At 71.4% G+C, this 54,731-nt stretch carries 58 protein-coding genes, 1 other RNA gene and 1 pseudogene; 26 read left to right on the top strand and 34 right to left on the bottom strand.

The window, feature by feature from the left end; all coding sequences use genetic code 11:
• Positions 1-117 (bottom strand): annotated as a pseudogene (locus EV699_RS20205) (thiazole synthase); the annotation flags it as partial.
• Between the two features lie 329 nt (positions 118-446).
• Between EV699_RS20205 and EV699_RS07815 the strand changes: the two are divergent.
• The 4 genes from EV699_RS07815 (at position 447) to EV699_RS07830 (ending at position 5,077) form a co-directional block, all read left to right on the top strand.
• The gene (locus EV699_RS07815) at positions 447-1,511 is read left to right on the top strand and encodes a 2,3-butanediol dehydrogenase (RefSeq protein ID WP_132541647.1); all 1,065 of its coding nucleotides are present in this window, start codon (positions 447-449) and stop codon (positions 1,509-1,511) included.
• Positions 1,512-1,968: 457 nt separating this feature from the next.
• Positions 1,969-2,946: a thiamine pyrophosphate-dependent dehydrogenase E1 component subunit alpha gene (locus EV699_RS07820; protein WP_132541124.1), complete on the top strand. Its 978-nt coding sequence runs from the start codon at positions 1,969-1,971 to the stop codon at positions 2,944-2,946.
• A gap of 23 nt (positions 2,947-2,969) precedes the next feature.
• Positions 2,970-3,983: an alpha-ketoacid dehydrogenase subunit beta gene (locus EV699_RS07825; protein ID WP_132541127.1), complete on the top strand. Its 1,014-nt coding sequence runs from the start codon at positions 2,970-2,972 to the stop codon at positions 3,981-3,983.
• Positions 3,980-5,077: an acetoin dehydrogenase dihydrolipoyllysine-residue acetyltransferase subunit gene (locus EV699_RS07830; RefSeq protein ID WP_132541130.1), complete on the top strand. Its 1,098-nt coding sequence runs from the start codon at positions 3,980-3,982 to the stop codon at positions 5,075-5,077. The genes EV699_RS07825 and EV699_RS07830 overlap by 4 nt, the downstream gene beginning before the upstream one ends.
• A gap of 96 nt (positions 5,078-5,173) precedes the next feature.
• On the opposite strand, the gene EV699_RS07835 is transcribed toward EV699_RS07830, so the two are convergent.
• The 10 genes from EV699_RS07835 to EV699_RS07880 all read right to left on the bottom strand — a co-directional run bounded on the left by EV699_RS07835 (position 5,174) and on the right by EV699_RS07880 (position 13,566).
• Positions 5,174-5,389, bottom strand: coding sequence for a hypothetical protein (locus tag EV699_RS07835; RefSeq protein ID WP_132541133.1), 216 nt, complete (start codon positions 5,387-5,389; stop codon positions 5,174-5,176).
• Between the two features lie 57 nt (positions 5,390-5,446).
• The gene (locus tag EV699_RS07840; protein ID WP_132541136.1) at positions 5,447-5,848 is read right to left on the bottom strand and encodes a VanZ family protein; all 402 of its coding nucleotides are present in this window, start codon (positions 5,846-5,848) and stop codon (positions 5,447-5,449) included.
• On the bottom strand, positions 5,838-6,695 hold the full coding sequence (locus EV699_RS07845; protein WP_132541139.1) for a patatin-like phospholipase family protein: 858 nt from the start codon (positions 6,693-6,695) through the stop codon (positions 5,838-5,840). The genes EV699_RS07840 and EV699_RS07845 overlap by 11 nt, the downstream gene beginning before the upstream one ends.
• A complete protein-coding gene (locus EV699_RS07850; protein ID WP_132541142.1) occupies positions 6,688-7,131 on the bottom strand; it encodes an acyl-CoA thioesterase in 444 nt (147 codons plus the stop codon). Before EV699_RS07850 ends, EV699_RS07845 begins: the two co-directional genes overlap by 8 nt.
• On the bottom strand, positions 7,128-7,499 hold the full coding sequence (locus EV699_RS07855) for a Rieske (2Fe-2S) protein (protein ID WP_132541145.1): 372 nt from the start codon (positions 7,497-7,499) through the stop codon (positions 7,128-7,130). The genes EV699_RS07850 and EV699_RS07855 overlap by 4 nt, the downstream gene beginning before the upstream one ends.
• A 13-nt stretch (positions 7,500-7,512) precedes the next feature.
• On the bottom strand, positions 7,513-8,931 hold the full coding sequence (locus EV699_RS07860; protein ID WP_132541148.1) for a DUF4139 domain-containing protein: 1,419 nt from the start codon (positions 8,929-8,931) through the stop codon (positions 7,513-7,515).
• 60 nt (positions 8,932-8,991) lie between these two features.
• Positions 8,992-10,287 carry a UbiH/UbiF/VisC/COQ6 family ubiquinone biosynthesis hydroxylase gene (locus tag EV699_RS07865; protein WP_132541151.1) on the bottom strand — a complete coding sequence of 432 codons (1,296 nt, stop codon included), beginning with the start codon at positions 10,285-10,287 and terminating at the stop codon, positions 8,992-8,994.
• A gap of 139 nt (positions 10,288-10,426) precedes the next feature.
• Positions 10,427-11,659 carry a 2-octaprenyl-6-methoxyphenyl hydroxylase gene (gene ubiH, locus EV699_RS07870; RefSeq protein WP_132541154.1) on the bottom strand — a complete coding sequence of 411 codons (1,233 nt, stop codon included), beginning with the start codon at positions 11,657-11,659 and terminating at the stop codon, positions 10,427-10,429.
• Positions 11,656-12,978 carry a Xaa-Pro aminopeptidase gene (pepP, locus tag EV699_RS07875; RefSeq protein WP_132541157.1) on the bottom strand — a complete coding sequence of 441 codons (1,323 nt, stop codon included), beginning with the start codon at positions 12,976-12,978 and terminating at the stop codon, positions 11,656-11,658. The genes ubiH and pepP overlap by 4 nt, the downstream gene beginning before the upstream one ends.
• Before the next feature lie 9 nt (positions 12,979-12,987).
• On the bottom strand, positions 12,988-13,566 hold the full coding sequence (locus EV699_RS07880) for a UPF0149 family protein (RefSeq protein WP_132541160.1): 579 nt from the start codon (positions 13,564-13,566) through the stop codon (positions 12,988-12,990).
• Between the two features lie 171 nt (positions 13,567-13,737).
• On the opposite strand from EV699_RS07880, the gene EV699_RS19915 reads away from it, so the two are divergent.
• The 4 genes from EV699_RS19915 (at position 13,738) to EV699_RS07895 (ending at position 15,254) form a co-directional block, all read left to right on the top strand.
• Positions 13,738-14,109, top strand: a complete 372-nt coding sequence (locus EV699_RS19915) for a hypothetical protein (protein ID WP_165904077.1) — start codon at positions 13,738-13,740, stop codon at positions 14,107-14,109.
• Positions 14,106-14,420 carry a cell division protein ZapA gene (locus EV699_RS19920; protein WP_165904078.1) on the top strand — a complete coding sequence of 105 codons (315 nt, stop codon included), beginning with the start codon at positions 14,106-14,108 and terminating at the stop codon, positions 14,418-14,420. Before EV699_RS19915 ends, EV699_RS19920 begins: the two co-directional genes overlap by 4 nt.
• A 12-nt stretch (positions 14,421-14,432) precedes the next feature.
• A non-coding RNA gene (ssrS, locus tag EV699_RS07890) (6S RNA) lies at positions 14,433-14,621 on the top strand.
• Between the two features lie 42 nt (positions 14,622-14,663).
• Positions 14,664-15,254: a 5-formyltetrahydrofolate cyclo-ligase gene (locus EV699_RS07895; RefSeq protein WP_132541166.1), complete on the top strand. Its 591-nt coding sequence runs from the start codon at positions 14,664-14,666 to the stop codon at positions 15,252-15,254.
• A 9-nt stretch (positions 15,255-15,263) separates the two neighbouring features.
• Here the strand turns inward: EV699_RS07895 and EV699_RS07900 are convergent, their stop codons facing one another.
• Positions 15,264-16,199: an AraC family transcriptional regulator gene (locus EV699_RS07900; RefSeq protein ID WP_132541169.1), complete on the bottom strand. Its 936-nt coding sequence runs from the start codon at positions 16,197-16,199 to the stop codon at positions 15,264-15,266.
• Between the two features lie 147 nt (positions 16,200-16,346).
• Here EV699_RS07900 and EV699_RS07905 point away from each other — a divergent pair, with 147 nt between their 5' ends.
• The 3 genes from EV699_RS07905 (at position 16,347) to EV699_RS07920 (ending at position 19,883) form a co-directional block, all read left to right on the top strand.
• Entirely contained in the window at positions 16,347-17,216 is an 870-nt protein-coding gene (locus EV699_RS07905) for a DMT family transporter (RefSeq protein WP_132541172.1), read from the top strand.
• A gap of 1,018 nt (positions 17,217-18,234) precedes the next feature.
• Complete coding sequence (locus EV699_RS07910) at positions 18,235-18,813, top strand: YfbM family protein (protein WP_132541175.1); 579 nt, start codon at positions 18,235-18,237, stop codon at positions 18,811-18,813.
• Positions 18,814-19,373: 560 nt separating this feature from the next.
• Positions 19,374-19,883 (top strand): EVE domain-containing protein, encoded by a 510-nt coding sequence (locus EV699_RS07920; protein WP_132541178.1) that lies wholly within the window; start codon positions 19,374-19,376, stop codon positions 19,881-19,883.
• Here EV699_RS07920 and EV699_RS07925 read toward each other — a convergent pair.
• The gene (locus EV699_RS07925) at positions 19,847-20,527 is read right to left on the bottom strand and encodes an ABC transporter ATP-binding protein (protein WP_132541181.1); all 681 of its coding nucleotides are present in this window, start codon (positions 20,525-20,527) and stop codon (positions 19,847-19,849) included. The genes EV699_RS07920 and EV699_RS07925 overlap by 37 nt on opposite strands.
• Positions 20,528-20,558: 31 nt before the next feature.
• Between EV699_RS07925 and EV699_RS07930 the strand changes: the two genes are divergently transcribed.
• On the top strand, positions 20,559-21,182 hold the full coding sequence (locus EV699_RS07930; RefSeq protein ID WP_132541184.1) for an arylesterase: 624 nt from the start codon (positions 20,559-20,561) through the stop codon (positions 21,180-21,182).
• Here EV699_RS07930 and EV699_RS07935 read toward each other — a convergent pair.
• From EV699_RS07935 to EV699_RS07980, 10 genes are all read right to left on the bottom strand, one after another.
• Positions 21,168-22,430: an MgtC/SapB family protein gene (locus EV699_RS07935; RefSeq protein WP_132541187.1), complete on the bottom strand. Its 1,263-nt coding sequence runs from the start codon at positions 22,428-22,430 to the stop codon at positions 21,168-21,170. The genes EV699_RS07930 and EV699_RS07935 overlap by 15 nt on opposite strands.
• Positions 22,431-22,449: 19 nt before the next feature.
• Complete coding sequence (locus EV699_RS07940; protein ID WP_132541190.1) at positions 22,450-23,190, bottom strand: secretin N-terminal domain-containing protein; 741 nt, start codon at positions 23,188-23,190, stop codon at positions 22,450-22,452.
• Between the two features lie 7 nt (positions 23,191-23,197).
• On the bottom strand, positions 23,198-23,509 hold the full coding sequence (locus EV699_RS07945) for a carboxymuconolactone decarboxylase family protein (RefSeq protein ID WP_132541193.1): 312 nt from the start codon (positions 23,507-23,509) through the stop codon (positions 23,198-23,200).
• Positions 23,510-23,588: 79 nt separating this feature from the next.
• Positions 23,589-23,951 carry a diacylglycerol kinase gene (locus tag EV699_RS07950; RefSeq protein ID WP_132541195.1) on the bottom strand — a complete coding sequence of 121 codons (363 nt, stop codon included), beginning with the start codon at positions 23,949-23,951 and terminating at the stop codon, positions 23,589-23,591.
• A gap of 9 nt (positions 23,952-23,960) precedes the next feature.
• A complete protein-coding gene (gene tpx, locus EV699_RS07955) occupies positions 23,961-24,461 on the bottom strand; it encodes a thiol peroxidase (protein WP_132541198.1) in 501 nt (166 codons plus the stop codon).
• A gap of 133 nt (positions 24,462-24,594) precedes the next feature.
• On the bottom strand, positions 24,595-24,975 hold the full coding sequence (gene gcvH / locus EV699_RS07960) for a glycine cleavage system protein GcvH (protein WP_132541201.1): 381 nt from the start codon (positions 24,973-24,975) through the stop codon (positions 24,595-24,597).
• A 151-nt stretch (positions 24,976-25,126) separates the two neighbouring features.
• Complete coding sequence (locus tag EV699_RS07965; protein WP_132541204.1) at positions 25,127-25,708, bottom strand: peroxidase-related enzyme; 582 nt, start codon at positions 25,706-25,708, stop codon at positions 25,127-25,129.
• Between the two features lie 58 nt (positions 25,709-25,766).
• A complete protein-coding gene (locus EV699_RS07970) occupies positions 25,767-27,425 on the bottom strand; it encodes an ABC transporter permease (RefSeq protein WP_132541207.1) in 1,659 nt (552 codons plus the stop codon).
• A 169-nt stretch (positions 27,426-27,594) separates the two neighbouring features.
• Entirely contained in the window at positions 27,595-28,596 is a 1,002-nt protein-coding gene (locus EV699_RS07975; RefSeq protein ID WP_132541210.1) for an extracellular solute-binding protein, read from the bottom strand.
• A 73-nt stretch (positions 28,597-28,669) separates the two neighbouring features.
• Positions 28,670-29,188 (bottom strand): metallophosphoesterase family protein, encoded by a 519-nt coding sequence (locus tag EV699_RS07980; protein ID WP_132541213.1) that lies wholly within the window; start codon positions 29,186-29,188, stop codon positions 28,670-28,672.
• Positions 29,189-29,392: 204 nt separating this feature from the next.
• On the opposite strand from EV699_RS07980, the gene EV699_RS07985 reads away from it, so the two are divergent.
• The 4 genes from EV699_RS07985 to EV699_RS08000 all read left to right on the top strand — a co-directional run bounded on the left by EV699_RS07985 (position 29,393) and on the right by EV699_RS08000 (position 36,165).
• Entirely contained in the window at positions 29,393-32,002 is a 2,610-nt protein-coding gene (locus EV699_RS07985) for a glycosyltransferase (protein ID WP_132541216.1), read from the top strand.
• A gap of 106 nt (positions 32,003-32,108) precedes the next feature.
• Positions 32,109-33,293: a ChaN family lipoprotein gene (locus tag EV699_RS07990; protein WP_243662593.1), complete on the top strand. Its 1,185-nt coding sequence runs from the start codon at positions 32,109-32,111 to the stop codon at positions 33,291-33,293.
• Entirely contained in the window at positions 33,290-35,269 is a 1,980-nt protein-coding gene (locus EV699_RS07995; protein ID WP_132541222.1) for a M1 family aminopeptidase, read from the top strand. The genes EV699_RS07990 and EV699_RS07995 overlap by 4 nt, the downstream gene beginning before the upstream one ends.
• 44 nt (positions 35,270-35,313) lie before the next feature.
• The gene (locus tag EV699_RS08000; RefSeq protein WP_132541225.1) at positions 35,314-36,165 is read left to right on the top strand and encodes a 2-keto-4-pentenoate hydratase; all 852 of its coding nucleotides are present in this window, start codon (positions 35,314-35,316) and stop codon (positions 36,163-36,165) included.
• Positions 36,166-36,302: 137 nt separating this feature from the next.
• On the opposite strand, the gene EV699_RS08005 is transcribed toward EV699_RS08000, so the two are convergent.
• From EV699_RS08005 to EV699_RS08045, 10 genes are all read right to left on the bottom strand, one after another.
• A complete protein-coding gene (locus EV699_RS08005) occupies positions 36,303-37,238 on the bottom strand; it encodes a GNAT family N-acetyltransferase (protein ID WP_243662594.1) in 936 nt (311 codons plus the stop codon).
• Between the two features lie 8 nt (positions 37,239-37,246).
• A complete protein-coding gene (locus tag EV699_RS08010; RefSeq protein WP_132541231.1) occupies positions 37,247-38,203 on the bottom strand; it encodes a polysaccharide deacetylase family protein in 957 nt (318 codons plus the stop codon).
• 6 nt (positions 38,204-38,209) lie between these two features.
• On the bottom strand, positions 38,210-39,103 hold the full coding sequence (argB, locus tag EV699_RS08015; protein ID WP_132541234.1) for an acetylglutamate kinase: 894 nt from the start codon (positions 39,101-39,103) through the stop codon (positions 38,210-38,212).
• A gap of 16 nt (positions 39,104-39,119) precedes the next feature.
• A complete protein-coding gene (locus EV699_RS08020) occupies positions 39,120-40,478 on the bottom strand; it encodes a phosphomannomutase/phosphoglucomutase (RefSeq protein ID WP_132541237.1) in 1,359 nt (452 codons plus the stop codon).
• A gap of 50 nt (positions 40,479-40,528) precedes the next feature.
• Positions 40,529-40,984, bottom strand: a complete 456-nt coding sequence (gene dut, locus EV699_RS08025) for a dUTP diphosphatase (RefSeq protein WP_132541240.1) — start codon at positions 40,982-40,984, stop codon at positions 40,529-40,531.
• A 98-nt stretch (positions 40,985-41,082) separates the two neighbouring features.
• Positions 41,083-42,279 carry a bifunctional phosphopantothenoylcysteine decarboxylase/phosphopantothenate--cysteine ligase CoaBC gene (gene coaBC / locus EV699_RS08030; RefSeq protein WP_132541243.1) on the bottom strand — a complete coding sequence of 399 codons (1,197 nt, stop codon included), beginning with the start codon at positions 42,277-42,279 and terminating at the stop codon, positions 41,083-41,085.
• 31 nt (positions 42,280-42,310) lie between these two features.
• Positions 42,311-42,436, bottom strand: a complete 126-nt coding sequence (locus tag EV699_RS20430) for a hypothetical protein (protein WP_279389404.1) — start codon at positions 42,434-42,436, stop codon at positions 42,311-42,313.
• 77 nt (positions 42,437-42,513) lie between these two features.
• On the bottom strand, positions 42,514-43,095 hold the full coding sequence (locus EV699_RS08035; protein ID WP_132541246.1) for a DUF3501 family protein: 582 nt from the start codon (positions 43,093-43,095) through the stop codon (positions 42,514-42,516).
• 15 nt (positions 43,096-43,110) lie between these two features.
• Positions 43,111-44,457: a (Fe-S)-binding protein gene (locus EV699_RS08040; protein WP_132541249.1), complete on the bottom strand. Its 1,347-nt coding sequence runs from the start codon at positions 44,455-44,457 to the stop codon at positions 43,111-43,113.
• Between the two features lie 84 nt (positions 44,458-44,541).
• Positions 44,542-44,961, bottom strand: coding sequence for a rubrerythrin family protein (locus EV699_RS08045; protein ID WP_132541252.1), 420 nt, complete (start codon positions 44,959-44,961; stop codon positions 44,542-44,544).
• Positions 44,962-45,144: 183 nt separating this feature from the next.
• Here EV699_RS08045 and radC point away from each other — a divergent pair, with 183 nt between their 5' ends.
• The 10 genes from radC (at position 45,145) to EV699_RS08095 (ending at position 53,682) form a co-directional block, all read left to right on the top strand.
• Entirely contained in the window at positions 45,145-45,819 is a 675-nt protein-coding gene (gene radC / locus EV699_RS08050; protein ID WP_132541255.1) for a RadC family protein, read from the top strand.
• Positions 45,820-46,029: 210 nt separating this feature from the next.
• Positions 46,030-46,266, top strand: a complete 237-nt coding sequence (rpmB, locus tag EV699_RS08055; protein WP_132541258.1) for a 50S ribosomal protein L28 — start codon at positions 46,030-46,032, stop codon at positions 46,264-46,266.
• Between the two features lie 18 nt (positions 46,267-46,284).
• Positions 46,285-46,440 (top strand): 50S ribosomal protein L33, encoded by a 156-nt coding sequence (gene rpmG / locus EV699_RS08060; RefSeq protein WP_132541261.1) that lies wholly within the window; start codon positions 46,285-46,287, stop codon positions 46,438-46,440.
• 144 nt (positions 46,441-46,584) lie between these two features.
• Positions 46,585-47,787, top strand: coding sequence for an EAL and HDOD domain-containing protein (locus EV699_RS08065; RefSeq protein ID WP_132541264.1), 1,203 nt, complete (start codon positions 46,585-46,587; stop codon positions 47,785-47,787).
• Positions 47,788-47,797: 10 nt separating this feature from the next.
• Positions 47,798-48,613, top strand: a complete 816-nt coding sequence (gene mutM, locus EV699_RS08070) for a bifunctional DNA-formamidopyrimidine glycosylase/DNA-(apurinic or apyrimidinic site) lyase (RefSeq protein ID WP_132541268.1) — start codon at positions 47,798-47,800, stop codon at positions 48,611-48,613.
• Between the two features lie 125 nt (positions 48,614-48,738).
• Positions 48,739-49,848 carry a spermidine/putrescine ABC transporter ATP-binding protein PotA gene (potA, locus tag EV699_RS08075; RefSeq protein ID WP_132541271.1) on the top strand — a complete coding sequence of 370 codons (1,110 nt, stop codon included), beginning with the start codon at positions 48,739-48,741 and terminating at the stop codon, positions 49,846-49,848.
• Entirely contained in the window at positions 49,841-50,701 is an 861-nt protein-coding gene (gene potB, locus EV699_RS08080) for a spermidine/putrescine ABC transporter permease PotB (RefSeq protein WP_132541274.1), read from the top strand. The genes potA and potB overlap by 8 nt, the downstream gene beginning before the upstream one ends.
• Before the next feature lie 5 nt (positions 50,702-50,706).
• Complete coding sequence (gene potC, locus EV699_RS08085; RefSeq protein WP_132541277.1) at positions 50,707-51,510, top strand: spermidine/putrescine ABC transporter permease PotC; 804 nt, start codon at positions 50,707-50,709, stop codon at positions 51,508-51,510.
• Positions 51,507-52,556, top strand: coding sequence for an ABC transporter substrate-binding protein (locus EV699_RS08090; protein WP_132541280.1), 1,050 nt, complete (start codon positions 51,507-51,509; stop codon positions 52,554-52,556). Before potC ends, EV699_RS08090 begins: the two co-directional genes overlap by 4 nt.
• A gap of 97 nt (positions 52,557-52,653) precedes the next feature.
• On the top strand, positions 52,654-53,682 hold the full coding sequence (locus EV699_RS08095) for an extracellular solute-binding protein (RefSeq protein WP_243662595.1): 1,029 nt from the start codon (positions 52,654-52,656) through the stop codon (positions 53,680-53,682).
• Between the two features lie 108 nt (positions 53,683-53,790).
• Here the strand turns inward: EV699_RS08095 and EV699_RS08100 are convergent, their stop codons facing one another.
• Positions 53,791-54,654 carry an MBL fold metallo-hydrolase gene (locus EV699_RS08100; RefSeq protein WP_132541283.1) on the bottom strand — a complete coding sequence of 288 codons (864 nt, stop codon included), beginning with the start codon at positions 54,652-54,654 and terminating at the stop codon, positions 53,791-53,793.
• Positions 54,655-54,731: the final 77 nt, after the last annotated feature.

Below are 54,731 nucleotides of genomic sequence, written 5' to 3' on the forward strand. Positions count from 1 at the left end.
GGTGGCGCGGCGGGTCTCGTCGAGGTCGCGGTACTTGCCGGTGCCGACCAGCAGGCGCGAGCGGTACTCGCGACCGGCGATGATCAACGGGGCGGCAGCGGACGTGGACACGGTCATTGCGGCTCTCATCCTCTAGCGGTGGTGGGGTGCGGGCGCACTTGACGCCGATTGCGCGCGCCCGCGCAAGCTGCACCGCAGCAATGTCTCGGCCACCGGCCGGCCGCGGCAGTTGTCTCGCCCGCGCGCTGCGACACCGGCCCGGCGGCAACGGCACAAGCCACTGTTTTGATGAACCTTCCCGTGATGGCACGCGGCGTGAACCGGCGCCCGGCATGGTGCCGTGCGTACGGCGCCATGCCGCTGCGGTGCCGCCGCACCGCACGCGCCGCCCAAGAGCCATGAGGAGGACACCCACGATGAATGCCCGAGTCGACGACGCCACCACGATGCAGGCCGCGGTCTGGCACGGCCGCCACGACATCCGCGTCGAGCAGGTCCCGCTGCCCGGCCCGCCGCCGGCCGGCTGGGTGCAGATCCGCGTGCACTGGTGCGGCATCTGCGGCTCCGACCTGCACGAGTTCGTCGCCGGGCCGGTGTTCATCCCGGTCGACCGCCCGCACCCGCTGACCGGCCTCAAGGGCCAGTGCATCCTCGGCCACGAGTTCTGCGGCGAGATCGCCGCGCTCGGCGAGGGCGTCAGCGGCTGGGCGCCCGGCGACCGCGTCGCCGCCGACGCCTGCCAGCACTGCGGCCGCTGCGCGTACTGCACCGGCGGCCACTACAACCTGTGCGAGAACCTCGCCTTCACCGGGCTGATGAACAACGGCGCCTTCGCCGAACGGGTCAACGTACCGGCGGAGCTGCTCTACCGGCTGCCCGACCACTTCCCGACCGAGGCCGGCGCGCTGATCGAGCCGCTCGCCGTCGGCATGCACGCGGTCAAGCAGGCCGGCAGCATCGTCGGCCAGACCGTGGTGGTGGTCGGCGCCGGCACCATCGGCCTGTGCACGATCATGGCCGCGCGCGCCGCCGGCGCCGGGCGGGTGATCGCGCTGGAGATGTCGGCGGCACGCAAGGCGAAGGCGCAGGAGGTCGGCGCGACGCTGGTGCTCGACCCCAGCCAGTGCGACGCCGTCGCCGAGGTGAAGCGGCTCACCGACGGCTACGGCGCGCACGTGTCCTTCGAGTGCATCGGCCACCGCGACACCGCGAAGCTCGCCGTCGACGTGATCCGCAAGGCCGGCAAGGCGGTGCTGGTGGGCATCTTCGAGGAGCCGAGCCGCTTCAACTTCTTCGACATCGTCGCCACCGAGAAGCAGGTGATCGGCTCGCTCGCCTACGCCGGCGAATTCGCCGACGTCATCGCCTTCATCGCCGACGGCCGCTTCGACGTCACGCCGCTGATCACCGGCCGCATCGAACTCGCCGACATCGTCGGCCGCGGCTTCGAGGAACTGGTCGCCCACAAGGACCGCAACGTCAAGATCATCGTGCGGCCGGGCGCCGCCTGACCGGGCAGTGAGGGGCCGTTGAGGCCGGGTCCGCCGCGCGGCGGGCTCGGCCTTTCTTTTTGCCCCCTCTCCCGCACCACGCCCGATCGGCGTGCCCGGCGCCCCGCGCACGACCCCGCCGATTTCCGCCCGGGCCGCTGCGCTGCCGGCCACGCATCCGCTCCCTGGCGGGCGCACCGTCGGCGACCGCCCTCCCCCGATCGCCGGCGACGACCGACACCCCGACCACACCCCGCCCCCTTGCGCCGCCCGCGCTGTCTCGCGCGCTGTCGCGGTCGAGTCAGGTGTCTCGCCCGGGCGTCGCAGCGGCCCGCATCAGCCTTCAGAAAAACTCATCAACATGATGTTTTTAAAAGAATTTTTTGTTATGGCACGGACCGTGATGTAAGGCCGGATGTGACCCTCGGGGTGCTGCCCCGGCGGGTTACCCACACCACCAGAACAGAGGAGAAATCCGATGAGCGCGACACTGACGCGGGACGATCTGCTGCGGGCCTACCGCACGATGCGCACGATCCGCGAATTCGAGGAGCGGCTGCACGTGGAGTTCGCCACCGGCGAGATCCCCGGCTTCGTGCACCTGTACGCCGGCGAGGAAGCGTCGGCGACCGGGGTGTGCCTGCACCTGCGCCCCGACGACCGCATCGCCAGCACCCACCGCGGCCACGGCCACTGCATCGCCAAGGGCATGGAGGTGGCGCCGATGATGGCCGAGATCTACGGCAAGAAGACCGGCATCTGCGGCGGCAAGGGCGGCTCGATGCACGTCGCCGACCTCGACGTCGGGATGATGGGCGCCAACGGCATCGTCGGCGGCGGCGGCCCGCTGATCTGCGGCGCGGCGCTGGCGGCGAAGATGAAGGGCACCGACGGCGTCGGCGTGTGCTTCTTCGGTGACGGGGCGTCGAACCAGGGGATGATCCTGGAGGCGATGAACCTGGCGACGGTGTGGCGGCTGCCGGCGCTCTTCGTCGCCGAGAACAACGGCTACGCCGAGGCGACGTCGAGCAAGTACTCGGTGGCCTGCGACAACATCGCCGACCGCGCCGGCGGCTTCGGCATGCCGGGGGTGATCGTCGACGGCCACGACTTCTTCGCGGTGCACGAGGCGGCCGGCGAGGCCATCGCCCGCGCGCGGGCCGGCGGCGGCCCGACCCTGCTCGAAGTGAAGCTCAACCGCTACTACGGCCACTTCGAGGGCGACCAGCAGACCTACCGCGCGACCGACGAGGTCAAGCGCATCCGCGAGACGCGCGACTGCCTGATGCTGTTCACCCGCCGCGTCAGCTCCGCCGGGCTGCTCGACCTGGCCGAGCTGGAAGCCATCGACCGCGACGTGGCCGCGCAGATCGACGCGGCCGTGGTCGCCGCCAAGGCGGCACCGAAACCCACCGCAGCCGACCTGCTCACCGACGTCTACGTCGAGTACGCCTGAGCCCCGCGCGAGGAGATACCGTCATGGCACGCAAGATCACTTACAAGCAGGCGATCAACGAAGCGCTTGCACAGGAAATGGCCCGCGACAGCAGCGTGATCGCAATGGGCGAGGACAACGTCGGCGGCGCCGGCGCCGAGGGCGAGAAGGACGCCTGGGGCGGCGTGCTCGGCGTCACCAAGGGCCTCTACGGCCGCTTCGGTGACCGGATCATGGACACGCCGATCTCGGAGAGCGCCTTCATCGGCGCGGCGGTCGGCGCGGCCGCCTGCGGCATGCGCCCGGTCGCCGAGCTGATGTTCGTCGACTTCATGGGCGTGTGCTTCGACCAGATCTTCAACCAGGCGGCCAAGTTCCGCTACATGTTCGGCGGCAAGGCGGTGACCCCGGTGGTGATCCGCACCATGTACGGCGCGGGCTTCCGCGCCGCCGCGCAGCACTCGCAGTGCCTGTACTCGATGTTCGCCCACATCCCGGGGCTCAAGGTGGTGGTGCCGTCCACCCCCTACGACGCCAAGGGCCTGATGATCCAGGCGATCCGCGACAACGACCCGGTGATCTTCTTCGAGCACAAGGTGCTCTACACGCTGGAGGGCGAGGTGCCCGAAGGCGCCTACGCGATCCCCTTCGGCGAGGCCGACGTGGTGCACGAGGGCGACGACGTCACCATCGTCACGCTGGGCCGCATGGTCCACTTCGCCCGCGACGCCGCGCAGACGCTCGCCAAGCGCGGCATCGACTGCGACGTGATCGACCTGCGCACGATCAGCCCGCTCGACGAGGAAACAATCCTCGAATCGGTGAACCGTACCGGGCGGCTGGTGGTGGTCGACGAATCCAGCCCGCGCTGCAACGTCGCCACCGACATCGCCGCGCTGGTCGCGCAGAAGGCCTTCGCGGCGCTGAAGGCCCCGATCGAGCAGGTCACGCCGCCGCACGTGCCGGTGCCGTTCAGCGATGCGCTGGAAGACCTCTACGTCCCCGACGCCGCGCGCATCGCGCAGGCGGTCACCTCCGTCATGGAGTTCAAGCGATGAGCGAGCTGATCCAGAAAATCACGATGCCCAAGTGGGGCCTGTCGATGCAGGAGGGCAAGGTCAACGGCTGGCTGGTGCACGTCGGCGACACCCTCCGCCAGGGGCAGGAGATCGTCGAGATCGAGAGCGACAAGATCGCCGGCGCGCTCGAATCCAGCGTCGAGGGGACGCTGCGCCGGGTGCTGGCGCAGGAGGACGAGGTGCTGCCGGTGGGCGCGCTGCTCGGCGTGGTGGCGCCGGCCGAGGTGAGCGACGCCGAGATCGACGCCTTCATCGAGGCCTTCGCCGCCGGCTTCGTGCCGGGCGAAGGCAGCGGGGCCGACGCCGGCAGCCGCGTGCAGTACGCCGAGATCGACGGCCGGCGCATCGCCTACACGGTGCAGGGCGACGCCGGTCCGGCGCTGGTGCTGATCCACGGCTACGGCGGCGACAAGAACAACTGGCTGTTCAACGTCGACACCCTCGCCGAACGCCACACCGTGTACGCGCTCGACCTGCCCGGCCACGGCGATTCCGACAAGGCGCTGCCGGCCGACGCCGGCCCGGCCGGGATGGCGCAGGTGGTGCTCGGCTTCATGGACGCGCTCGGCCTCGACGCGGCGCACCTGGTCGGGCACTCGTTCGGCGGCGCCACCGCGCTCGCCGCGGCGCAGGCCGCACCGCAGCGGGTCAGACGCCTGCACCTGATCGCCCCGGCGGGCCTCGGCGCCGAGATCGACGCCGACTACGTGCGCGGCTTCGCCGCCACCAACAGCCGCAAGGAACTCGGCAGGCTCGCCGCGCGGCTGTTCGCCGACGAGGCGCAGGTGACGCGCGCGCTGGTCGACGACCTGCTGAAGTTCAAGCGCCTCGACGGCGTGCCCGAGGCGCTCGCCGCGATCGCCGCGGCGCTGCTCGACGGCGACGCCCAGCGCATGCAGCTGGACCTGCCGCCCGGGGTGTCGGCGACGGTGATCTGGGGCGAGCTCGACCGCATCATCCCGGTGGCGCACGCCACCGCTCTCACCAGCGCCGCGGTGCACGTGCTGCCCGACGCCGGCCACATGGTGATGATGGAAGCCGCCAGGGAGGTCAACCGCCTGCTCGGCGCCTGAGTCCCCCCTTCCCCGCGGCGACCGGCCACCCGGCCGCCCTCGGCCCCGGTTGCACCGGGGCCGCTTTCTTGGCGTCGGCGTCGCGCCGGACGGCGCTCAGAGGTGATAGCCCAGGCGTTCGAGCTTGTTCTCGAGTTCCGCGGCGAGCGCGCGCAGCGCCGCCGGGTAATCCGCGGGTTCCGGTTCGAGCACGTCGACCTGCGCCCGCACCGCGGCGAGTTCCTCCGGCTGGGTGGGGAAGGGCACGTCCCAGACGTGGGCGACGAGCCGCTGCCCGCCCTCGATCTCTTCGCAGAGCATCATCATCTTCATCGGTGGCCTCCCCGGCGTGGTGGACCGCAAGCGTAGCGGCTGGCGCGGTGGCGTGCTTCAGGCGGGGGCGAGGTGGCGGTCGAGCCAGGGCAGGAAGCGCCCGCCGGGGCCGCTGGCGAGCACGAGGCCGGCGAGCACGCCGCAGGCGTTGGCGAGCATGTCGGCGGTATCGAAGGTACGCCAGCCGCTCCAGCCCTGGAGGAATTCGAGCGCCACGCCGAGCGCGACCAGGAACAGCGGCCACACCCAGCGGCGCGTGAAGGCCTGGCGGAACCACCAGGCCAGGCCGGCGTAGGCGAGCCCGTGCTGGGCCTTGTCCCAGGCCAGGAACGACGGCGGCTCGGGCGGATCGGGCATCAGCGTCAGCACCACCAGCACGACCACGCCGCACCAGGCGAACGCCTGCCACAGGCGCCGCCGCGCGAGCACCACGGGGACGGAGTTCGACTCAGGTGTCATCGTCGCGTGCCAGTACCGGGAACTTGAACGGCAGGATGTTCAGCGTGGTGCGGTAGCCACGCAGGTAGAGGTCTTCCTTGGCGGCGAGGTCGAGGCGGAAGTCGACCGGCGAATGCGGGCCGGCGTCGATCACCAGCGTGCGCGGCCAGTGGCGGGCGTCGATGAACTCGCGCGACAGCGTGGTCATGAAGGTGCGGATCAGCATGCTCATGTAGCCGGGCAGCGGGAACCAGCGCTGCTCGTGCTGCGGCCCGAGGTCGGCCTCGCCGCGCAGGCGGAAGCAGCAGATCGGCGTGCCGTCGCCGGCCCAGTCGCGGTGCAGCGCATCCTCCGACAGGATGCTGCCGTCGACCAGCAGGTGCTCGCGGTAGGGCTGGAACGCGAACAGCAGCGGGATGCCCATCGAGTGGCGCACCGCGCGCGCCACCGGGTAGTCGGGCGTGCTCGCGCGCTCGAACACCACCGGCTCGCTGCGGCGCACGTCGGTCGCCACCACGGCGAGATCGAGCGGAAGGTCGCGGAAGCGGCGGCCTTCGAGCAGGCCGTCGAGCCAGCGCTCGAAGGCGTCGCCCGAGCACAGGCCGCCGTGGAACAGCAGCTGGCGCAGCGAGAAGCCGCGAAAGCGCGTGAAATCGATGCTGTCGGCGAGCGCGCGCAGGCGCTCGGGCGACCAGCCGGCGGCGTGCAGCGAGGCGACGATGCTGCCGCCCGACACCCCGACGATGCGCCGGTAGCACACGCCGAGCTCGGCGAGCGCGGCGAGCACGCCGACGTGCGCCGGCAGCCGCGTGCCGCCGCCGGCGAGCACCGGCACCAGGTGCAGCGGCGGACGCGGCGGCTCAGCCATCGGCCGCGGGCGTGGCGACGAGGCCGGCGAACAGCGCGCGCAGCTCGCCTTCGATGGCGACGGCGCGGCCGTCGGCGCGGTCGGTGACGACGAAGGTCACGTCGGCCTCGACCACCACGGTGTCGGTGTCGGCGAGGGTGACGCGCTGGTGGATCACCGCGCTGCGCCGGCCGAGCTTGGCGAGGGTGGAGCGCACCACCAGCACCTCGCCCATGAACGCCGGGCGCCGGTAGTCGATGTTGATGTTCACCACCGCGAAGCCCCAGCCGCGCTCCTGGAAGCGCGCCAGGTCGTTGTTCGCCTCGAACCACGCCCAGCGCCCCTCCTCGAGGAATTCGAGGTGGCGCGCGTTGTTGACGTGGCCGTAGACGTCGAGGTGGTAGCCGCGCACCTTGATGCGCGTCTCGTGGCCGGCGGCGGCGGTCGGGAGGCTCATCGGGCGGGCTCCTGCGGCGAAGGGGCGTCCACGGCCTCGACGGTGGTGACGACCCAGCCGTCCTCCACCGCCACGGCCACCGGGCTCAGGTGGCAGTGCAGGCACGGCCCCTGGATGCAGAGGCCGTCGTCGATGCGGAACAGCGCGCCGTGGATGCAGCACTGCAGGTAGTAGCCGGTGTAGTCCATGAAGCCGTCGGGGCCATCCTCCATCGGCGCGCCGGTGTGCGGGCAGGCGTTGCGGTAGGCGTAGAGCCGCTGCTCCCAGCGCACCAGCACGAGGTCGGCATAGGCGCGCCCGGGGGCGAGGGCGACGCCGCGGCAGCCCGGCTCGGGGATCTCGTCGTAGCGGCACAGCCGTTGCGGCATCGCGGCGCTGCCCTCAGCGCGTGCGCACGCGGTAGGCGAGCAGCGTGCGGCCGCCGGCCGGCACGTTCACGTCCCAGCGTGCGAGGTCGGCGCTGTCGCGGCGGTGCGTGAGGTTTTCCTCGACGATGCGCCAGGCGCCGGTAAAGGGCTGGGTGACCTCGATCGCCACCGCCTCGGGCTTGGTGTTGTGGAACTCGATGGTCCAGGCGGCCTCCTGCTCGTCGCGCGGCAGGCGCTTGTAGTCGAGCTGGCGACGGCGCGCGCCGATGTCGAGGCTGGTGCCGACGTCGATCACGGTCTCCTCGCCCGCCGGCACCGGGTTGATGCGCGCCTCGCCGAGGAACTGCCCGGCACCGCCGGCCTCCTGCTGGTACACCCGCATCACGCCCGACGGCAGCGGCCGGCCGAGCACCTCGCCGGTATGGGCGAAGCGCAGCGCGGTCTGCACCTTGAGGTCCTGCACCCCGGGGGTGGTGCCGAACAGCGCGAGCGGCGCGGTGACGCGGTAGAGCTTCTGCACCGGCGCCTTCAGCGCGGCGAACAGCGGCACGTGCACCGACTGGCGCGCCGGCAGCGTCACCGGGCGTTCGAGCGAGTAGAGCTGGTACTCGAACAGGCGATCCTCGGCGGCCGGCAGCGCCGCCGGCATCTCCTGGGTGCGCAGCTCGACCTCGTTGAGCCCGCCGATGCGGTTGATCTCGCCGGCCACGAGCTGCACGCGCGCCGCCGGGAAGGTGGTGCCGGTGGCATTGTGGATGCTCGCCCAGGCGAGCAGTTCGGTGCCGACGCCGCCCGGGCCGAGCCGCACCACGTAGTCGGCCTCCCACGACAAGCCGCGCGACAGGTAGCCGAGTTCGAGGCCCTGCTCGCCGCCGACGGCGGTGTTGACCTCGGCGACCAGCGTCGGCTGCTCGCGCAGGTCGGGGTCGGGGTCGAGGATGAAGCGCCACGGCGACAGCGCGCCGTCGGTCTCGATGCTGTCGCCGATGCGGAACACCGCGGCACCGTCGCGCACCGACAGGAGCTTCGCGCGCAGGTGGGTTTCCTCGCCGCTCGCCGGGTTGATCCGCGCCACGCCGATCTCGCGGCCGATGTAGCGTTCGAGCAGCACATCGGCCGACAGCGCGTCGAAGCGGTAGTACTGCGCCAGCACCTCGAGCGGCTTGTCGCTGGTCAGCAGCGCGGTCTCCGGCTGGATCTGGCTGCTGATGCCGGTGATCGCGAGGCGGCTCGTGCCGGTCGGCAGCGACACCCGGCGCAGGTCGCGCACCAGGCCGAGGTCGGCGTGGTAGATGGTCAGTCCCAGCTCCTGCCCGGCCGCGGGGGAGAGGACGATCTCGGCCTGTGCGCGCACGCAGGCGAGCACGCAGCCGCACACAACGAGGAGCCAGCGGGCGGCGTGCCCGGCGCGAGCGGTGATTTCCGGCGTCACGGTGGCAGTCGGTCGGGTCGGGCCGGGCGCGGCCCGGTGGCAGGGTGGCGCCATGCTAACTCAGGCCGTGCGTGCGAGTCGCGGCAGATCGCCGGCGAGCCCCATCGCCCGGCGCGCCAGCGCGGTCTTCGCCGGCGTGCAGGCGTCGACCAGGCCGAGGCCGACGTTGCGCACCAGCCGCAGCGGCGCCAGCGGACTGCCGAACAGGCGCTTGAGGCCGTCCATCGCGGCGAGCATCAGCAGGTTGTCGCCCTTGCGCCAGCGCTCGTAGCGGCGCAGCACCGCGAACGCGCCGGGGTCGTGCCCGGCCGCGGCGGCGGCCAGCAGCACCTCGGCGAGCGCGGCGGCGTCGAGCAGGCCGAGGTTGGCGCCCTGCCCGGCGAGCGGGTGCACCACGTGCGCGGCGTCGCCGATCAGCGCCACCCGCGCGCCCACGTAGTGCGGCGTGTGCTGCAGGCGCAGCGGAAACGCCGCGCGCGCGCCGACCTCCTCGATCGCGCCGAGGCGCCGGCCGAAGGCGCTGCCGAGTTCGTCGGCGAACTGCGCGGCGTCGAGCCCGAGCAGGTGCTCGGCGGCGGCCGGCGTGGTCGACCAGACGATCGAGCAGCGCCCGTCGAACAGCGGCAGGAAGGCGAGCGGCCCGCCCGGCAGGAAGCGCTGCCACGCGGTGTGCCCGTGCGGCTGCGCGGTGCGCACCGCGCACACCACGGCGCGCTGGTCATAGCCCCAGCCGGCGGTGTCGAGGCGCGCCCACTGCCGCACCCGCGAGGCGGCGCCGTCGGCCCCGACCAGCAGCCGCGCGCGCAGCTCGCGGCCGTCGGCGAGCGCGAGCGCGACCGCATCGGCGTGCAGCTCGCAGCGCTCGACGCGCGCGCCGGCGAGCGTGTCGACGTTGTCGAAGGCGCCCAGGCGCGCCAGCAGCGCCGCCTGCACCACGCGGTTCTCGACGATCCAGCCGAGCGCGGGTTCGCCGACCGCGGCGGCGTCGAAGCGGATCCGCCCGGGGCCGCTGGCGTCCCACACCTCCATGCCGGTGTAGGCGCACACGCGCGTCTCGGCGCGGCCGTCGGCGCCGTGCAGTGTGTGCATCGCCGCCCAGGCGCCGAGGTTCTCGAAGATGCGCTGCGAGGCACAGGTGAGCGCCGACACGCGCGCTTCGACCGCCGCGCCGGGCGCGAGCGGCGCGACCCAGTCTGGCTCGATCAGCGCCACCCGCAGCGCGCCGTCACCGAGCGCGCAGGCGAGCGCGGCGCCGACCATGCCGCCGCCGACGATCACCACGTCGTACTCGGCGGGGCGGGACGACGCCGCACGCTCGGCGGCGTCCGTCGCGGGGGTGGGCCGATGGCCTGTCATGCACTGCTCCTCGTGGCGCGTCCGCGCCGTCGCGTGCCGCGGGCGCGGGGCGTGGCGGGCGGCCGGCGCCGCTGCCGGGATGTCGGTGGCCGTCGTCGCGGGCACCGGGGAAGACCTCACGTCGCCGCCCCCGCCCCGTTCAGCCGGCGAGCGGCAGGCCGAGCGCGAGCCGCGGCAGGCGCCCGGACAGCCCCATCAGCTGCCGTGCCAGCCGGTGCTTGGCCGGCGCGCACAGGTCGAAGGCGATCAGGCCGAGGTTGCGGCCGAGGCGCACCGGCGCCAGGGGGTTGCCGAACACGCGTGTCAGCGCATCGGTGAAGGCGATGGTGTTGCGCTGGTCCCAGCGCCGCCCGTCGGCGTAGGCCGCGAGCAGCTCGGGTGCGCCCGGGTCGGCGCCGCGCCGCACCGCGCCGGCGACGAGCTCGGCGAGCACCGCGACGTCGCGCAGGCCGAGGTTGAAGCCCTGCCCGGCGATCGGGTGCAGCGTGTGCGCGGCGTTGCCGACCAGCGCCACCCGCGCCCGCGCGTGCTCGCGCGCCTTGACCAGGCCGAGGGGGTGCGCGGCGCGGCGCCCCACGCGCAGCAGCCGCCCCAGGCGATCGCCGAAGCGCGTCTGCACCAGCGCGAGGAAGGCCGCGTCGGGCAGCGCCAGCACGCGCTCGGCGTCGCCCTGCGCCACCGTCAGCACCAGCGCGCAGCGCCCGCCGCCGAGCGGCAGCAGCGCGAGCGGGCCGTCCTCGCCGAAGCGCTCGTAGGCCACCCCGGCGTGCGGGCGCTCGGGGCTGACGTTGGCGATGATCGCGGTCTGCCCGTAGTCCCAGGCGAGCGCCGGGATGCCGAGCTGCTCGCGCACCCGCGAACGCGCGCCGTCGGCGGCCACCACCAGGCGCGCGTGCAGCGTGCGCGGCACGCCGTCGACGGTGACGTGGCAGCGCACCCGCTCGGGGCCGGTCTCCAGGCGCTCGAAGACCGCCGGGCACAGCCAGTCGAGGTCGCCGCGCCCGGCCAGGCGGGCGTTGAGCACGCCGCCGAGCGCGCGCGCCGGGATCACGTAGCCGAGCGCCGGCACGCCCTCGTCGCGGGCGTCGAGCCGCGCCACGCCGCAGTGGCCGCGGTCGGAGATGTGGATGCGCAGGATCGGCTCGGCCTCGGCGGCGAGCGCCGGCCACAGCCCGAGGCCGTCGAAGATGCGCCGCGAGCCCCAGGCGAGCGCGAGCGTGCGTTCGTCGTACGACGGGTGCTGCTGCGCATCGGGGCGGCTCGCCTCGACCAGCCCGATGCGCAGGCCGCTGCCGTCGAGCGCGCAGGCGAAGGCTGCGCCGGCCATGCCGCCGCCGATCACCAGGACGTCGTAGGCGTCCGCCGGGCTCATGCGCGCACCGCCATCAGCGCCTCGATCTCGGCGACCGTCTTCGGCGCGGCCGCCGTCAGCACCTCGTGGCCGTCGGCGGTCACCAGCACGTCGTCCTCGATGCGCACGCCGATGTCCCAGAAGGGCTCGGGCACCTCCGGCGACGGGGTGATGTACAGCCCCGGCTCGACCGTCAGCACCATGCCGGGTTCGAGCGTGCACCAGTCGTCGCCGGCGCGGTACTCGCACGGGTCGTGCACGTCCATCCCCAGCCAGTGCCCGGTGCGGTGCATGTAGAAGCGCCGGTAGGCCTCCTGCTCGATCAGCGCGTCGACCTCGCCGCTGAGCAGGCCGAGCTCGACCAGGCCGGCGGTGAGGGCGCGCACCGCGGCGTCGTGGAAGGCGTTCCAGGTGGCGCCCGGGCGGATCTCGGCGCAGGCGGCGGCCTGCGCGGCGAGCACCACCTCGTAGACGGCGCGCTGCGCCGGCGAGAAGCGCCCGCCGACCGGGAAGGTGCGGGTGATGTCGGCGGCGTAGTGGTCGAGTTCGCAGCCGGCGTCGACCAGCAGCAGCTCGCCGTCGACCAGCGGCGCGCGGTTCTCCACGTAGTGCAGGATGCAGGCGTTGGCGCCGCCGCCGACGATCGGCGGGTAGGCCCAGGTCGCGCCCTCGCGGCCGAAGGCGTGCAGCAGCTCGGCTTCGAGCGCGTATTCGTGGAGGCCGGGGTGGCAGGCGCGCATCGCGCGCACGTGCGCCTGCGCCGAGATGCGCGCGGCCTCGCGCATCAGTGCGCATTCGGCGGGGCTCTTCACCCGGCGCATCGCGTGCAGCAGCGGCGCGAGATCGACGAAGGTCCGCGGCACGTTGACGCCGCTGCGCAGCCGGCCGCGCAGCGCGGCGACCCAGCCGGCGACGCGGCGGTCGAACTCGGCGTCGAGCCCGACGGGGTAGTGGACGCGCTCGCAGCGTTCGAGCAGTGCCGGCAGGCGCTCGTCGATCTCGTCGATGGCGAACGCCTGGTCGGCGCCGTGGCGATCGACCGCGCCCTGCGGCCCGGCGCGGCGGCCGGCCCAGGTTTCGAGCGCCGGGTCACGCGGGCGGCAGAACAGCGTGTAGGGGTGTTCGCGCCCGGGGGCGAACACCGCCACCGCCTCCGGCTCGGGGAAACCGGTGAGGTAGCGGAAGTCGCTGTCCTGGCGGTAGGGGTAGGTGACGTCGCTGTTGCGGGTGCGCTCCGGCGCCGCCGGCAGCAGCGCGATCGCCCCCGCGCCCAGGTGCTCGAACAGACGCGCACGGCGCGCGGCGTACTCGACGTCGGGGATGGTGCGGACGGACTCCATGCGCGGACCTCAGTGCAACGCGTTCGACGGCCCCTGGGGCTGCGCGACGCGCAGCGCGGCGAACACCAGCAGCGCACCGGCACGCACGTACTCGACCACCTCGGTGAAGGCGACCTCGTCGGCCTCCTCGGCGGTGTCGGCGTCGAAGTCGGCGCGCGCGATCTCGCGCAGGTCCTCGAGGTATTCGCGCGCCTCCTCCGGCAGGCCGCTGACCACCGCGCCGGCACCGCGGCCGAGCCCGTACCCGTAGCCCTGGCACCACTGCCCCAGCGCCTCGGTGCGCGTGGCGAGCGACTGCTCGTCGTCGGGCAGGTGCAGTTCGAGCGCGAAACCGGCGTCCTCCAGTTGCGCGCGGGTCGCCGCGTGCAGTTGCCGCAGCAGGTGGCTCAGCTCGGCGTCGACGGCCCCCGGCGGATCGGCGATCTCGTCGGCGAGGCGCGCGAGGCAGGCGTTCGCCGACAGCGCCGGGTCGGCCGACAGCAGGCCGCAGAGCATGCCGTGCACCTCGGCGGCCCGGTTCAGGCTGCCGTTGCGACCGAGGGCCGCATCGACCTCGGCATAGGGCGGAAACCGGAATTGCTCAGTCATGGGGGGTACTGCCGACGGGCGCCGCGACGCAGGCGGTGATCGATCCTAGCACCCGTGTCGCCGGGGCCGGAAGATTGACCCCGTCGCAAAGCGCCCCCTATAGTCCGGCGCATGTCCTCCGCCCCCCACGCCTCTGCCGTGCAAGCGTTGCTGAGCACCCTCGAAAGCCGCATGGCCGAGCTGGCCCGCCGCGGCGAGCGGCTCGCCAGCGACAATCGCCAGCTCCGCAGCCGGGTCGACGAGCTGCAGGCCGAACTCGCCAGCGCCCAGGCCCGCCACCGCGGCGAGGTCGACACCCTGCGCGATGGCTTCGCGACCGAAGCCGCCGAACTGCGCAGCCGCTTCGAGGAAGAGCTGCAGTGCCGCCGGGCGGTGTTCGAGTCCGAGCTGCAGGGCCAGCGCGCCGCGGCCGTCGCCGAGCTCGAAAGCCAGCGCAACCGCTACGACGCCGAACTCGAAGACCTGCGCGCCCAGTACCTGGAAGTGCGCACCCGCCTCGACCTGATGGTCGCGCGCCTGCGCGCCGTGGAGGGCCATCCGTGAGCGAAGCGTCCACCCTGATCACCGTGCGGCTGCTCGGCAGCGAGTACCGCGTGGCCTGCCCGCCGGACGAGATCGACGAACTGCACGCCGCGGCGGCGTACTATGACGAACGCCTGCACGAGATCCGCGACGGCGGGCGCGTCACCGGCCCCGAGCGCGTGGCGGTGATGGCCGGGCTCAACCTCTGCTACGAGCTGCTGCGGCTGCGCCGCGACAGCGAGGCCACCACCGAGCTCGCGACCATCGGGCTCGAACGCCTGCTGCACCAGGTCGAGGCGAGCCTTAGCAAAATCAGCGAAGCACCGTTATAGTTTCGATATGGGCATCCTCTGCGGTGTTCGTGTGATGGGCCGGGTACACCCCTTGATCCTAATTGCTGCTACCCGGGGGTCTGGCTAGTCGGCGCCGGTGTGCAAGTCCGCCTCCGAGCGGGAAGCCTGACGCGTCGCACCTGTCCCCCACTTGAACCCTGCGGTTCAAGGGAAGGCCTTTACGGCACACGCGGAGGATGTCCTCTTTGTTGCTCGCGGACCCCGTCCGCCCGGGTTCCGTCCATGTCCCCCGATGAACTGCGGCGCGAGCTGCGCGGACGGCGACGCACGCTGGCCTGCACCGAACAGGCGGCGGTCGCCGCGGCCATCACCGAACGCGTGGTGCAACTGGCGACCTTCGCGGCGGCGACGCACGTCGCCGCCTACCTCGCCTTCGACGGCGAGGTCGACCCCTCCCCCCTCGTCGCCCACGCCTGGCGCCTCGGCAAGCGCCTCTACCTGCCGCTGCTGCGCGACGACGGCGGCCTCGACTTCGCCCCCTACGCGCCCGACACCCCGCTCGCCCCCAACCGCTTCGGCATCGACGAACCGGTGGTCGACGCCGAGGCGCGCCTGCCGGCCACGGCGCTCGACCTGGTGTTCGCCCCGCTGGTGGGCTTCGATGTCGCCGGCGGGCGCCTCGGCATGGGCGGCGGCTTCTACGACCGCAGCTTCGCCTTCCTCCTCGATGCAGAGCCGCCGGCCACGCCGCACCTGATCGGCCTGGCGCACGACTTCCAGCGGGTCGAGCGACTGCCGCGCCAGCCCTGGGACGTGCCGCTCACCGCGATCGTCACCGAACACGCCGTCTATGTGCCGCCCGGCGCGGCCTGACGCCGTGCGCTAGGCCGAACCCCCGCCCTCCCCGGCGTCGGCGTGACCGTGCGCCCAGCGCCGGTACTGACCCGGCGTCGCCCCGGTGGCGTGGCGGAAGGCGTTGCCCAGGTGGCTCTGCGAGGCGTAGCCGCAGGCGGCGGCGACCGCCGCGAGCGGCAGCGTGCCGCGCAGCAGCGCACGGGCCCGTGCCAGCCGCCGTGCGGCGAGCCAGGCGTGCGGCGCGCTGCCGGTCGAGCGCTGGAACATGCGCGCGAAGTGGTAGGGGCTCAGGTGGGCGACGGCCGCGAGCTCGTCCAGCCCCGGCGCGCGCTCCAGGTGCGCATCGAGGTAGTCCAGCACCCGCCGCAACACCGCCGGCGCCAGCCCGCCGCGCACCTCGGGCAGCGGGCGGTGGCAGGCGTAGCGGGCGACGAGGTGGGCGAGCAGTTCGCTCACCACCTCGTCCAGCGCGAGGCGCCCGGGCCACGCCTTCCAGTCGAGCGCGGCCAGCCGCGCCGCGGCGCCCGCGGCGGTGGCATCGTCGACGTAGACCGCATCGAGCAGGCCGGCGCTGCGCGGCTCGCGGTCCAGCACCTCGACCACCGTGCGTGCGAAGGCGGCCGGCGGCAGGTACAGGTGCAGGAAGGCGAGCGCGCCGTCGACGATCCAGTCGGAGCGCTCCCCCGCCGGCAGCAGGCACAGCCGGCCGGGCGCCCCGCGCCGCGACGGGTGGTCGGCGCGGCGGGTGCCGTAGCCGCCGGCGAGGTAGACCGACACCGTGTGGTGCTCGGGCGCCTCGTAGCGCACGCGATCGTCGGCATTGGCCCAGACGGCGAGGCTGCGGCCCTCGTCGAGGGTGGCCGCGCGCAGCAGTTGCGCGCGCGAACGCGCCAGCGTGCGGCCGACGCCGACGTCGGGCAGCGGGGCGGAGGGCTCGGGCGGGGTGACGGCGGTGGCGGACATCGGCGGTTTCCTCGTGGCGTCGAGGGTACACCGGCGCAGCGCCGCCCCCGCGGCGGCGGCGGCGAAATGCGCAAGAACCTGCAAGACCGCGCGGCGCGCCCGGAGCGAGGCTCGACGCCCATCGACCTGCGCCACGGGCACCCCGCCATGACCGTCCTGCTCTACGCCCTGACCGTGCTGATCTGGGGAACCACCTGGATCGCGATCAAGTTCCAGCTCGGCGTGGTGCCGATCGAGGCATCGATCGTCTACCGCTTCGCGCTCGCCGCGGCGGTGCTGTTCGTCGGCCTGCTCGCCACCGGCCGGCTGCAGCGCCTGCGCGCGGTCGACCACGGCTGGTGCCTCGCCCAGGGCGCCTGCCTGTTCTGCCTGAACTTCGTCTGCTTCTACGCCGCCACCGGCTACGTCACCAGCGGCACCGTGTCGGTGGTGTTCTCGGCGGCGACGGTGTTCAACGCCGTCAACGGCCGCCTCTTCTTCGGCCGGCGGCTGACGGCGCGGGTGCTCGCCGGCGCCGCGCTGGGGGTGAGCGGGCTGACGGCGCTGTTCTGGCGCGACCTCGCCGGCGGCGGCGCGGCGGCGCTGCACGGCGTCGCGCTCGCCGCCGCCGGCACGCTGTGCTTCTCCTTCGGCAACATGATCTCGGCCCGGCACCAGGCGCTCGGCCTGCGGCCGCTGTCGACCAACGCCTGGGGCATGCTCTACGGCACGCTGCTGCTCGCGGCGGTCGCCGCGCTGCGCGGCGTGCCGTTCACCTTCGACGCCTCGCCGCACTACGTCGCGGCACTCCTCTACCTCGCGATCCCCGGCTCGGTGATCGGCTTCACCGCCTACCTGACCCTGGTCGGGCGCATCGGCGCCGACCGCGCCGCCTACGCGACGGTGCTGTTCCCGGTGGTGGCGCTGACGATCTCCAGCCGCGTCGAGGGCTACCAGTGGAGCGCCACCGGCGCCGCCGGCCTCGCGCTGGTGATGCTCGGCAACGTGCTGGTGTTCCGCGCGCCGCGCGCGAGCTGAAGACCAGCTCGACCGATCGGGGCAGTATGCAACCCTTCTCTATATGGACTCCCCCGTAAATTAAGACAGATCGTGTTTTTGACTTTCCGGGGCGCATCACCTGCAGTCGACTATCCGGCATCTGTGGTGGGTTCTGAATGACCCGTGCCGACATGAAATCTGCCCGCGATGCACCAATCGTTACAAGCGGATGCTGGAGAGCCGGAAGCGTTATCGGCGTCAATTCGCGTGGGTGTGATCCGGTTTGCCATGATGAGCGATCCGTCTCGGCGCAAGGGTGAGGGGAAAGGGTGAATCGATCAGGCAGCGATGATGAAGGCGTTCCATCGGACCTGCGCGAAAAGTCGCGCAGGTCGGTGAATTCAAACGTTTGGCGTCGCAAAATCCATCGTCGCGTTCCGTCCGGAGTACGATGCCCCCATGCAACTCGCCACTCCCGCGAGCGCCGTCCCGGGATTCGTTGCGAGCCCCTGAACAGGGGAAGCTTCAGCCATGAGAACTGCCTTTCTGGTCAACCGGGACGTCGAAAGCAATTTCGCTCTCAATCTGCTGATGCCCGAGATTCATCAGTTCAGTAGGTTGGGCTGAATGAAATGAAGCCCAACGTTCACCGCGCGCATGCTGGGGAAGCCTAAACCGATGCGCTACCGAAGCGCCCAAGACATAAACCATCCACGACAGCCGCCGGAGCAAACGCGAACGTGGTGCCTGACAGCGCCGCTACCGGGCGCACCACATCGGGATGACATGGACCTGCAAGCGCATGCCAACTACATTCATTCCAACCCGCTTGCGTGCCCACCGGAGTGGCGCGGTAAACGTTGGGCTTCGCAAGCTCAGCCCAACCTACGGGTTGCGGCGCTCTTGTCGTTATCGTTTTCTGGGGTTCGGTCATTGCACCGCTCGCTGCGCTCTGGCAATACGCTCCAGGCGACGTCACTCGCCTCGTTTCGCTCGGCTCGGCCGCGCGTGGGCGTTGGGTGTTGGGCGTCACAAACATCGCCCGGAGATCATAATCATGAGCATGTTGTGTAGCCTGTATCGAATCACCCCAGAACAGATCACAAGACTGAAAGACTACCCTGGCGCCGTCAGCGAACTGGTTGGCTTTACTGCTCCTCCTCCGAAGGCCAGTTTCCTGTCAAAGCTCTTTGGGAAGCCCCCGAAACAACCATCTCTTTCAGGGCAGCAGTTCGAGCCTGTCGCAGAAAGCGACATTTTCGAACTCAACCAAGCTTGGCACATCCTGCATTACCTGTTCTCCGGCACCAACGCAGAAGGTCCGTGGCCTAGCGGGTTTTTGATGTCAGGAGGCGAGGAGATCGGGCCTGATCAGGGCTATGGGCCAATCCGTCTCCTTGACCCTGAACGCTCTAGAGCCGTCGCTACATTTCTCGATGCTCAATCGTTCGAGATCATGAACCCTGCGTATGTTGCCAGCGACATCGAAGCGGCCGAGATCTATTGGCAAGCATCCTCCGAACACACTGAACGGCAGCGGCAGTTGGAGGAGCTGTGGAGCATGGTCAAGGGACTACAAGCCTTCTTTGAGCACACCACACGAGCAGGGAATGCGACGCTTGTTTCCATCTATTGAAGTGTCACCCAACCCTTCGCTCCAAGGCGCACGCAGCAAGCCTTTGCTGTGGCACATCCTTTCGCTCTATCGGCCAGGCGCAGGCCTGATCCTGGACGCAGTCCGGCGGCTGGAACGCGGTGAGCCCGTCATCGGGACGCCGCAAGACCCGTCAGACGGCGCCTACTACTCGTTTCCCACCGACGACGACATGCGTCGTTTCGCTGCGCTGGGATGGCGACTACTTGATCGCGAGGACGTCGGCGACCTTCTCGAAGCGTACGGATGCATGCCGGCCAAAGGGCAGGCTCGATAGCGTGGGCCGTAGACGGCCTTGCATGAAGACTGGCCGCCCGGGGTGGTATCGAGCAGCCCGCGGAACTCAGCGATGACCTCGTCGTAACACCTCCCGCCGTACCTATGTCCTCGTCCTCGTCCGCGTGCGCTTCGCCACCGGGCGCACGCGTGGCGCCGCTTCCATCCGTCCGGCAGCGTCCGCTAACGTCCGCCGGCAGCCGGCAACGCCCCACCGCCGGCACATCGCCATCAACCCGCTGATCAGCAAGACACACGGTGCCCACATGAAACACTGGCTGATGAAGTCGGAGCCCGAGACCTTCGGCATCGAGCACCTGGCGGCGCGGCCCGGGCAGACCGCGTACTGGGACGGGGTGCGCAACTACCAGGCGCGCAACATGATGCGCGACGAGATGCGGTGCGGCGACCAGGTGCTCTTCTACCACTCGAACACCGCGCTGCCGGGCATCGTCGGCATCGCCGAGGTGGTGCGCGAGGCCTACCCCGATTTCACCGCGTGGGACCCGCAAAGCCCCTACCACGACCCGCGCAGCACGCCCGAGCGGCCGCTGTGGGTGATGGTCGACGTCAGGCTCGTGCGGCGCCTCGCGCGGGTGATCGGCCTCGGCGAGCTCAGGGAGCATGCCGAGGCGCTCGGCGACTTCCCGCTGCTGCGCCGCGGCAACCGGCTCTCGGTGATGCCGGTCACGCCGGCGCAGTGGGACTACATCCTCGGCCTGGAGCGGCCGGCGGACGCTCAGGCGACCAGCCGCCCGCCGTCGAGCTCGAGCTGACGCTCGCAGTGCCCGGCGAGGTCGGCGTCGTGGGTGACGAGCACCAGCGTGGTGCCGCGCTCGCGGTTCAGCTCGAACAGCAGGTCGATGATCTTCTGCCCGGTGCGGCGGTCGAGGTTGCCGGTGGGCTCGTCGGCGAACAGCACCGCGGGGCGCGGCGCGAAGGCGCGCGCGATGGCGACGCGCTGCTGCTCGCCGCCGGAGAGCTGCGCCGGGTAGTGGCGCGCGCGTGCGGCGAGGCCGACGCGCGCCAGCACCTCGGCGGCGGCCTCGGCGGCGTCGTCGCGCCCGGCGAGTTCGAGCGGCAGCATGACGTTCTCGAGCGCGGTCAGCCCCGGCAGCAGCTGGAAGGACTGGAACACGAAGCCGACGCTGCCGGCGCGCAGGCGGGCACGGCCGTCCTCGTCGAGGCTGCCGAGCTCGACGCCGGCGAGCCACACCTGCCCGCTGCTCGGCGTGTCGAGCCCGGCGAGCAGGCCGAGCAGCGTCGACTTGCCCGAGCCCGAGGCGCCGACGATCGCCGCGCGCTCGCCGGCCGCGATGGCGAGGTCGACGCCTTCGAGTATCGTCAGCACCCCTTCGGGGCTGGCGACCTGCTTGCCGAGGTCTGCCGCCCGCACGATTGCATCCGAGCCCGTTCGCATGATTCGAGTACCTGGAGCTGAAAAGGAACCCATGAGCCTGTCGACCCCGTTGCGCCGCCTGCTGCTGCTGCTCGCCCTGCTCGCCCCCTGGCCGGCGCTGGCCGCGCCGGCGCTGCTGGTGCTGGGCGACAGCCTGAGCGCCGCCTTCGGCATCGACACCCGCAGCGGCTGGGTGAGCCTGCTCGCCGAGCGCCTCGCGGCACGCGGGCTCGACCTGCGCGTGGTCAACGCCAGCATCAGCGGCGACACCACCGCCGGCGGCCTGGCGCGCCTGCCGCCGCTGCTCGCCGAGCACCGCCCGCGCGTGGTGGTGATCGAGCTCGGCGGCAACGACGGCCTGCGCGGCCTGCCGCTGCCGGTGGTGCGCGGCAACCTCGAAAGCCTGATCCGCGCGAGCCGCGACGCCGGCGCGCGCGTGCTGCTGCTCGGCATGCGCATCCCGCCGAACTACGGCCCGCGCTACACCGAAGCCTTCCACACCCTGTACGCCGACCTCGCGCAGCGCTACGAGGTTCCGCTGGTGCCGTTCTTTCTCGACGGCGTGGCCGCCCAGCCCGGCCTGATGCAGGACGACGGCATCCACCCGCGCGCCGAGGCGCAGCCGCGCCTGCTCGACAACGTCTGGCCCGCGCTCGAACCGCTACTGCGCCCCTGAGGCGGGCAGCAGCAGCACCAGCGCGACGCCGGCGGCGAACGCCGGCGCGGCCAGCGCGAGCACGCGCACGAGCAGCGCGCGGCCGCCGATCGAACCGGCCAGCAGCACCTTGAACACCGTGTTGCTGAGCACCCCGACGAGCACCAGCCGCCAGGCGGCGTCCTCGGCGACCACGCCGGCGTTGGCGAGGCGGGCGATCGACAGCGCGATCGCGTCGACGTCGCTCAGCCCCGCCACCACCGACACCACGTACAGTGCATCGCTGCCGAGGTAGGTCTTGGCCGCGGCGAGCAGCACCAGCACCAGCGCGTAGAGCGCCGCCATGGTCACCGCCGGACCGAGTTCGGCGGGGTTCTGCTGCAGCGGCGGCCGCCCGCCCTTCTGCCGCACCCGCAGCCAGGCGAGGCCGACGCCACCGAGGGTGAGCGCGAGCATGATGCCGAGCGGCAGCGCCACCGCCGGCAGCAGCCGCGGCGCGACCACGCCGACCTCGAGCGCGACGCGCACGAAGGTCACCCCCGAGGCGAGCGTGACCGCCACCGCGGCGAGGCCGGCGGCGAGCCCTTCGCGCGCCTGCCGGGCGTAGGCGAGCGTGGTCGCGGTGCTCGACACCGCCCCGCCCAGCGCGCCGCCGAGCAGCACGCCGGCGTTGCCGCCGAACACCTTGTAGAGCAGGTAGCCCGCCACGCTGATGCCGACGATCAGCGTGACCATCAGCCACACCTCGAAGGGGTTGAACACGTCGAGCGGCCCGAAGGTGCGGTCGGGCAGCACCGGCAGCACGACGAAGGTGATCAGCACGAACTGCATGATCGCGCGCAGGTCGCCGGCGGCGAGGTGGCCGACCAGCGAGTGCAGTTCCTGGCGGAAGTGCAGCAGCGCGACGACCACCCCGGCGATCACCACGGCGATCACGAAGCTGCCGAAGGCGATGTAGGCGCCGAGCCCGTACATCGTCAGCAGCGCGATCTCGGTGGAGATCGCCGGGTCGACGTCGGCCACGCGGCCGCGCCACTGCATGACGTTGCCGAGCACCAGCAGCGTGGTGATCGCGAACAGCCCGGCGACGATCACCCAGCCGCCGAAATGCCCGGCGAGCAGCCCCGACAGGGTGCCGAACAGCGTCACCAGCGCGACGCTGCGCAGCCCCGCGAACTCCGCCCCGGTGGCCTCGCGCTGCAGCCCGATCAGCAGGCCGAGCGCGACCGACAAGCCGATGCGTTCGAACAGCTCCGTGCTCGGGTCCATCAGCGCTCCCGGCGCCGGCTCACGGCAGCACCTCGACGCGGATCAGCAGCACGCGCCCGCCGTCGCCGCGGGTGGCGAGATCGAGGCCGCCGCGGGGCCCGCTGCGCGTCGTCGCCGACAGCGCGAGCGGCAGCCATTCACCGAGGTGCCCGGCGAGCGTGGTGGTCGCCGCGGCGACCGCGAAGCGCCCGTCGCCGGCGGCGCCTTCGCGCCGGTCGAAGGTTTCGACCTCGATCGTCACGCCGTCGCCACTCAGCCGCGGACGCACGCGAAAGCCCGCGGTCGCCGCGCGGTAGGCGGGTTCGCCGGCGGCGAGCGCGAAGCCGCCCGGCCACACCGCGGCGCCCACCTGCCCCACCGGCACCTCGCTGCCGACGGCGAGCGTGGCCTCGCCGCCGTCGAGCATCTGCACCGCCTGGGTGACGTCGTCGGCGCGGCGGGTGCCGTAGTGCTGCACCGCGCCGCCGTCCAGCACGCTCTCGGCCGCGGCCTGGCGCACGCTCACCTGCAGCCGCCGGCGCGGCACGTCGAGCACGCGCAGCGCCTCGCGCACGTCGTGCACCTGCTGCGGCGAGCCGCGCACCAGCAGCGTGTCCCCCTGCCCGCTCAAGCCCACGCCGCTGCCCTGCAGCGCCGGGGCGAGCAGCGGGATCAGCTCCTCGGCGCTGCGGTGCGTGAGTGGCAGCGTGACCAGCACGTCGGCACGCGCCAGGGCGGCGAGCAGCAGCGCGCTGCAGAGGACGGCGAGGCGCCGGCGCACGGCGGCTTCAGCCGGCGGGGATGAAGGCGTGGGCGGCGTGCGCGGCGCCGGTGCCGGCCTGCACCGCCACGCTCACCATCACCGCCTCGGCGAGCTCGGCCTCGACCGCGCCGGCCTCGCGAGCCTTGCGGGCGTGCTGCTCGATGGCGTAGGGGCAGCGCGTGGCCACCGCCACCGCGAGCGCGATCAGTGCCTTGTGCTTCACCGACAGCGCGCCGTCGGCGAAGGCGGCATGGTTCAGCTGGTTGTACGCCGCCATCGCGTCCGGGGCGAACTGGGCGAGGGTCTTCAGGTTCTTGAGGTTGCGCATGTCGTACATGGCGAAAGCTCCGGCGGCAGGGCAGCCGCGGTCGCGGGCCTGCCGGCAAGCTTAGAGCGCCGTCCGCGCCGCGGCGGCCTCAGCTCAGCACCACCAGCCCCCACACCAGCACGGCGTTGACCAGCGAGACGAACACCGCGGCCGAGCCGATGTCCTTGGCGCGCCCCGACAGCGGGTGGCGCTCCGGGCCGATGCGGTCGATCGCGGCCTCGATGCCGGTGTTGAGCAGCTCGACGATGACGATCAGGAGCAGGCTGCCGATCAGCAGCGCGCGCTCCACGGCGGTGTCGCCGAGGTAGAGCGCGAGCGGGGTCAGGCACAGCGCGAGGAGGCTTTCCTGGCGGAAGGCCTCCTCGTTGCGCCAGGCGGCCTTGAGGCCGGCCCAGGAGTAGTGGGTGGCGTTGACGAGCCGGCGCCATCCGGTGTGGGGCTGGTTCGCCAACGCGGTCCCTCAGGCGAGCGCGGCGAGCGCGGCGGTGTAGTTCGGCTCGTCGGCGATCTCGGCGACGAGTTCGGTGTGGCGGACCACGTCGTTGGCGTCGAGCACCACCACGGCGCGCGCGGTGATGCCGGCGAGCGGGCCGTCCTCGATCAGCACGCCGTAGTCCTTGGCGAAGTTGCGCGAGCGCATCATCGACAGCGGGATCACGTTGTCGAGCTTCTCGCCGGTGCAGAAGCGCCCCTGGGCGAACGGCAGGTCGGCCGAGACGATCAGCACCACGGTGTCGGGATGCGCCTTGGCGTGTTCGTTGAACTTCTGCGTCGACAGCGCGCAGGTCGGCGTGTCGAGGCTCGGCACGATGTTCAGCAGCTTCTTCTTGCCGGCGTAACTGGCGAGGCGCACGTCGGCGAGGCCAGGCCCGACCAGGTGGAAGTCGGGCGCCTTGCTGCCGACGGCGGGCAGTTCGCCGTTGGTGTGGAAGGGGTTGCCCTGGAGCGTGACGGTGGCCATGGGATGACTCCTTAGCGGGTGGTGGCCGGCTCGTGCGCCGGACTTGTCGGCTGCGTCCGGCACGGGACCGGCGCGGCGTGCAACGCCGCGACCGGCCGTGCGCCGGTCGCGGGGGTGAGGATAGGCGGGAATTTCAGTCGGCGAGCGTCGCGGCGTAGGCCTCGGCGCTCAGCAGGCCGTCGACCCCGCCGCTCGGGCGCAGCCGGAACAGCCAGCCGGCGCCGTAGGGGTCCTGGTTGACCAGCTCGGGCTGGTCGGCGAGCTGTGCGTTGGCCTCGACGACCTCGCCGGCGATCGGCGCGTAGACGTCCGATGCCGCCTTCACCGATTCGACCACCGCACAGGCTTCGGCGGCCTCGACCTCGCGACCGGCCTCGGGCACCTCCACGTACACCAGATCGCCGAGGGCGGTCTGGGCGTGATCGGAGATGCCGACGGTGACGGTGCCGTCCTCCTCCTGGCGCACCCATTCGTGGGAACTCGCGTACAGGAGGTCGCTGGGGATGTTGCTCATGGGCGCTACTCTCGGCTGGGAGACCGCCCCGCGGCGGGGCTCGGGAAGGGTTCTGACGACGGGCGTGAACGGCGCGGCGCGGTGGCGCCGACGTGGCCGCGACTATAACGGCGCCCGCTCGACGCTGCCAAGGCGCGGGCCGACGGCGCGCTCACGGCGCCTTCGGCACCCGCCCGAGCAGGTAGAACTCGGGGTTGGGGCGCATGCCGGTGACGCCGACCAGGCGGTTCGACAGCGCGAAGAAGGCGGCGATCGCGCCGATGTCCCAGATGTCCTCGTCGGTGAAGCCGTGCGCGCGCAGCGGCGCGAAGTCGGCCGCCTCGACCGCGTTGGCGTCGCCCGCCACGCGCAGCGCGAAGTCGAGCATCGCGCGCTGGCGCGGGGTGATGTCGGCGCGGGTGTGGTTGATCGCGACCTGATCGGCGAGGTACGGGTTCTTCGCGTAGAGGCGCAGCAGCGCGCCGTGCGCGATCACGCAGTATTCGCAGTCGTTGGCGGCGCTGGTCGCCACCACGATCATCTCGCGTTCGGCCTTGCTGAGGCCGCCGTCCTTCTCCATCAGCGCGTCGTGGTAGGCGAAGAAGGCGCGGAACTCCGCGGGCCGGTGCGCGAGCACCAGGAACACGTTGGGGATGAAGCCGGCCTTCGCGGCGACGGCCTCGATGCGCTCGCGCACGTCGGCGGGCAGTTCGGCGAGCGCGGGTACGGGGAAGCGGCTGATGGCGTCGTTCACGGCGGGCCTCCGGGGCGCGGGCGGGCGAGGGGCAGCATAGTCCGGCGCGCCGGCGGCTTCACGTGCCCGACTTGCGCAGCAACTGGATCACCGGCAGCAGACCGACGGCGACCAGCGCCAGCGCCGGCAGCGCGGCGCGCTGCCATTCGCCCTCGGAGGTCAGCTCGAAGATGCGCACCGCGAGGGTGTCCCAGCCGAACGGCCGCAGCATCAGCGTCGCCGGCTGCTCCTTCATCACGTCGACCAGCACCAGCAGCGCGGCGCTGAACACGCCGGGGCGCAGCAGCGGCAGGTAGACGCGCGCGAACACCTCGCGGCTGCCGGCGCCGAGGCCGCGTGCGGCCTCGATCAGGCTCGGGCGGATGCGTTCGAGGCCGCTGTCGACCGGCCCGTAGGCGACGGCGAGGAAGCGCACCAGATAGGCGAGCAGCAGCGCCCACACGCTGCCGCGCAGCAGCGCCTGCGCCGGCAGCCCGAAGGCGTCGAGCAGCAGCGCGAAGCGGCCGTCGATCCAGGTGAAGCCGACCATGATCCCCACCGCGAGCACGCTGCCCGGCAGCGCGTAGCCGAGCGTCGCGCAGCGCACCGCCGCCGCCGCGGTGGCACGATCCGGCAGGCGCCGGTGCGCGTAGGCGAGCACCAGCGCGCCGGCGACGGTGAGCAGCGCGGCGCTGGCGCCGAGCAGCAGCGTGTGCCACAGCAGCGCCAGGTAGCGGGCGTCGAAGTCGAGCGCGCCGTGGCTCCACGCCCACACCAGCAACTGCCCGAGCGGCAGCACGAAGGCGAGCCCCAGCACCGTGGCGCAGTACGCGCTCGCCGCGCACGCCCGCGCCCCGCGCAGCGCGAAGCCGTCGTCGCGCGCCGGCCGGCCGCCGCCGTGGTAGCGGGCGCGGCTGCGCGCGCGGCGCTCGCCGAACAGGCCGACGAGGACGATCAGCAGCAGCACCGAGGCGAGCTGGGTCGCCACCGGCAGGTTGAACAGGCCGAACCACGCCTTGTAGATCGCCGTGGTGAAGGTGTCGACGTTGAAGGTGGCGACGGTGCCGAAGTCGGCGAGCGTCTCCATCAGCACCAGCGCCACGCCGGCGGCGATCGCCGGGCGCGCACCGGGGATCGCCACCCGCAGGCACGCGGCGAGCGGCGAGCAGCCGAGCACGCGCGCGGCCTCGAGCGGCGCGCGCCCCTGGCCGATGAAGGCCGCGCGCGCCAGCATGTACACGTAGGGGTAGAACGCCAGCGTCAGCACCCCGATCACCCCGCCCAGCGAGCGGATCGGCGGCAGCCACTGCCCCGGCCCGAGCCAGGCGCGCAGCGCCCCCTGCAGCGGCCCGCTGAAGTCGAGCAGCCCGATCGCGATCACCGCCAGCACGTAGGCCGGGATCGCCAGCGGCAGCATCAGCGCCCACTCGAACACGCGCCGGCCGGGGAAGCGGCACATCACCACCAGCCAGGCGAGGCTCACGCCGAGCAGCGCGCTGCCGCTGCCGACGCCCAGCACCAGCAGTGCGGTGTTGGCGAGCAACTCCCACAGCACGGTGTCGGCGAGGTGGCGCCACAGCGCCGCGTCGGGCCGCAGCCAGCCGCCGAGGATCACGCCGATCGGCACCAGCGTGCCCAGCGCGAGCAGCCAGGTCGCGGCGCGCAGGCCGTGATGGCCGCGGCGATGCGGCGGCGCGGCGCGGGCGACGACGGCGGACGGCATGGCGGAATCGCTCATCGCGGCTTCATGGCGGCGGCTCCCGGCGGCCCGCCACCGCGGGCGCCGAACGAAAAAGGGCGGCGCCACGGCGCCGCCGAAGTCGAGGTGGAGAGAGGTCGCCGTGCCTGCCTGCCAGCCCGCACGGCGTCGCAACGCCGTCGTCCGCGGCGGCGCTTATCGCCCTCGATCAGCGATAACCGGCACGGTCCATCAGCATCACGGCCTTGGCCTGCAGGCGGCCGGCCTCGGAGACGTTGATGTCGTCGTGCTTGAAGTCGCCCCAGGCGGCGACCGCCGGATCGGCGGCGACCTTGGGATTGGCCGGGAACTCCATGTTGACGCCGGCGAACATGCCCTGCGCCTCGGGGCCGGACAGCCATTCGAGCAGCTTCACCGCCGCCGCGCGGTGCGGCGCATGCTGGGTCACACCGGCGCCGGAGACGTTGACGTGCACGCCGCTGCCCTGCTGGTTGGGCCAGAAGATCGCCGCGGCGAGTTCGGGCTTGTCCTTCTTCAGCCGGCCGAAGTAGTAGGTGTTGACGACGGTGACGTCGCACTGCCCGGCGGCGACCGCGAGGATGGCCTGGTCGTCGCTCGCGAACGGCGGCGCGGCGAGGTTGGCGACCCAGCCCTGCACGACCTTCTCGGTGGCGGCCTCGCCGTCGCGGGCGATCATCGTCGCCACCAGCGACTGGTTGTAGACCTTCTTCGAGGTGCGCAGGCACAGCCGCCCCTTCCACTCCGGCGCGGCCAGCGCCTCGTAGGTCGACAGGCTCTCCGGCTTCACCTTGGTCGGGTTGTAGACGAGGGTGCGGGCGCGCACCGACAGGCCGAACCACTGCCCGGCGGGATCGCGCAGGTGCGCGGGGATGTTGGCCTTCAGCGCCGGCGAGTCGACCTTGGCCAGCACGCCCTCGTTGGCGGCCTGCCAGAGGTTGCCGGCATCGACGGTCATCAGGATGTCGGCCGGCGTCGCCGCGCCCTCGGCCTTGAGCTTTTCGAGCAGCGGGCCTTCCTTGTCGGTGACGTAGCTGATCTTCACGCCGGTCCTGGCGGTGTAGGCATCGAACAGCGGCTTGATGAGTTGCTCGTTGCGGGCCGAATAGACCACCACCTCGTCGGCGGCCAGCGCGGACCCGGCGCAGGCGAGCGCGAGGACGGCGGCGAGGGATCGGATGGCTGTGCGCATCGGGGGTCGACTCCTGCGGTGACGAGATAGCTTACAAACGATAAGCATTCTCAATCGATAAGACAAGCCACCCTCAGCACGCCCAGGCGTCGGCACTGACGCGGTGCGCCTGCACGTCCCAGCCGTCGGGCCGCGCCTCGAGCAGCAGGCACGAAGGACCGCCGTAGGTCCGCGCGCGGCCGGCGGCGCCCGGGTTCAGCAGCCAGGGCGTGCCGGCAGTGTCGACCAGCAGGCGGTGGCTGTGGCCGTAGACGATCGCGCGCGCCTCCGGGAAGCGCCGGCGCAGCCAGGCGTGGCGGCCGGGGGCCGCCGCGGCATCGCCGTGGCACACCGCGAGCACCCCGCCGGGCAGCGGGCATTCGAGCTGCACGGGCAGCGTCGCCGGCAGCGCCGCCTCACCCGGCGGCCACTGCGCCGGGGTGTCGTTGTTGCCGCGCACGGCGACGACGCGGGCGCCGCCGGCCGCGAGCGCGGCGAGCACCGCCGCCGCGCCGACGTCGCCGCCGTGTACCACCAGGTCGACCTCGCCGGCGAGGCGCGCGATGGCCGCGGCGAGGCGGCCGTGGGTGTCGGCGACGATCAGCACCCGCACCGCCGCCCTCCCCCGGCGCGGCGCGACACCGCCGGCGCACCGCCGCGCGCTCGACAGTCTCGCCGGGGCGCACCTAAAATCCGACGGTCAACCGCGGCCCCCGTGGCCGTGCCGCGGCTCCCGCAGCCGCCACCGCCCGCAGCACCCCGGCACCGGAGCCACCGGCCAGCCGTTCCCGAACCCGCCGCCGCGAGAACCCGCGACATGCGCAGACACGGTTTCCTCATCGTCATCCTCGTGATCCTGGTCAATGTCGGCATCTGGTGGGTGTTCAACCGGCCCACGCCGGCCGAGCCCTGGGCCGGCACCATCAACGGCTTCTCGTACTCGCCCTACGGGCGCGACGACAACCCGCTGCAGAGCCGCTATCCGAGCCGTGAGTCGATCGACCGCGACCTCGCGATCATCGCCCAGCACGCGCGCAGCGTGCGCACGTACTCGTCGGTCGACGGCCTCGAGGTCATCCCCGAGCTGGCGCAGAAGTACGGCCTGCACGTCACCCTCGGTGCCTGGCTCGACCAGCGCAGCGACTACAACCGCCGCGAGATCGAGAGCCTGGTGCACCTCGCCAACACCTACCCCGGCGTCGTCAACCGCGTGGTGGTCGGCAACGAGGCCATCCTGCGCGCCGACCTGACCATCAAGGAGCTCGCGCAGTACCTGCGGCAGGTGCGCCGCGAGGTCAAGGTGCCGGTGTCGACCGCCGAGCCGTGGCACGTCTGGCTGCGCTTCCCGGACCTGGTGAAGGAGGTCGACTTCATCGCCGTGCAGCTGCTGCCGTACTGGGAGAAGGTGCCGTTCGAGCAGTCGGTCGAGTACGTCATGCGCCGCTACAACGAGCTGCGCAAGGCCTACCCGGACAAGCCGATCCTGATCTCCGAGGTCGGCTGGCCGAGCGAGGGCAACCGCGTCGGCCCGGCCTACCCGAGCCTGACCAACGAGGCGCGCTTCATCCGCCGCTTCCTCAACACCGCGGCCGACGAGAACCTCGACTACTTCGTCATGGAGGCCTTCGACCAGCCGTGGAAGAAGGCCATCGAAGGCACGGTCGGCGCCTACTGGGGGGTGTGGAACGCCGAGCGCGAGCCGAAATTCCCGATGGAGGGCGCGGTCGTCGAAGACGCCTCCTGGGACCGCCAGGCACTGATCGCGGCCCTGGTGGCGCTGCTGCCGATGCTGCTGTTCGCCTGGCGCTTCAACGACCTGCACCTCAAGGGCAAGCTCTTCTTCGCGACGCTGATCCAGGTCAGCGCCTCGCTGCTGGTGTGGACGATCTTCATCCCCACGCACCTGTACCTGACCAACACCGGCCTGGTGATGCTCGGCATCCTGCTGCCGGCGCAGCTCGGGCTGCTGATGGTGGCGCTGATCAACGGCTTCGAGTTCACCGAGGTGCTGTGGAAGCGCGACTGGAAGCGCGCCTTCAAGCCGCTCGAACGCCCGGCCGGGCCGCGCGAGTGGCCGATGGTGAGCCTGCACCTGGCCTGCTACAACGAGCCGCCGGAGCTGGTCATCGAGACCCTCGACCGCCTCGCCGCGCTCGACTACCCGAACTTCGAGGTGCTGGTGATCGACAACAACACCCCGAGCGAGGCGGTGTGGCGCCCGCTCGAAGCGCACTGCGAGAAGCTCGGCCCGCGCTTCCGCTTCATGCACCTGAAGCCGTGGTTCGGCTTCAAGGCCGGCGCGCTCAACTTCGGGCTCAAGCGCACGCACCCGGCGGCGAAGATCGTCGGCGTGATCGACGCCGACTACCTGGTCGAACCCGACTGGCTGCGCAGCCTGGTGCCCTACTTCGACGAGCCCAGGGTCGGCTTCGTGCAGGCGCCGCAGGACCACCGCGACTGGGAGCAGGACCGCTTCACCGAATGGTGCAACTGGGAGTACGCCGGCTTCTTCAACATCGGCATGGTGCACCGCAACGAGCGCGATGCGATCATCCAGCACGGCACCATGACGCTGATCCGCAAGGCGGCGATCGACGAGTCCGGCCCGTGGGCCGAGTGGTGCATCTGCGAGGACTCCGAACTCGGCCTGCGGGTGATGGAGGAGGGCTACCAGGCGGTGTACGTCAACCACGCCTTCGGCAAGGGCGTCGCGCCCGACACCTTCGGCGCCTACAAGGGCCAGCGCTTCCGCTGGGCCTACGGCGCGGTGCAGATCCTCAAGCGCTACTGGCACTGGATGCTGCCGAAGGCACTCGGCGGCACCGGGCGCCTGACCCCGGCGCAGAAGTTCCACTTCGTCACCGGCTGGCTGCCGTGGTTCGCCGACGCGCTGCACCTGGTGTTCACGCTCGCCGCGCTGGTGTGGTCGGTGGGCCTGCTGGTGCTGCCGCAGTACTTCGAGTTCCCGCTGGCGGTGTTCCTGTTCCCGACCCTCGGCATGTTCGCGTTCAAGATCACGCACAGCTTCGTGCTGTACTCGGCGCGCGTGCCCTGCTCGCTCGGCCAGCGCATCGGCGCGGCGATCGCCGGCATGGGACTGACCCACGCCATCGCCCGCGCGATCTTCGCCGGGCTGTTCACCAAGGGCCGCGCCTTCCTGCGCACGCCCAAGGGCGAGAACAAGGCCGCGCTGGTGCGCGGCCTGCTGATGGCGCGCGAGGAGGGGCTGATCCTGCTGGCGCTGTGGTCCGCCGCCTTCGGCGTGGCCTTCGAGTACGGCCTGCACGTGCGCGAGGTGTGGTTCTGGGCGGTGATCCTGGTGGTGCAGTCGATCCCCTACCTGGCCTCGGTGATCCACTCCACGTCGAGCTCGCTGCCCGGCGGCAACCGCGCCCCGCTGCACCCGGCCGCGCTCGCCACCGACTGAGGCCGCCGCGGTGTCGGTCGGTGCTCCGCCTGCGTTACGCTTGCGACCCGCCGGTCCCCCGACCGGCACGGGTACGCTCCCGCCCGACCGCCCGCCGAGGATGTCCGTGAAGCCGCGCCACCACCTGCATCACCGTACCTGCGCCGGCCTCGCGCTCGGCGCCCTGCTGCTGGCCGCCGGCGCGCACGCCGCGGCCCCCTGCGTACCGGTCGGGCGCTGGGCGCGCCCGACCGACGGCGCCCCCGAAGCCCTCGACAGCGGCCCCTGGCTCACCGAACTCGCGCAGTCCGGCATCGTCCTGCTCGGCGAGCGCCACGACAGCGCCGAGCAGCACCGCTGGCAGTTGCAGACGCTCGCCGCGCTCGCCGCGCAGCAGCCGCGGATGACGATCGGCCTGGAGATGGTGCCGCGGCGGCTGCAGTCCGTGCTCGACCGCTGGGTGGCCGGCGAGCTCGGCGAGGCGCAGTTCCTCGACGCCGTCGAGTGGGACACGATCTGGGGCTTCGACCCGGCGCTGTACCTGCCGATCCTGCATTTCGCGCGCATGAACCGCATCCCGCTGCTCGCGCTCAACGTCGACCGGGCCCTGGTGTCGCGGGTCTCCGAATCCGGCTGGGACGCCATCCCCGAGGAGGCGCGTGAGGGCATCGGCGACCCGGAGCCGGCGAGCACGGCCTACCTCGCCTTCCTGCGCGGCAAGCACGCCCGCCACAACCGCGCCGACGACGAGCGCGCCGACGAGACGCGCTTCGAGCGCTTCGTGCAGAGCCAGCTGCTGTGGGACCGCGCGATGGCCGAACGCATCGCCGAGGTGGCCCAGCGCGACGACGCCCCGCTGCTGGTGGTGCTGAGCGGCAGCGGCCACCTGGTGTACGGCTACGGCATCCCGCACCAGCTCGCCGCGCTCGGCGCGCCGCGCGCCCGCGTGCTGCTGCCGTATTCCGCGGAGCCCTGCAGCGAGCTCGTGCCCGGCTACGCCGACGCGGTGTTCGGGCTCGATCCGGTCGCCGAGCGCGACGCGCCGGCCCCCGCCACGCTCGGCGTGCTGCTCGCCGCCGAGGACGGCGGCGTGCGCATCGAGCGCGTATTCGACAACAGCGTCGCCGACGCCGCCGCGCTGCGCCCCGGCGACATCGTCCGTGAACTCGCCGGGCGCGAGGTGCACAGCGTGGCCGACGTGGTGGCGAGCGTGCGCCGCCAGCCGCCGGGCACCTGGCTGCCGATCGTCGTCGAACGCCGCGGCAAGACGCGGCTGGTGCTGGCGAAGTTCCCCCCCGAGCCGGAACCGTGAGCGCCGCGCGGGCGCGCGGCCTGGCCGCCGCCCTCGCGCTGTTCGCCGCCCCCGCGCTCGCCGCGGGCCCGCAACTCGCGCTGCGGCTGCGCCTGGACCCGGCCGGCGGCTGGCTCGACGGCGACGCCGAACTCGCCCCACCCCCCGTCGACGGCGTCCTGCTCGGTGCCGCCGCCGAGCCGCTCGCCACGCCCGCCTGGCGTCGCGCCGGCGAGGCCGACGGCCGCGTGCGCTGGCTGCCCGCCGACGCGGCCGCCCGCGCCGGCCACCTGCGCTACCGCCTGCACCTGCCGGCCCCACCCGCCGCGGTCGACCCGCGCGCGCCGCTCGCCGGCCCGGCCGCCTTCGCCGCTCCCGCGGGCAGCCTGCTGACGCCCGCCGCCGACTGGTTCCCGCGCACCGATGCCGCGCTCGCCGACTACCAGGTCACGCTCGAACTGCCGCCCGACCAGCGCGGCCTGGTGCCCGGGCGCCTGCTCGACGAGCACGCCGACGCCGCCGGCTACCGCGCGCGCTTCGCCGCCGAAGGCGACGCCGAGGCGCTGACCCTGTTCGCCGGCCCCTGGCAGGTCGGCGAGACCCTCGCCGCCGCCGGCCCCGGCGCCCCGCTGCGCATCCGCACCTACTTCGGCGCCGCCCTCGCCGACCTCGCCCCCGCCTACCGCGAGGCGGTCGCCGGCTACGTCGCCCGCTATGCGGCGGCGATCGGCCCGCACGCCCACGCCGGCTTCAGTGTGGTCGAGTGCCCGCTGCCGGCGGGTTTCGCGCTGCCCGGCGTGACCTGCATCGGCCCGACGGTGCTGCGCCTGCCGTTCATCCGCGCGACCTCGCTCGGCCACGAGGTGCTGCACGAGTGGTGGGGCAACGGCGTGCGCGTCGACCCGCGCCGCGGCAACTGGAGCGAAGGCCTGACGACCTTCATGGCCGACTACGCCTACCGCGAGGAGGCCGGCGCCGCGGCGGCGCTGGCGGCGCGGCTGCAGTGGCTGCGCGACCTCGCCGCGCTGCCGGCGGCGGCCGACGTGCCGCTCGAAGCCTTCCGCGCCCGCCACGACACCGCCACGCAGAGCGTCGGCTACGCCAAGACCGCCTACGTGTTCTTCATGCTGCGCGAACGCCTCGGCGAGGCCGCCTTCGGCGCCGGGCTGCGCCGCTTCTACGCCGACTGGCGCGGTCGCGCCGCAGGCTGGGACGACCTGCGCGCCGCGCTCGAGGCCGCCTCCGGCAGCGACCTGCGCGAGGCCCTCGAACCCTGGCTGACGCGCCCGGGACTGCCGGCGCCGACGCTCGCCGACGCCCGTGCCGAGCCCGTCGCCGACGGCTGGCGCCTCGCGCTGACGCTGCGCCAGCCGGCCCCGCCGTGGCCGCTGCGCCTGCCGCTCGGCGTCGACACCGACGCCGGCACGCAGACCGTAACGGTCGATGTCGCCGACACCGAGCGGCAGGTGGTGCTGACGCTGCCGGCGCGGCCCCGGCGCCTGACGCTCGACCCCGAGCTGCGCGTGGCGCGCCGGCTCGGCGCCGACGAACTGCCGCCGATCGTGCGCGACCTGCAGGTGGCGGCGGCCCCCGCGCTGCAGCTCACCGATCCCGCGCTCGGCGCCGCGGCGCAGGCGCTCGCCGCCGCGCTGTTCGACCAGCCGCTGCGCCTGGCCGACGCCGCGGCGCCGCCCGGCGCACTGGCGCTGGTCGGCACGCCGGCGACGCTCGCCGCGCCACTCGCCGCGCTCGGCGTCGCCCGTCCCGCGGCGCTGCCGGCGCCGGCCGACGCCGAAGCCTGGACCGCGCGGCGCGACGACGGCAGCCCGCTGCTGGTGGTCGCCGTGCGCGACGCCGCGGCCCTCGCCGCGCTCGCCGGCAAGCTGCCGCATTACGGCGGCGCGAGCTGGCTCACGCTCGAGCACGGGCGCGTCGGCGCGCACGGCACCTGGCCGGCGACGCTGCGCAGCCTCACTGTCGACACCGCCGCGCGCTAGGTTCGCGCCGGCCACCGCCGCCCCGACCCGGAGACTCCACCCCGATGCGCCTCGCCCTCGCCTGCCTGCTCGCCGCGCTCGCCAGCGCCCCGGCCCACGCCGACTGCCCGCCCGATGCACGCATCGACGCCCTCGCCGCCGCCTGGGAGAGCCGCACGCCGGCAGCCGGCTACGGCCCGGCGCTGACGCTGGAGGACGCCGAATGCGCCCGCGACCGCCTGGTCGAGCGCCTCATGCGCACCCAGGGGCGGATCGTCGGCTACAAGGCCGGACTCACCAACCCGGCGGTGCAGGCGCGCTTCGGCCACCCGGCGCCGATCCGCGGCGTGCTGCTCGAACGCATGCTGCTCGCCGACGGCGCCGAGGTGCCGGCCGCCTACGGCGCACGCCCGGTGTACGAGGCCGACCTGCTGGTGGAGGTGAAGGACGAGGGCATCAACACCGCGCGCACCCCGCAGGAGGTGCTCGAGCACGTCGCCGCGGTGATCCCGTTCATCGAGCTGGCCGACCTGGTGCTGGCGCCCGAGGTGGCGCCGAGCGGCCCGGCCCTGGTGGCGATCAACGCCGGCGCGCGGCTCGGCGTGCTGGGCGCGCGCCTGCCGGTGGACGACGCCGCGCGGCTCGCCGGGCAGCTCGGCGCGATGGAGGTGGTGCTGACCGATGCCGACGGCAGCGAGCGTGCCCGCGGGCCGGGCACGGCGATCCTCGGCCACCCGCTGAACGCCGTGATCTGGCTCGCGCAGGACCTCGCCCGCCACGGCGATCGCCTGCGCACGGGCGATCTGCTGAGCCTCGGTTCGTTCACCCCGCTGACCCCGCCCAGCCCCGGGCGCGGCGTGCGCGTGCGCTACGTCGGCCTGCCCGGCGAGCCGGCGGTGTCGGTGAACTTCCGGTAGTGCCGCGTGACAGGGGGTTCTGGATCCGCCGTCAGCTAGTGGATCAGCGCGGAACGGTCCGGCGGCATAAAACTGCTGTCCAGGTGCCCGCGGCGCCTGCCCCGGAAACCGGAGCAGTCAAAGAACCCCCTGAGGACTCACCCACGGCCTCGGCGCAGCAGGCGTTTGACTTTCCCCTTGAGGCCATAGCGCTCAAGGAGATGCGCAATCCGGGTCCCTGCGCTGTTGCAGGCACGATGCGCATATACGAGGGCCCGCAGTCGCAGGGTATCGCGCAGTACGTATACATCGGCACAGATCGCGCTGCCGGTGGCAAACAGACGCTTGTGGGCGCCATCACCTTCGGTGAAATCGAACAACCGAAAGCGTCCTTCGGCAAAGAGGCTTTCGAGCGCCAGCCACTGCAATACCGTACCTGGCGAACGCTCCGCCCATTCCGGATCGTAACCGAGATATTCATATCGTAATACGCCATTATCCACCGGACAGTACAGGTAGGCGACAGGCTCTCCTTGTGCTAGCAGCAAAAAAGCCCGCACCGCATCACGGCCGGCACGGGCGCGCATTTCGGCGAGAAACGCTTCGCCCGTGGGCAGACCGGCGCCAAGGTCGCGTTCCTGGTACGTCTTGACTGAAACTTCGCGTGCGAACGAGTAAAAGGCATCGAGTTCATCGGGCGTGCGATACGTGCGCCAGTCGAGGCTACCGCCTGTCGCCTTCGCGAAAGACTTCACCTTACGATTCAGGGTCGAGCGCGTTTTGGCCGAAAAGGCCGCCTGATAAGCCGCAAAACCCATGGTCAGATCAATGTAGTGACGCAGGTAGTGCTGCGCGACATAGGTGATGCGCCCTCCCCGGCGTTCGAATAATGGCGGTGGACTGGTGACAGGGAGGGAGCGCAGGAGCATGCCGTCGCTGCCGGGCGGCAAGGTGGTTTCGTGCAGACAGCCTTCCGCCGGGCCAGCCAGCGCCGCGCACAAGTCGAACGATTTGACTGCCAAGGACAGGGGATGGGTGTATAATGTGCGCTCGGCCAGCCGGAAACGAAGCGGTAGAATGCAGGTCGATACCATGCTTGTATTCATCGAATGAGTCGACGCATCGCTTGCTCGGCCATGCGAAGCGCAGTGTAATGCAGCGGCACACGCAAGGCTTGTGGCTGAAGATTGTTGGTATGCGGCACGAGGCCATGGAAACCGCGAACCTGAAAGCGTTCGGGATGACGCGCGAGATGGCCGCACAGCCGCTCGAAGCGGCGCACTACCACGGGATCACGGCGAGTGCGGGCACCGTTCATCAACTCGACACCGTGCGAGACGATGACGAAATCACGCCACCCCGCATCATGCGCGGCATCGAGAGCCGCGAGCAATTCGCGCGTCGAACAGGCAGTCAATTGCGTACTGCGGCCACGGCCGGGCAACGTCTCGAACGAGGACACCGGATACTCGTACACGCCTTCGACCAACAACGGTTGACGCAACACCGTGCCGGATGCAACACCCGAGGCCGCGGCCTCCAGATGCGGGTTGTAACTGGTGTCGAACGTCAGGCCATTGGCGGCAAGTGCGCGGAGCGTATCGAGGTTGAAACCATAGCTGCCGGCACGAAAGGCATTGATGCCGTTCACGCCCGCCTGCGCCATGAGTCGAAGACCCGTAGCAATCAGTGCGGTCTGCTCGGTACAGGTGAATTCGCGCATGAAGCGCCGCCTGGACTTGGCGGCAGGCCAGAGTGGCGGCCGCGCCTCATCGACCCATTCCGTATGCATGTGCAACTGTACTTCATGTCCGAAAGCCCGGATCAGCCCCACCAGTTCGGCGAGCGGCTCGATGCCGAAGCGCAGTGCAAACAGCGGTTCAACGAAGAACACGCCGACGAGTCCGAACGCCTGTAGGATGCGCAGCGTCAACGGCAGCGCCGCGTCGCCGTCAGGGCCATAGACATAACGCCGGAAAGCGCCGGGAAAGTCCGCTTCGAGGTTTTGCCACCCCGGACACCAGATCTCAGTGTCAACCGTAAAAAAGACATTGAGCACGTGGTGTCAGCCTCGGATCAGCGTACCGATACCCTCATCCGTGAAGAGTTCGACCAATACGGAATGCGGCACGCGGCCGTCGAGGATCAGCGCGGTCCTGACGCCGCCGCGCACCGCGTCGAGCGCGCAGCGCACCTTGGGCAGCATGCCGCCGTAAATGGTGCCGTCGGCGATCAGTTCGTCGACCTGGCGCGCGCTCAGGCCCGTCAGCAGACGTCCGCTCTTGTCGAGGATGCCCGAGGTGTTGGTGAGCAGCATGAACTTCTCGGCGCGCAGGGCCTCGGCGACCTTGCCGGCGACGGTGTCGGCGTTGATGTTGTAGGCGCGACCGTCGGGGCCGACGCCGGTCGGCGCGATCACCGGGATGAAGTCGCCCTGGATCAGCATCTGGATCACCGAGGCGTCGATCGAGGCCACCTCGCCGACGTGGCCGAGGTCGATGATCTCCGGCACGTCCATCTCCGGGGTCTTGCGGCTGTATTCCAGCTTGCGCGCGCGGATCAGCTCGGCGTCCTTGCCGGTCAGGCCCACGGCCTTGCCGCCGTGGGTGTTGATCAGGCTGACGATCTGCTTGTTGACGAGGCCGCCGAGGACCATCTCGACCACGTCCATGGTCTCGGCGTCGGTGACGCGCAGGCCGTCGACGAAGCGGCTCTCCTTGCCGAGCGCCTTCAGCAGCGAGCCGATCTGCGGGCCGCCACCGTGCACCACGACGGGGTTGATGCCGACGGTCTTCATCAGCACCACGTCGCGCGCGAAGCTCGACTGGACGTCCTCGCTCTCCATCGCGTTGCCGCCGAACTTGATGACGATGGTGCGCCCGACGTAGCGCTGAATGTAGGGCAGAGCTTCGGTCAGGACGTGGGCGACGTTGGTCGCCGCATCGGCGGTCAGGGCCATGGGATCACCTAAGGCATCAGAACGGCAGGGTCAGGTCGGGAGCGAACGTGAGCAGGGCCTGGCGTAGCCGCTGCTGTATTTTCATTAAGGTATCAAGATCCTCCGCCTCGAATCTGAAAACAAGTTGTGCGGCGGTGTTGGAGGCGCGCACCAGGGCCCAACCGGCGGGCCATTCGAGGCGCAGGCCGTCGAGCGTGAGCGCGTGCGCATCGGGGAACGCCGCGGCCGCCGCGAGCCGCGCCACCAGCGCCGCGGGGTCGGCGCAGTCGGCGCGCAGTTCGGGCGTGGCGAGCCCGGTCGGGTAGGCGGCGAACAGCGCGCTCGCCGTCCGGCCGTCGCGCGCCAGCAGGCGCGCGAGCCGCAGCCCGGCGTAGAGCGCGTCGTCGCCACCGCACCAGTCGCGAAAGCACAGGTGGCCGCTGTACTCGCCGGCGAGCGGGGCGTCGAGCTCGGCGCGCCGCGCCTTGGTCAGGCTGTGGCCGGTCTTCCACGGCTCGGGGCGCCCGCCGCGGGCGCGGACCAGGCGTTCGAGCGCGCGCGAGCACTTGACGTCGAAGACGATCGGCGCGCCCGGCTCGGTGGCGAGGATCTCGTCGGCGAACGCCATCAGCACGCGGTCGGGCCAGACGATCGTGCCGTCCTCGCACACCACGCCGAGGCGGTCGCCGTCGCCGTCGAAGGCGAGCCCCAGGTCGGCGCCGGCGCTGCGCACCGTGGCCTGCAGGTCGGCCAGGTTCGCCGGCACCAGCGGATCGGGGTGGTGGTGAGGGAAGCTGCCGTCGACCTCGCAGTAGAGCTCGATCACCTCGGCGCCGGCGCGGCGCAGCGCCGCCGGCGCGGTGCGCCCGGCGATGCCGTTGCCGGCGTCGACGACGACGCGCAGCGGCCGGGCGAGGCGGCCGATCGTCGCGTCGAGGCGCGCGAAGTAGTCGGGCAGCGGATCGAACGGCTGCTCGCGCCCGCGCCCGGCGACGAAGTCGCGCGCCGTCAGGCGCGACCACAGCGCCTGCACGCCCTCGCCGTGGATCGCCGCACCGTCGAGCAGCACCTTGAAGCCGTTGTCGGCGGGCGGGTTGTGGCTGCCGGTCACGATCACCGCGGCACGCGTCGGCAGCGCCTGCAGCGCGACCTGCACCACCGGCGTCGGCACGGGGCCGAGATCGAACACGTCGAGCCCGGTCGCCATCAGCCCCTCGCGCAGCGCCGTGGCGAGGCTCGGGCTCGAGCGCCGGCCATCGCGCCCGACCGCGATCGCGCCTTCGCCGCGCGCGCCGGCCTCGCTGCCGATGGCCTGGCCGAGGTCGTAGGCGAAGGCCGCGTTCAGCTCCCCGCCGACGCGGCCGCGGATGTCATAGGCACGAAACAGGTGGCGCATGGTTCAACGACCTCGCACGGGTGCGGCAAGAGCGCGGGGGGCCGGCACCGTCAGTGCCGCCCGGAGTGGCCGAAGCCGCCGGCGCCGCGGACGCTGTCGACGAACTGCTCGACGATCTCGAAGCGCGCGTGCAGCACCGGCACGATGACCATCTGCGCGATGCGCTCGCCGACCTCGATCGTGAACGGCGCCTCGCCGCGGTTCCACAGCGACACGAACACCTGGCCCTGGTAGTCGGCGTCGATCAGCCCGGTCAGGTTGCCGAGCACGATGCCGTGCTTGTGGCCGAGGCCGGAGCGCGGCAGCAGCACCGCGGCGAGGCCGCGGTCGGCGATGTGCATGGCGAAGCCGGTGGGGATCAGCGCGGTGGCGCCGGGCGCCAGCACCAGCGGCGCCTCCAGCGCGGCGCGCAGGTCCATGCCGGCGGAGCCGTCGGTGGCGTAGCCCGGCAGCGGGATGGACGCGCCCAGGCGCGGGTCGAGGATCTTCAACTGGATGGCGTGCATGCGGACTTCCGGCAAGGGCGCGCCCGGCCCCCGCCCACCGGGCCACCGTCGCGCGGCGCGGATTGTAACGGCCGCCGCGGCGCGCGCCACGGCGACGCTCACGCCGCGGCGTAGCGCTCGGCGATCAGTGCGACCAGCGCGCGGGCGAGCTCGCGCTTGTCGGCGAGCGGCAGTTCGCGGCTGCCACCCTCCCACAGCACGTGCAGCGCGTTGTCGTCGGCCTCGAAGCCCTTGCCGGCGCCGACGTGGTTGGCGCAGATCAGGTCGAGGCGCTTGCGCCGGCGCTTGTCCTCGGCGTAGGCGAGCACGTCGTGGGTCTCGGCGGCGAAACCGACGCAGAACGGCCGCCCGCTCGTGAGCGCGGCGACGTCGGCGAGGATGTCGGGGTTGCGCACCAGATCGAGGGTGAGCGTCTCGGCGGACTTCTTCATCTTGCGTTCGGCGGGTGCGGCGGCGCGGTAGTCGGCCACCGCCGCGGTGGCGACGAAGATGTCGTGCGCCGGCGCGCGGGCGAGCACGGCGGCGTGCATCTCGGCGGCGCTCTCGACGTCGATGCGGGCCACGCCGGCGGGCGTCGGCAGCGTCACCGGCCCCGCCACCAGCGTGACCTCGGCGCCGGCGGCGGCGGCGGCGGCGGCGATCGCGAAGCCCTGCTTGCCGGTCGAGCGGTTGGTGATGAAGCGCACCGGGTCGAGCGGCTCGCGCGTGGGGCCGGCGCTGATCAGCACGCGGCGCCCGGCGAGCACGCCGTCGGCGAAGAAGGCCGCGGCATGCGCGCGCAGCTCGAGCGCTTCTAGCATGCGCCCGGCGCCGACCTCGCCGCAGGCCTGCTCGCCGGCCGCCGGCCCCCACACCCGCACGCCGCGCGCGGCGAGCGTGGCGACGTTGACCTGCGTGGCGGGATGGGCCCACATCAGGCGGTTCATCGCCGGCGCGACGGCGAGCGGGCGGTCGCTGGCGAGGCAGAGCGTGGCGAGCAGGTCGTCGGCGAAGCCGTGCGCGAGCCGGGCGAGGAAGTCCGCCGAGGCCGGCGCGATCAGGATCAGCTCGGCCCAGCGGGCGAGCTCGATGTGCCCCATGCCGGCCTCGGCGGCCGGATCGAGCAGGTCCACCCGCACCGGACGGCCGCTCACCGCCTGCAGCGTCAGCGGGGTGATGAAGGTGGTGGCCGCGGGCGTCATCACCACCTGCACGTCGGCGCCGGCCTCCTTCAGCCGGCGCGCCAGGTCGGCGCTCTTGTACGCGGCGATGCCGCCGGTGATGCCGAGCAGGATGCGGCGTTGGGCGAGGGACATGGACGGACTCCGGCGTGGGCCTCGGCGCACTTTAGCCGGATCGCCCCGCGCCGTCGCCGGCGCCCAGCACGATGTCGTCCAGCGCCTGCGCCGGTGCCGCGACGGCCAGCGCGAGGGCAAACAAGGGCCAGCGGCCCCCTGCCAGGCAATGGCTCATGCGCACGCTCCCGTTTCCATGTCCCCGCAACGGGCACAGCGCAGTCGACCGCTTCGCGCCGCGCCGGCGCGGCGGCGTCAGTCCAGATCGGCGAGCAGCGCCGTGCGCGTGGCTTCGCCGAGGCGCAGGGCATGCCGGTAGTGGTCGTGATCGATGCCGAGCTCGACCGCCGCCCCGGCGCGCAGGGCGGCGAGCGTGCCGGCATCGAACTCGAAGCGCACGAAATGCACCGAGGCGGTCTTGTCGGCACGCTCGCGCTCGAGGTCCTCGTCGGCGATCGCCCAGACCCGCGCGCAGCCCGCCGCCTGCACCCACACGCGGTCCTCGATGCCGATCAGGCGCCCGAGCGCCTGCCGGCGCTCCTCCGGGTCGGGGTATTCGAGCATGAAGGTCGCCTTCCAGTTGCGCCCGTCGGGGATCAGCGGGTTGTAGGCCGACAGCTCCTCGGCGATGCCACCGGCCTCGAAGATGCGCTCGATGCGCAGCATCTCCTGCACCTGGTACTGGATGGTCAGGCGGTCCTCGAAGTACAGCGTCGCGTGCGGCCCGACGGCGACCTGCCGGGCCTTCTTGTGGGCCAGCACACGGGCGCGGAACTCGGGGCGCAGCTCGGCGTAGCGCTCGAGGCTGAACAGGTCCGCACGGGTGAGGGGCTTCATCGGGGGTGACCTCCGCTAGATGCCGTAGGCCTTGCGCAGCAGGCTCATCGGGTGTTCGGGGTGACGGCCGTCGTCGAGACCGTTGGCGATCTGGTGCCCGGCCATCGGGCAGTCGCTGCCGAAATGGTCGGCCTGCGCCTGCGCGACGCGGTTGAACACCGGCTTGCCGATCTTCATCGACGCCGCGTGGTACTCGCTCTTGATCGCGTAGGTGCCGTTGTGGCCCGAGCAGCGCTCGATGGTTTCGAGCGTGGTGCCGGGAATCAGCGCGAGCAGGTCGCGGCTCTTCAGCCCCAGGTTCTGCACCCGCAGGTGGCAGGGCACGTGATAGGCGACCTTGCCGAGCGGCTGCTTGAAGTCGGTCTTGAGCCGCCCTTCGCGGTGGCGCAGCCAGAGGTACTCGAAGGGATCGAAGATGTGCCGGGCGACGCGCGCGACCTCGGGGTCGTCGGGGAACATCAGCGGCAGCTCCTGCTTGAACATCAGCACGCACGAGGGCACCGGTGCGACCACGTCCCAGCCGAGGTCGATCAGCCGGATCAGCTGCGGGATGTTGACCTTCTTCATCTCGGCCACGGCGTCGAGGTTGCCGAGTTCGAGCTTGGGCATGCCGCAGCAGCGCTCGCGCTCGGCGAGGGTCACCGGGATGCCGTTGTGCTCGAACACCGCGACGAGATCCTCGCCGATGTGCGGCTCGTTGCGGTTGACGTAGCAGGTGCTGAACAGCGCCACGCGCCCCTGGGTGCGGCCGGCCTCCTGGCCGCGCGCCTGGTTGCCGCGCCGGCGCTTCAGGCGCCGGCGCAGCGGCCTGGCGGTGAACGGCGGCAGCGGCGCCTCGGGGTCGATGCCGACGAGCGTGTCCAGCGCCTTGCGCGCGAGGCGGTTGCCGTTGACCGCGTTGACCACGCCGGCGACCACCGGGATGCCGGCGAGGCTGCCGACCACCTCGGTGGAGGTCAGCACCCGGTCGCGCAGCGGCAGCCCGCCCTGCCGGTAGCGCACCGCCTTGGCCCGCAGCATCAGGTGCGGGAAGTCGATGTTCCATCCGTGCGGCGGCACGTACGGGCACTTGGTCATGAAGCACAGGTCGCAGAGATAGCAGTGCTCGGCGACCTTCCAGTAATCGGCCTTGGCGACGCCGTCGATCTCCATCGTCGCGGAGTTGTCGACCAGGTCGAACAGCGTCGGGAAGGCATTGCAGAGGCTGACGCAGCGTCGACAGCCGTGGCAGATGTCGAAGACCCGCTCCATCTCCGTCAGCAGGGCCTTTTCGTCGTAGAACGCGGGGTTCTGCCAGTCGAGGGGGTGTCGCGTGGGGGCCTCGAGGCTGCCTTCCCGGATCGGTCGCGCGGTGTCGGACATGGAACCCCCTGGGTGCCTGCGTCGGATGAGCGGGAGATGGCGGGAACCGGGGGCGGCCGGGCGCGCCGGCCGCCCCCCGCCCGGTCAGGAGCCGAGGGTGTCGAGCGCCTTCTGGAAGCGGTTGGCATGCGAACGCTCGGCCTTGGCGAGCGTTTCGAACCAGTCGGCGATCTCGTCGAAGCCCTCGTCGCGCGCGGACTTCGCCATGCCGGGGTACATGTCGGTGTATTCGTGGGTTTCGCCGGCGATCGCGGCCTTCAGGTTGTCGCCGGTGGGGCCGATCGGCAGCCCGGTCGCCGGGTCGCCGACCGCTTCGAGGTATTCGAGGTGGCCGTGCGCGTGACCGGTCTCGCCCTCGGCGGTGGAGCGGAACACCGCGGCGACATCGTTGTAGCCCTCGACGTCGGCCTTGGCGGCGAAGTACAGGTAACGGCGGTTGGCCTGTGACTCGCCCGCGAAGGCGGCCTTCAGGTTGTCTTCGGTCTGGCTTCCCTTGAGTTGCATGGACCTTTACCTCTCTCGTCTCGTTGCTCTTCGGCTTGGAGCTCGCCGTCCGCGACGACGGCGGGATGCCCGTGCGAGCACCGCCTAGACTGTAGACGGCGTTTTTGGCCATGCCATTTGAAAGTTCTATGGGCGCCATAGCCTGCGCCTAACGGACCTGCTGCACGCAGGGAGGGGATCAGGATGTCGATCAAGGACTGGCCGGCGGACGAGCGGCCGCGGGAGAAACTGCTCGCCCGCGGCGCGGGCGCCCTCTCCGACGCCGAACTGCTCGCGATCTTCCTGCGCACCGGCATTCCCGGGAAGTCCGCCGTCGCGCTCGCGCGCGAACTGCTGTCGGGCTTCGGCGGCCTGCGCCCGCTGCTCGAAGCCGAGCTCGCCACCTTCTGCACCGGCGCCGGGCTCGGCCCCGCCAAGTACGTGCAGTTGCAGGCGGTGATGGAGATGGCCCGGCGGGTGCTCGAAGCCACCCTCGCCCGCGGCGACGCGCTGACCAGCGCCGCGCACACCCGCACCTACCTGACGGCGAAGCTGCGCCACCACCCGCACGAGGTGTTCGCCTGCCTGTTCCTCGACAACCGCCACCGCGTGATCGCCTTCGAGGAGCTCTTCTTCGGCACCATCGACAGCACCTCGGTGCATCCGCGGCAGATCGTGCGCCGTGCGCTGCACCACAACGCCGCCGCGCTGATCCTCGCCCACAACCATCCCTCGGGGGTCGCCGAACCGAGCCGCGCCGACGAGCACATCACGCAACGCCTGCGCGAGGCGCTGGCCCTGATCGACGTGCGCGTGCTCGACCATTTCGTGATCGGCGACGGCGAGGCGGTGTCCTTCGCCGAACGCGGCCTGCTGTGAGGGCCGCGGGCCGCCGCCGTGCGCTTGCCTGCCCCCGGGGGCTCTGCTATAAAGCGCAGCTCTTTGTCCCGGCCCCCCGGCGCCTTGCCGTGGGGCGCGCCGCGACCGAACACCCCGGGCGCTGTGAGGCACGAGCCGGAGCCGGCCCGCCCGCATCGTCCACGCACCTGCGCACCGGCGGGTGACGAAATCGCTACGGAGGTTTTCCCGATGTCCAGAGTGTGTCAGGTGACGGGCAAGGGCCCGACCACCGGTAACAACGTCTCCCACGCCAACAACAAGACGCGGCGCCGGTTCCTGCCGAACCTGCACACGCATCGCTTCTGGGTGGAGAGTGAGCAGCGCTTCGTCAGCCTGCGTGTGTCCTCCGCCGGCATGCGCACCATCGACAAGCGTGGCATCGACGTCGTGCTGGCCGAACTGCGCGCCCGCGGCGAGAACGTCTGATCCCGGAGAGCCGCCAGCATGCGCGACAAGATCAAGCTGATTTCGACGGCCGGTACCGGCCACTTCTACACCACCACGAAGAACAAGCGGACGATGCCCGAGAAGCTCGAACTGAAGAAGTTCGACCCGGTCGTACGCCAGCACGTGGTCTACAAGGAAGCCAAGATCAAGTGAGCCGCCCCGGGCGCCACGCCGAAAAACCCGCTGCGGCGGGTTTTTTGTTGCGCGCCGCGCACCGGCGGCGATGCCTTGCATGCGCCGCCGCCGCCGCCGCATGATCCGGTCTCGCGTCGTCGTGTGGCGGCGCCGGGACATCCCATGCACCACATCTATCTCGGGCGCCAGCCGATCTACAACCGCAAGCTCGCGCTGGAAGCCTTCGAGTTGCTCTACCGCAAGAACGACGCCGATGGCAGCGCGCCGGCCGACGACGCCGCCGGCGCCTCGCGCGCGATCCTCAGCGCGCTGACCGAGGTCGGCCTGCCGAACCTGGTCGACACCCGCCTCGCCTTCATCCGCATCGCACCGCGCTTCGTGCTCGACGGCGGCCTCGACAGCGTGCAGCACGCCCAACTCGTGCTCGGCATCGCCGCCGACACCGCGCCCGACCCCGCGCTGCTGCCGCTGTTGCAGCGCCTGCGCGCGCAGGGCCGGCGCTTCGCGCTCGACCCCTACACCGACAGCCCCGGGAGCCGCACGCTGCTCGGGGTCGCCGACTTCGTGAAGCTCGACATCGCCGCCCTCCCTGAGGCCGAGCTGCGCCAGCTCGCCCCGCAGCTCAGCGCGGCGGGGGTGCGCCTGATGGGCGGGCGGATCGAGAACCGCAGCGCGCTCGAACTCTGCCAGGGACTCGGCTTCCACTACCTCCAGGGGTATTTCTTCTCGCAGCCCAAGCTGCTGCGATTTCGCACGATCGCGACGCATCAGGCCGCGATCCTGCGCCTCATCGGCGTGCTCAACGATCCCCAGTCGAGCATCCGCGAGGTCGAGGAGCTGGTCTCGCAGGACGTCTCGCTCAGCTACAAGCTGCTGCGGCACATCAATTCGGCCTACTTCAACCTGCCCAACCGCGTCGACTCGATCCGCCGCGCGGTGATCCTGCTCGGCTTCAACCAGATCAAGTCGTGGGCGACGCTGATCTCGCTCGCCAACCTCGACGCCGCGCGCAGCGACCTCACCAACACCGCGCTGGTGCGCGCCTACATGTGCGAGGAACTGGCGCGCGCGACCGGTACCGGCCGCGCCGAGACGGCGTTCACCGTCGGCCTGCTCTCGGTGCTCGACTCGCTGACGCAGGCCCCGATCGAGCAGATCGTCGCCTCGCTGCCGCTCGCCGAGGACGTGGTCGCCGCCCTCACCACCCACAGCGGTCCCTTCGGCCGCCTGCTCGCCTGCACGCTGGCCTACGAGCGCGGCGACTGGGATGCGGTCGACGCCAGCGGCCTGCCCGGACCGCGCGTCGGCGAGGCCTACCTGGGCGCCCTCGCGCTGACCCACCGCGCCACCGCGCGCATGCGCTGAAGACGCCGCCGTGCCCGAACTGCCCGAGGTCGAGACCACCCGCCGCGGCATCGCGCCGCACCTGCTCGGGCGCCGGGTGCTCGACGTCGTCGTGCGCGAGCCGCGGCTGCGCTGGCCGGTGACCGCGGCGCTCGCCGAGGGCCTGTGCGGGCAGACGGTGACCGCGGTGACGCGCCGCGGCAAGTACCTGCTGCTCGGCAACGACCGCGGCCACGCGCTGCTGCACCTGGGCATGTCGGGGAGCCTGCGCATCCTCCCCGCCGACGCGCCGGTGGGACGCCATGACCATCTCGACCTGGTGCTGGAAGGCGGCCGCTGCCTGCGCCTCACCGACCCGCGCCGCTTCGGCGCGGCGCTGTGGGCCGGGCCGGCACCCTTCGAGCACCCGCTGCTGCGGGCACTCGGCCCCGAGCCCTTCGACGCGCGCTTCGATGCCGCCTACCTGCGCACGCAGGCGCAGGGGCGCCGTGCGGCGGTGAAGACGTTCATCATGGACAGCCACGTGGTGGTCGGCGTCGGCAACATCTACGCGAGCGAGGCGCTGTTCCTCGCCGGCATCCATCCGCAGCGCGCGGCCGGGCGGGTGTCGCACGAACGCTACGGCGCGCTGGTCGAGGCGATCCGCGAGGTGCTGACGCAGGCGATCGAGGCGGGCGGGACGACGCTGCGCGACTTCGTCGGCAGCGAGGGCAGACCGGGCTACTTCCGCCAGTCCCTGCGCGTGTACGAACGCGCCGGCGCGCCGTGCCGGCGCTGCGGCACGCCGCTGCGGGCGGTGCGCCTCGGGCAGCGTTCGAGCTACTACTGCCCGCATTGCCAGCGCTGAGCGGGGCGGCCCGGACGCCCCCCTTGCGCGCAAAGGTTTTGGTGTATGTTACGCGCACTTGCCGGCCGGGCTGTCAGGGCGCGCGGCCTCTCCGGCGTCGTTCCCTCCTCCCGGACCCCGCTGCAATGAGCGAATTCGTCATCGAAGTCAAGGGCGCCACCAAGACCTACGGCAAGAACACGGTCCTCCACGGCGTCGACCTGCAGGTCAGGCGCGGCGAGTTCCTGACCCTGCTCGGCCCCTCAGGGTGCGGCAAGACCACCATCCTGCGCCTGCTGGCCGGTTTCGAAACGCCGACCTCGGGGCAGGTGATCCTCGACGGCAAGGACGTCAGCCACGACCCGCCCGAGGAACGCCACGTCAACACGGTGTTCCAGAGCTACGCGCTGTTCCCGCACATGACGGTGTTCGACAACGTCGCCTTCGGCCCGCGCATCCAGGGCGTCAACGGCGCCGACCTCGAAGGCCGGGTGATGGAGGCGCTGCGCACCGTCAAGCTCGACAGCTTCGCGCAGCGCCGCCCCGACCAGCTCTCGGGCGGCCAGCAGCAGCGCGTGGCGATCGCCCGGGCGCTGGTCAACAAGCCGCTGGTGCTGCTGCTCGACGAGTCGCTGTCGGCGCTCGACTACAAGCTGCGCAAGGCGATGCAGATCGAGCTGAAGCAGTTGCAGCGCCAGCTCGGCATCACCTTCGTGTTCGTCACCCACGACCAGGAAGAAGCCCTGTCGATGTCGGACCGCGTGGTGGTGATGAACACCGGCACGATCCAGCAGATCGGCACCCCGCGCGAGGTCTACGAGACCCCGGCGAACCTGTTCGTGGCCAAGTTCGTCGGTGAAATCAACCTGCTGGAGGCCAGCGTCGCGGCGGTGCACGGCGACGGCCGCTACACCATCGACATCCACGGCCGGCGCTTCGAGCTCGGCGCCAGGCGCAGCTTCGCGGCGCAGCAGGCGGTCAACGTCCTGGTGCGCCCGGAGGACCTGCGCATCTGGCGCGCCGGCGAGCCGCGCGCCGAGGACGTCGCCCAGACCATCGAGGCGACGGTCGAGGAAGTGATCTACAAGGGCAGCACCGTCGACCTGATGGTCCGCCTCGCCACCGGCGAGGCGCTGTCGGCGACCCAGTTCTTCAACGAGGACGATCCGGTGTTCGGCAACCTCGACTACAAGCGCGGCGAGCGCGTCGAGGTCGACTGGGTTCCCGGCTGGGAGGTGATCCTGCCCCATGACTAGGAGCCGATCGAATCCGTTCCGGCGGGTGGCCACCGGCAGCATCTTCTGGTGGCTGTTCATCTTCGCGCTGATCCCCAACGCGATGGTGGTGATGGTCAGCTTCATGCCCCGCGGCGAAACCGAGTTCGTCGAACTCGGCCTGACGCTGGAGAGCTACGGCAAGCTGCTCGACCCGCTCTACCTGCAGGTGTTCTGGGAGTCGTTCTGGCTCGCCACGCTGACCACGCTGCTGTGCCTGGTGATCGGCTACCCGTTCGCCTACATCATCGGCCGCGCGCCCAGGCACCTGCGCCCGCTGCTGGTGCTGCTGGTGATCATCCCGTTCTGGACCAGCTCGCTGGTGCGCACCTACGCGATGATGATCCTGCTCGGCACCCAGGGCGTCATCAACACTGCGCTGATCGCGCTCGGGCTGATCACGGAGCCGCTCGAACTGCTGTTCACGCCGGGCGCCGTGGTCGCCGGCCTGGTGTACACGCTGCTGCCGTTCATGGTGCTGCCGCTGTACGCCTCGATCGAGAAGCTCGACGTCCGGCTGATCGAGGCCGCGCGCGACCTCGGCGCGCGCAAGCTCACGACCTTCCGCAAGGTGATCATCCCGCTGACGATGCCGGGCATCGTCGCCGGCTGCATGCTGGTGTTCCTGCCCGGGCTCGGCATGTATTACGTGTCGGACATCCTCGGCGGCGCCAAGACCACGCTGATCGGCAACCTGATCCAGCGCCAGTTCCTGTCGGCGCGCGACTGGCCCTTCGGCTCGGCGCTGTCGGTGACGCTCACGCTGACGATGGCGCTGATGCTCTGGGCCTACGTGGTCGCCGCCCGGCGGGCGGCGCAGAAGGTGGAGGCCTGAGCGAGATGCAGCGCTATGTCAACATCGCCTATGCCACCCTGGTCTATGCCTTCCTGTATTTTCCGATCGTCATCCTGATCGTCTTCTCGTTCAACGACTCCACCTACTCGCTCGCCTGGCACGGCTTCACCTGGCGCTGGTACGAGAAGCTCGCCGACAACGACGTGCTGATCGAGGTGGCGCTCAACTCGGTCACCATCGGCGTGCTCGCCGCGAGCCTCGCCACCGTGCTCGGCACGCTCGGCGCGGTCGCGCTGTATCACTACGACTTCCTCGGCAAGCGCCTGGTGAACGGGCTGGTGTTCGTGCTGATCATGTCGCCCGAGATCGTCATGGGCCTGTCGCTGCTGACGCTGTTCGTCACCGTGCAGAAGGTGGCGGCCTTGATCAGCGAAAGCCTCGACGCCAGCCTCGGCTTCATCTCGGTGCTGCTCTCGCACGTGACCTTCTGCACGCCGTTCGTGATCGTCACCGTGCTGTCGCGCATCAACGGCTTCGACCGCCACCTGATCGAAGCCGCCAAGGACCTCGGCGCGAGCGAGTTCTACACCTTCCGCAAGGTCATCCTGCCGCTCCTGATGCCCGCCGTGGTGGCGGGCTGGCTGCTCAGCTTCACGCTGTCGATGGACGACGTGATCATCACCCAGTTCGTCAGCGGACCCGACTACGAACTGCTGCCGCTGCGCATCTACTCGATGGTCAAACGGGGTATCACGCCGGAGGTCAACGCCCTGTCGGCCATCATGTTCGTCGCCACCCTCGTGATCGTCGCGATCGCCCAAGCCCTCCTGAAGGAGAACAAGCAATGAAGAAGTTCCTGGCGGTTCTGGCCCTGCTCAGCGCGCCCGCGTTCGCGGCCGAGGAGAAGGCGCTGAACTTCTACAACTGGACCGAGTACATGCCCGACGCGGTCCTGAAGCAGTTCACCAAGGAAACCGGCATCAAGGTGCGCCAGACCACCTATGCGAGCATCGAGGAGATGTACGCGAAGCTGAAGGCCGGCGGCGGCGGCTATGACGTCGTCGTGCCCTCGGCGTACTACATCAAGCGCATGCGCGCCGAGGACATGCTCGAGCCGCTCGACCTGTCGAAGATCCCCAACCTGAAGAACTTCGACGCCAAGTACGTCGACCAGGCCTTCGATCCGGGCAACAAGTACACCGTGCCCTACCTGATGTACTCGGTCGGCATCATGGTCAACGGCGCCAAGACCGACCCGAGCAAGATCACCAAGTGGTCGGACCTGTGGAAGCCGGAGTACAAGAACCAGTTGCTGATGATGGACACGGCGCGCGAGAACTTTCAGGTCATGATGAAGGTGCTCGGCTACAAGGCCGGCGAGACCGACCCCAAGCGCATCGAGGAAGCCTACGGCAGGCTGCGTGAGCTGCTGCCGAACGTGAAGCTGTTCAACGGCGACGCGCCGCGCACCAGCTTCCTCGCCGGCGAGGTGGCCGTCGGCATCGCCTGGAGCGGCGAGGCCTACATGGGCCAGCAGGAGAACCCCAAGATCACCTACGTCTACCCGCAGGAAGGCATCATCTTCGGCATGGACACGCTGGCGATCCCGAAGGGCGCCAAGCATCCGGAGAACGCGCACAAGTTCATCGACTTCGTGTCGCGCCCCGACATCGCCGCGAAGATCAGCCAGGAGATCGGCTACGGCACGCCGAACGCCGAGGCGGTGAAGAAGCTGCCGGCGAAGTTCGCGCAGAACCGCATCGTCTTCCCGACCGCCGACGACCTGAAGAATGCCGACTACATGGAAGACGTCCCGAGCGACACGCAGAGCCTGTACGAGAAGTACTGGTCGGAGCTGAAGACCGGCAAGAAAGTCGTCGAGAAGAAGGGCTGAGCCCGCGCCTCGACGCCCGCCCGATACCCGCAACACCGGCAGCCGCGCCGCCCGTGTTGCGGGTTTTCTTTTGGCCACGCCCCGCAGGGAGGGACCGATGATGATGAAGTGGCTCGTCCTGCTGTTCGCCGTCTCGACCGGCGCCTTCGCCGCCGAGCGCACGGTGGTCGTCTACAACTGGGCCGAATACCTGCCGGACGAGGTGATCCGCCAGTTCACCAAGGAAACCGGCATCCGCGTGCGCTACTCGACCTTCGACAACAACGAGTCGATGTATGCCAAGGTCAAGAGCCTCAACGCCGGCGGCTACGACATCGTCGTGCCCTCGGCGTACTACGTCTACCGGATGCGCAAGGAGAACCTGCTCGCGCCGCTGGACCGCAGCAGACTCAGCAACTTCGACAAGCTCGACCCACGCCTGCTGGATCAGGCGCACGACCCGGGCAACGTCTACAGCGTGCCCTACCTCTGGGGCTCGTCGGGCATCGCCGTCGACGGCAAGCGCGTGGACCCGGCCACGGTGAAGCGCTGGGCCGATCTCTGGCGGCCCGAGTTCAAGGGCAAGTTGCTGCTGCTCGACGACATGCGCGACGTCTTCGGCATCGCCCTGAAGACGCTCGGCTACTCGGCGAACACGCGCAACCCCGCCGAGATCCAGGCCGCCTTCGAGAAGCTGCGCGAGCTGCTGCCGAACGTGAAGATGTTCAATGCCGACTCGCCGAAGTCCGCCTACCTCGCCGGCGAGGTCGCGGCCGGGCAGATCTGGAACGGCGAGGCGTTCATGGCCGCGCTCGAGAAGCCGAGCCTGAGCTACGTCTACCCGCAGGAAGGCGCGCTGCTGTGGATGGACAACCTGGTCATCCCGCGCAACGCCAGGAACGTCGCCGAAGCCCACGCGTTCATCGACTTCCTGCTGCGCCCCGAGATCGCGCGCCGCATCAGCGCCGAGATCGGCTACTCCAGCCCCAACAAGGCCGCGGTCGACGCGATGCCGCCGAAGCTGCGCAACAACCGCACCGTCAACCCGACCGCCGAGGACCTCGCCGGCGCCGAGTTCCAGACCGACGTCGGCGACGCCCAGGCGCTGTACGAGCAGTACTGGTCGCGCCTCAAGGCCGGCCGCTAGCCGCACCCCGCACCGGCTCCCGGCCGGCGTCGGGCGCGGCCGCTTCCAGCGCGCACATGGCCTGGAACTGCATCAGGAACACCCGGCTATCGAGCCCGGGCGCATCGCTCAGCGCCCCAGCGTGTTCAGCGGCAGCTTCAGGTAGCGCACGCCGTTGGCGGCCGGTGGCGGCAGCGCGCCGGCGCGCATGTTGACCTGGATCGCCGGGAGGATCAGCTGGGGCAGATCGAGCTGGGCGTCGCGGCGCGCACGCTCGGCGACGAAGGCGTCCTCGTCGACCCCGTCGCGGATGTCGACGTTGGCGGCGCGCGTCTCCGCCACCGTGCACACCGATGCCAGCGCGCGCGTCGTCGGCGGGTAGTCGTGGCAGAGGTGCAGGCGCGTCTGCGGCGGCAGCGCGAGCAGGCGCCGCACCGAGCGGTACAGCGCCCGCGCGCTGCCGCCGGGGAAATCGCAGCGCGCCGTGCCGACATCGGGCATGAAGACGACGTCGCCGACGAACACGCGCTCCTCGACGTGGTAGCTGACGCAGGCCGGCGTGTGCCCCGGCGTGTGCCAGACCTCGATCGTCAGCGGGCCGAGTTCGAGCCCCTCGCCGTCGGCGAGCAGGCGGTCGAACTGCGAGCCGTCGGTGCGAAACCCGGCTTCGGCATCGAAGATCGGCTTGAACAGCGCCTGCACCTCGCGCACCCCCTCGCCGATCGCGGTACACCCGCCCAGCCGCTGCTTGAGGTAGTCGGCGGCGGAGAGGTGGTCGGCGTGCACGTGGGTTTCGAGGAGCCAGTCGACCACCAGCCGCTCGCGCACGACGTAGTCGATGATCGCGTCGGCGGCGCGGGTCGCGGTGCGCGCCCCACGCGGATCGTAGTCGAGCACCGGATCGATGATGGCGCAGCGCCCGCCCGGCGCCACCAGCACGTGCGAGAAGGTGGAGGTGGACGGCTCGAAGAAGGTTTCGACGTGGCTGTGCATGCGCGCGACGCTCCGGACAGTTCGACCGATCGGTGCAAACCAAGATATTCAAACAGGGACATGCCTTCGCACGTCGC

Origin of the sequence: Plasticicumulans lactativorans, from assembly GCF_004341245.1 — a bacterium.
Taxonomy (GTDB): Bacteria; Pseudomonadota; Gammaproteobacteria; order Competibacterales; family Competibacteraceae; genus Plasticicumulans_A; species Plasticicumulans_A lactativorans.

Coding starts and splice junctions, on each gene's coding strand:
- EV699_RS07815 (WP_132541647.1), top strand. CDS start 447: ATGCAGGCCGCGGTCTGGCACGGCCGCCACGACATCCGCGTCGAGCAG.
- EV699_RS07820 (WP_132541124.1), top strand. CDS start 1,969: ATGAGCGCGACACTGACGCGGGACGATCTGCTGCGGGCCTACCGCACG.
- EV699_RS07825 (WP_132541127.1), top strand. CDS start 2,970: ATGGCACGCAAGATCACTTACAAGCAGGCGATCAACGAAGCGCTTGCA.
- EV699_RS07830 (WP_132541130.1), top strand. CDS start 3,980: ATGAGCGAGCTGATCCAGAAAATCACGATGCCCAAGTGGGGCCTGTCG.
- EV699_RS07835 (WP_132541133.1), bottom strand. CDS start 5,389: ATGAAGATGATGATGCTCTGCGAAGAGATCGAGGGCGGGCAGCGGCTC.
- EV699_RS07840 (WP_132541136.1), bottom strand. CDS start 5,848: ATGACACCTGAGTCGAACTCCGTCCCCGTGGTGCTCGCGCGGCGGCGC.
- EV699_RS07845 (WP_132541139.1), bottom strand. CDS start 6,695: ATGGCTGAGCCGCCGCGTCCGCCGCTGCACCTGGTGCCGGTGCTCGCC.
- EV699_RS07850 (WP_132541142.1), bottom strand. CDS start 7,131: ATGAGCCTCCCGACCGCCGCCGCCGGCCACGAGACGCGCATCAAGGTG.
- EV699_RS07855 (WP_132541145.1), bottom strand. CDS start 7,499: ATGCCGCAACGGCTGTGCCGCTACGACGAGATCCCCGAGCCGGGCTGC.
- EV699_RS07865 (WP_132541151.1), bottom strand. CDS start 10,287: ATGACAGGCCATCGGCCCACCCCCGCGACGGACGCCGCCGAGCGTGCG.
- ubiH (WP_132541154.1), bottom strand. CDS start 11,659: ATGAGCCCGGCGGACGCCTACGACGTCCTGGTGATCGGCGGCGGCATG.
- pepP (WP_132541157.1), bottom strand. CDS start 12,978: ATGGAGTCCGTCCGCACCATCCCCGACGTCGAGTACGCCGCGCGCCGT.
- EV699_RS07880 (WP_132541160.1), bottom strand. CDS start 13,566: ATGACTGAGCAATTCCGGTTTCCGCCCTATGCCGAGGTCGATGCGGCC.
- EV699_RS19915 (WP_165904077.1), top strand. CDS start 13,738: ATGGCCGAGCTGGCCCGCCGCGGCGAGCGGCTCGCCAGCGACAATCGC.
- EV699_RS07895 (WP_132541166.1), top strand. CDS start 14,664: ATGTCCCCCGATGAACTGCGGCGCGAGCTGCGCGGACGGCGACGCACG.
- EV699_RS07900 (WP_132541169.1), bottom strand. CDS start 16,199: ATGTCCGCCACCGCCGTCACCCCGCCCGAGCCCTCCGCCCCGCTGCCC.
- EV699_RS07905 (WP_132541172.1), top strand. CDS start 16,347: ATGACCGTCCTGCTCTACGCCCTGACCGTGCTGATCTGGGGAACCACC.
- EV699_RS07910 (WP_132541175.1), top strand. CDS start 18,235: ATGAGCATGTTGTGTAGCCTGTATCGAATCACCCCAGAACAGATCACA.
- EV699_RS07920 (WP_132541178.1), top strand. CDS start 19,374: ATGAAACACTGGCTGATGAAGTCGGAGCCCGAGACCTTCGGCATCGAG.
- EV699_RS07925 (WP_132541181.1), bottom strand. CDS start 20,527: ATGCGAACGGGCTCGGATGCAATCGTGCGGGCGGCAGACCTCGGCAAG.
- EV699_RS07930 (WP_132541184.1), top strand. CDS start 20,559: ATGAGCCTGTCGACCCCGTTGCGCCGCCTGCTGCTGCTGCTCGCCCTG.
- EV699_RS07935 (WP_132541187.1), bottom strand. CDS start 22,430: ATGGACCCGAGCACGGAGCTGTTCGAACGCATCGGCTTGTCGGTCGCG.
- EV699_RS07945 (WP_132541193.1), bottom strand. CDS start 23,509: ATGTACGACATGCGCAACCTCAAGAACCTGAAGACCCTCGCCCAGTTC.
- tpx (WP_132541198.1), bottom strand. CDS start 24,461: ATGGCCACCGTCACGCTCCAGGGCAACCCCTTCCACACCAACGGCGAA.
- gcvH (WP_132541201.1), bottom strand. CDS start 24,975: ATGAGCAACATCCCCAGCGACCTCCTGTACGCGAGTTCCCACGAATGG.
- EV699_RS07970 (WP_132541207.1), bottom strand. CDS start 27,425: ATGAGCGATTCCGCCATGCCGTCCGCCGTCGTCGCCCGCGCCGCGCCG.
- EV699_RS07975 (WP_132541210.1), bottom strand. CDS start 28,596: ATGCGCACAGCCATCCGATCCCTCGCCGCCGTCCTCGCGCTCGCCTGC.
- EV699_RS07985 (WP_132541216.1), top strand. CDS start 29,393: ATGCGCAGACACGGTTTCCTCATCGTCATCCTCGTGATCCTGGTCAAT.
- EV699_RS08000 (WP_132541225.1), top strand. CDS start 35,314: ATGCGCCTCGCCCTCGCCTGCCTGCTCGCCGCGCTCGCCAGCGCCCCG.
- EV699_RS08005 (WP_243662594.1), bottom strand. CDS start 37,238: ATGGTATCGACCTGCATTCTACCGCTTCGTTTCCGGCTGGCCGAGCGC.
- argB (WP_132541234.1), bottom strand. CDS start 39,103: ATGGCCCTGACCGCCGATGCGGCGACCAACGTCGCCCACGTCCTGACC.
- EV699_RS08020 (WP_132541237.1), bottom strand. CDS start 40,478: ATGCGCCACCTGTTTCGTGCCTATGACATCCGCGGCCGCGTCGGCGGG.
- dut (WP_132541240.1), bottom strand. CDS start 40,984: ATGCACGCCATCCAGTTGAAGATCCTCGACCCGCGCCTGGGCGCGTCC.
- coaBC (WP_132541243.1), bottom strand. CDS start 42,279: ATGTCCCTCGCCCAACGCCGCATCCTGCTCGGCATCACCGGCGGCATC.
- EV699_RS20430 (WP_279389404.1), bottom strand. CDS start 42,436: ATGAGCCATTGCCTGGCAGGGGGCCGCTGGCCCTTGTTTGCCCTCGCG.
- EV699_RS08035 (WP_132541246.1), bottom strand. CDS start 43,095: ATGAAGCCCCTCACCCGTGCGGACCTGTTCAGCCTCGAGCGCTACGCC.
- EV699_RS08040 (WP_132541249.1), bottom strand. CDS start 44,457: ATGTCCGACACCGCGCGACCGATCCGGGAAGGCAGCCTCGAGGCCCCC.
- EV699_RS08045 (WP_132541252.1), bottom strand. CDS start 44,961: ATGCAACTCAAGGGAAGCCAGACCGAAGACAACCTGAAGGCCGCCTTC.
- radC (WP_132541255.1), top strand. CDS start 45,145: ATGTCGATCAAGGACTGGCCGGCGGACGAGCGGCCGCGGGAGAAACTG.
- rpmB (WP_132541258.1), top strand. CDS start 46,030: ATGTCCAGAGTGTGTCAGGTGACGGGCAAGGGCCCGACCACCGGTAAC.
- rpmG (WP_132541261.1), top strand. CDS start 46,285: ATGCGCGACAAGATCAAGCTGATTTCGACGGCCGGTACCGGCCACTTC.
- EV699_RS08065 (WP_132541264.1), top strand. CDS start 46,585: ATGCACCACATCTATCTCGGGCGCCAGCCGATCTACAACCGCAAGCTC.
- potA (WP_132541271.1), top strand. CDS start 48,739: ATGAGCGAATTCGTCATCGAAGTCAAGGGCGCCACCAAGACCTACGGC.
- potB (WP_132541274.1), top strand. CDS start 49,841: ATGACTAGGAGCCGATCGAATCCGTTCCGGCGGGTGGCCACCGGCAGC.
- potC (WP_132541277.1), top strand. CDS start 50,707: ATGCAGCGCTATGTCAACATCGCCTATGCCACCCTGGTCTATGCCTTC.
- EV699_RS08090 (WP_132541280.1), top strand. CDS start 51,507: ATGAAGAAGTTCCTGGCGGTTCTGGCCCTGCTCAGCGCGCCCGCGTTC.
- EV699_RS08095 (WP_243662595.1), top strand. CDS start 52,654: ATGATGATGAAGTGGCTCGTCCTGCTGTTCGCCGTCTCGACCGGCGCC.
- EV699_RS08100 (WP_132541283.1), bottom strand. CDS start 54,654: ATGCACAGCCACGTCGAAACCTTCTTCGAGCCGTCCACCTCCACCTTC.